At 43.1% G+C, this 57,671-nt stretch carries 55 protein-coding genes (2 of these 55 only partly in view); 27 read left to right on the top strand and 28 right to left on the bottom strand.

Annotated elements, in window-relative coordinates; translation table 11 throughout:
- The 4 genes from CTT31_RS13125 to CTT31_RS13110 all read left to right on the top strand — a co-directional run.
- On the top strand, positions 1-768 hold the 3' portion of the coding sequence (locus CTT31_RS13125) for a sodium ion-translocating decarboxylase subunit beta (RefSeq protein WP_045989904.1). It extends 363 nt beyond the left edge of the window; 768 of the gene's 1,131 nt are visible here — the last part of the coding sequence; its start codon lies off the left edge, out of view; its stop codon occupies positions 766-768.
- A 232-nt stretch (positions 769-1,000) separates the two neighbouring features.
- A complete protein-coding gene (locus tag CTT31_RS13120) occupies positions 1,001-1,165 on the top strand; it encodes a hypothetical protein (protein ID WP_165384082.1) in 165 nt (54 codons plus the stop codon).
- Between the two features lie 275 nt (positions 1,166-1,440).
- Positions 1,441-2,124 (top strand): subclass B1 metallo-beta-lactamase, encoded by a 684-nt coding sequence (gene bla, locus CTT31_RS13115; RefSeq protein ID WP_260491417.1) that lies wholly within the window; start codon positions 1,441-1,443, stop codon positions 2,122-2,124.
- Between the two features lie 9 nt (positions 2,125-2,133).
- Positions 2,134-2,451, top strand: coding sequence for a hypothetical protein (locus CTT31_RS13110; RefSeq protein ID WP_017216300.1), 318 nt, complete (start codon positions 2,134-2,136; stop codon positions 2,449-2,451).
- A 60-nt stretch (positions 2,452-2,511) separates the two neighbouring features.
- Here CTT31_RS13110 and CTT31_RS13105 read toward each other — a convergent pair whose 3' ends face one another.
- Together CTT31_RS13105 and CTT31_RS13100 are read right to left on the bottom strand one after the other, a co-directional pair.
- Positions 2,512-4,056, bottom strand: a complete 1,545-nt coding sequence (locus CTT31_RS13105) for a basic secretory protein-like protein (RefSeq protein WP_017216299.1) — start codon at positions 4,054-4,056, stop codon at positions 2,512-2,514.
- A gap of 248 nt (positions 4,057-4,304) precedes the next feature.
- Entirely contained in the window at positions 4,305-5,312 is a 1,008-nt protein-coding gene (locus tag CTT31_RS13100; RefSeq protein WP_211858237.1) for an alpha/beta fold hydrolase, read from the bottom strand.
- Positions 5,313-5,524: 212 nt separating this feature from the next.
- Between CTT31_RS13100 and CTT31_RS13095 the strand changes: the two genes are divergently transcribed.
- Entirely contained in the window at positions 5,525-5,707 is a 183-nt protein-coding gene (locus CTT31_RS13095) for an alternative ribosome-rescue factor A (protein ID WP_010606219.1), read from the top strand.
- Between the two features lie 3 nt (positions 5,708-5,710).
- On the opposite strand, the gene CTT31_RS13090 is transcribed toward CTT31_RS13095, so the two are convergent.
- Together CTT31_RS13090 and CTT31_RS13085 are read right to left on the bottom strand one after the other, a co-directional pair.
- Positions 5,711-7,192, bottom strand: coding sequence for a sensor domain-containing diguanylate cyclase (locus tag CTT31_RS13090; RefSeq protein WP_260491415.1), 1,482 nt, complete (start codon positions 7,190-7,192; stop codon positions 5,711-5,713).
- Between the two features lie 180 nt (positions 7,193-7,372).
- Positions 7,373-7,780, bottom strand: a complete 408-nt coding sequence (locus CTT31_RS13085) for an MAPEG family protein (protein WP_045989911.1) — start codon at positions 7,778-7,780, stop codon at positions 7,373-7,375.
- A gap of 94 nt (positions 7,781-7,874) precedes the next feature.
- Here CTT31_RS13085 and CTT31_RS13080 point away from each other — a divergent pair, with 94 nt between their 5' ends.
- Complete coding sequence (locus CTT31_RS13080; protein WP_260491414.1) at positions 7,875-8,828, top strand: GlxA family transcriptional regulator; 954 nt, start codon at positions 7,875-7,877, stop codon at positions 8,826-8,828.
- Positions 8,829-8,959: 131 nt separating this feature from the next.
- Here the strand turns inward: CTT31_RS13080 and CTT31_RS13075 are convergent, their stop codons facing one another.
- From CTT31_RS13075 to CTT31_RS13060, 4 genes are all read right to left on the bottom strand, one after another.
- Positions 8,960-9,247: a hypothetical protein gene (locus CTT31_RS13075; RefSeq protein WP_039493556.1), complete on the bottom strand. Its 288-nt coding sequence runs from the start codon at positions 9,245-9,247 to the stop codon at positions 8,960-8,962.
- Positions 9,248-9,557: 310 nt separating this feature from the next.
- A complete protein-coding gene (locus CTT31_RS13070; protein ID WP_211858229.1) occupies positions 9,558-10,112 on the bottom strand; it encodes a hypothetical protein in 555 nt (184 codons plus the stop codon).
- Between the two features lie 117 nt (positions 10,113-10,229).
- Positions 10,230-10,964 (bottom strand): helix-turn-helix transcriptional regulator, encoded by a 735-nt coding sequence (locus tag CTT31_RS13065; RefSeq protein WP_211858228.1) that lies wholly within the window; start codon positions 10,962-10,964, stop codon positions 10,230-10,232.
- Between the two features lie 32 nt (positions 10,965-10,996).
- On the bottom strand, positions 10,997-11,314 hold the full coding sequence (locus CTT31_RS13060) for a hypothetical protein (protein WP_010375910.1): 318 nt from the start codon (positions 11,312-11,314) through the stop codon (positions 10,997-10,999).
- Positions 11,315-11,520: 206 nt separating this feature from the next.
- Here CTT31_RS13060 and CTT31_RS23570 point away from each other — a divergent pair, with 206 nt between their 5' ends.
- The 3 genes from CTT31_RS23570 to CTT31_RS13050 all read left to right on the top strand — a co-directional run bounded on the left by CTT31_RS23570 (position 11,521) and on the right by CTT31_RS13050 (position 13,275).
- Positions 11,521-11,703: a hypothetical protein gene (locus tag CTT31_RS23570; protein WP_312026954.1), complete on the top strand. Its 183-nt coding sequence runs from the start codon at positions 11,521-11,523 to the stop codon at positions 11,701-11,703.
- Positions 11,704-11,745: 42 nt separating this feature from the next.
- On the top strand, positions 11,746-12,756 hold the full coding sequence (locus CTT31_RS13055; RefSeq protein ID WP_260491413.1) for a hypothetical protein: 1,011 nt from the start codon (positions 11,746-11,748) through the stop codon (positions 12,754-12,756).
- 132 nt (positions 12,757-12,888) lie between these two features.
- Positions 12,889-13,275: an MmcQ/YjbR family DNA-binding protein gene (locus tag CTT31_RS13050; protein ID WP_010606232.1), complete on the top strand. Its 387-nt coding sequence runs from the start codon at positions 12,889-12,891 to the stop codon at positions 13,273-13,275.
- On the opposite strand, the gene CTT31_RS13045 is transcribed toward CTT31_RS13050, so the two are convergent.
- Entirely contained in the window at positions 13,253-14,116 is an 864-nt protein-coding gene (locus CTT31_RS13045; protein ID WP_260491412.1) for a LysR family transcriptional regulator, read from the bottom strand. The two genes, CTT31_RS13050 and CTT31_RS13045, sit on opposite strands and share 23 nt — an antisense overlap.
- Before the next feature lie 184 nt (positions 14,117-14,300).
- Here CTT31_RS13045 and CTT31_RS13040 point away from each other — a divergent pair, with 184 nt between their 5' ends.
- Entirely contained in the window at positions 14,301-14,684 is a 384-nt protein-coding gene (locus CTT31_RS13040; RefSeq protein ID WP_211858225.1) for a rhodanese-like domain-containing protein, read from the top strand.
- 104 nt (positions 14,685-14,788) lie between these two features.
- A complete protein-coding gene (locus CTT31_RS13035) occupies positions 14,789-16,234 on the top strand; it encodes a serine hydrolase domain-containing protein (protein WP_260491411.1) in 1,446 nt (481 codons plus the stop codon).
- Here CTT31_RS13035 and CTT31_RS13030 read toward each other — a convergent pair.
- Together CTT31_RS13030 and CTT31_RS13025 are read right to left on the bottom strand one after the other, a co-directional pair.
- Positions 16,188-18,395, bottom strand: coding sequence for a tetratricopeptide repeat protein (locus CTT31_RS13030; protein ID WP_260491410.1), 2,208 nt, complete (start codon positions 18,393-18,395; stop codon positions 16,188-16,190). The two genes, CTT31_RS13035 and CTT31_RS13030, sit on opposite strands and share 47 nt — an antisense overlap.
- A gap of 91 nt (positions 18,396-18,486) precedes the next feature.
- Positions 18,487-19,083, bottom strand: a complete 597-nt coding sequence (locus tag CTT31_RS13025; protein WP_211858222.1) for an acyl carrier protein phosphodiesterase — start codon at positions 19,081-19,083, stop codon at positions 18,487-18,489.
- A 154-nt stretch (positions 19,084-19,237) separates the two neighbouring features.
- Here CTT31_RS13025 and CTT31_RS13020 point away from each other — a divergent pair, with 154 nt between their 5' ends.
- A complete protein-coding gene (locus tag CTT31_RS13020) occupies positions 19,238-19,819 on the top strand; it encodes a YqaA family protein (protein WP_239981546.1) in 582 nt (193 codons plus the stop codon).
- Here the strand turns inward: CTT31_RS13020 and CTT31_RS13015 are convergent.
- The 3 genes from CTT31_RS13015 to CTT31_RS13005 form a co-directional block, all read right to left on the bottom strand.
- Entirely contained in the window at positions 19,816-20,874 is a 1,059-nt protein-coding gene (locus CTT31_RS13015) for a hypothetical protein (RefSeq protein WP_260491409.1), read from the bottom strand. The two genes, CTT31_RS13020 and CTT31_RS13015, sit on opposite strands and share 4 nt — an antisense overlap.
- Before the next feature lie 64 nt (positions 20,875-20,938).
- Positions 20,939-22,423: a tetratricopeptide repeat-containing sulfotransferase family protein gene (locus tag CTT31_RS13010; protein WP_211858216.1), complete on the bottom strand. Its 1,485-nt coding sequence runs from the start codon at positions 22,421-22,423 to the stop codon at positions 20,939-20,941.
- 54 nt (positions 22,424-22,477) lie between these two features.
- On the bottom strand, positions 22,478-24,925 hold the full coding sequence (locus tag CTT31_RS13005) for a TonB-dependent receptor (RefSeq protein WP_260491408.1): 2,448 nt from the start codon (positions 24,923-24,925) through the stop codon (positions 22,478-22,480).
- 340 nt (positions 24,926-25,265) lie between these two features.
- Between CTT31_RS13005 and CTT31_RS13000 the strand changes: the two genes are divergently transcribed.
- From CTT31_RS13000 to CTT31_RS12985, 4 genes are all read left to right on the top strand, one after another.
- Positions 25,266-25,730, top strand: a complete 465-nt coding sequence (locus CTT31_RS13000; protein ID WP_211858212.1) for a CreA family protein — start codon at positions 25,266-25,268, stop codon at positions 25,728-25,730.
- Positions 25,731-25,859: 129 nt separating this feature from the next.
- Complete coding sequence (locus CTT31_RS12995) at positions 25,860-26,033, top strand: hypothetical protein (RefSeq protein WP_162484726.1); 174 nt, start codon at positions 25,860-25,862, stop codon at positions 26,031-26,033.
- A 408-nt stretch (positions 26,034-26,441) separates the two neighbouring features.
- Positions 26,442-27,128, top strand: a complete 687-nt coding sequence (locus tag CTT31_RS12990) for a transposase (protein ID WP_211858210.1) — start codon at positions 26,442-26,444, stop codon at positions 27,126-27,128.
- Between the two features lie 284 nt (positions 27,129-27,412).
- Positions 27,413-29,281, top strand: coding sequence for a DUF885 domain-containing protein (locus CTT31_RS12985; protein ID WP_130125932.1), 1,869 nt, complete (start codon positions 27,413-27,415; stop codon positions 29,279-29,281).
- Between the two features lie 264 nt (positions 29,282-29,545).
- Here CTT31_RS12985 and CTT31_RS12980 read toward each other — a convergent pair whose 3' ends face one another.
- From CTT31_RS12980 to nfsB, 4 genes are all read right to left on the bottom strand, one after another.
- The gene (locus CTT31_RS12980; RefSeq protein ID WP_260491407.1) at positions 29,546-29,725 is read right to left on the bottom strand and encodes a hypothetical protein; all 180 of its coding nucleotides are present in this window, start codon (positions 29,723-29,725) and stop codon (positions 29,546-29,548) included.
- 129 nt (positions 29,726-29,854) lie between these two features.
- A complete protein-coding gene (locus tag CTT31_RS12975) occupies positions 29,855-30,916 on the bottom strand; it encodes an endonuclease/exonuclease/phosphatase family protein (RefSeq protein ID WP_039496761.1) in 1,062 nt (353 codons plus the stop codon).
- Positions 30,917-31,040: 124 nt separating this feature from the next.
- A complete protein-coding gene (locus tag CTT31_RS12970; protein WP_017216277.1) occupies positions 31,041-32,153 on the bottom strand; it encodes a M35 family metalloendopeptidase in 1,113 nt (370 codons plus the stop codon).
- Between the two features lie 387 nt (positions 32,154-32,540).
- On the bottom strand, positions 32,541-33,200 hold the full coding sequence (nfsB, locus tag CTT31_RS12965) for an oxygen-insensitive NAD(P)H nitroreductase (protein ID WP_211858208.1): 660 nt from the start codon (positions 33,198-33,200) through the stop codon (positions 32,541-32,543).
- A gap of 94 nt (positions 33,201-33,294) precedes the next feature.
- Between nfsB and CTT31_RS12960 the strand changes: the two genes are divergently transcribed.
- Positions 33,295-34,206 carry a LysR family transcriptional regulator gene (locus CTT31_RS12960; protein ID WP_260491406.1) on the top strand — a complete coding sequence of 304 codons (912 nt, stop codon included), beginning with the start codon at positions 33,295-33,297 and terminating at the stop codon, positions 34,204-34,206.
- 4 nt (positions 34,207-34,210) lie between these two features.
- Here the strand turns inward: CTT31_RS12960 and CTT31_RS12955 are convergent, their stop codons facing one another.
- Positions 34,211-35,059: a sterol desaturase family protein gene (locus tag CTT31_RS12955; RefSeq protein ID WP_260491405.1), complete on the bottom strand. Its 849-nt coding sequence runs from the start codon at positions 35,057-35,059 to the stop codon at positions 34,211-34,213.
- A 121-nt stretch (positions 35,060-35,180) separates the two neighbouring features.
- On the opposite strand from CTT31_RS12955, the gene CTT31_RS12950 reads away from it, so the two are divergent.
- Positions 35,181-36,167, top strand: coding sequence for an AraC family transcriptional regulator (locus CTT31_RS12950; protein ID WP_260491404.1), 987 nt, complete (start codon positions 35,181-35,183; stop codon positions 36,165-36,167).
- 229 nt (positions 36,168-36,396) lie between these two features.
- Here the strand turns inward: CTT31_RS12950 and CTT31_RS12945 are convergent, their stop codons facing one another.
- The 3 genes from CTT31_RS12945 to CTT31_RS23620 all read right to left on the bottom strand — a co-directional run bounded on the left by CTT31_RS12945 (position 36,397) and on the right by CTT31_RS23620 (position 38,606).
- Entirely contained in the window at positions 36,397-36,735 is a 339-nt protein-coding gene (locus CTT31_RS12945) for a hypothetical protein (protein WP_260491403.1), read from the bottom strand.
- A 240-nt stretch (positions 36,736-36,975) separates the two neighbouring features.
- Complete coding sequence (locus tag CTT31_RS12940) at positions 36,976-37,920, bottom strand: 5'-nucleotidase (protein WP_260491402.1); 945 nt, start codon at positions 37,918-37,920, stop codon at positions 36,976-36,978.
- Between the two features lie 77 nt (positions 37,921-37,997).
- Positions 37,998-38,606 carry an SLATT domain-containing protein gene (locus tag CTT31_RS23620; protein WP_370649618.1) on the bottom strand — a complete coding sequence of 203 codons (609 nt, stop codon included), beginning with the start codon at positions 38,604-38,606 and terminating at the stop codon, positions 37,998-38,000.
- A 912-nt stretch (positions 38,607-39,518) separates the two neighbouring features.
- Between CTT31_RS23620 and CTT31_RS12935 the strand changes: the two genes are divergently transcribed.
- Positions 39,519-40,967, top strand: a complete 1,449-nt coding sequence (locus tag CTT31_RS12935) for a RimK family protein (protein WP_211858199.1) — start codon at positions 39,519-39,521, stop codon at positions 40,965-40,967.
- Positions 40,967-42,076 carry a GNAT family N-acetyltransferase/peptidase C39 family protein gene (locus CTT31_RS12930; protein WP_211858197.1) on the top strand — a complete coding sequence of 370 codons (1,110 nt, stop codon included), beginning with the start codon at positions 40,967-40,969 and terminating at the stop codon, positions 42,074-42,076. The genes CTT31_RS12935 and CTT31_RS12930 overlap by 1 nt, the downstream gene beginning before the upstream one ends.
- Positions 42,077-42,142: 66 nt before the next feature.
- Here the strand turns inward: CTT31_RS12930 and CTT31_RS12925 are convergent, their stop codons facing one another.
- The gene (locus tag CTT31_RS12925; RefSeq protein WP_211858195.1) at positions 42,143-43,981 is read right to left on the bottom strand and encodes a di-heme-cytochrome C peroxidase; all 1,839 of its coding nucleotides are present in this window, start codon (positions 43,979-43,981) and stop codon (positions 42,143-42,145) included.
- A 184-nt stretch (positions 43,982-44,165) separates the two neighbouring features.
- Between CTT31_RS12925 and CTT31_RS12920 the strand changes: the two genes are divergently transcribed.
- The 5 genes from CTT31_RS12920 (at position 44,166) to CTT31_RS12900 (ending at position 50,851) form a co-directional block, all read left to right on the top strand.
- Positions 44,166-45,668 carry an ethylbenzene dehydrogenase-related protein gene (locus CTT31_RS12920; protein WP_260491400.1) on the top strand — a complete coding sequence of 501 codons (1,503 nt, stop codon included), beginning with the start codon at positions 44,166-44,168 and terminating at the stop codon, positions 45,666-45,668.
- Entirely contained in the window at positions 45,665-46,336 is a 672-nt protein-coding gene (locus tag CTT31_RS12915) for an Lcl C-terminal domain-containing protein (RefSeq protein ID WP_211858192.1), read from the top strand. The genes CTT31_RS12920 and CTT31_RS12915 overlap by 4 nt, the downstream gene beginning before the upstream one ends.
- 11 nt (positions 46,337-46,347) lie before the next feature.
- Positions 46,348-48,312 (top strand): pre-peptidase C-terminal domain-containing protein, encoded by a 1,965-nt coding sequence (locus CTT31_RS12910; protein WP_260491399.1) that lies wholly within the window; start codon positions 46,348-46,350, stop codon positions 48,310-48,312.
- Between the two features lie 256 nt (positions 48,313-48,568).
- On the top strand, positions 48,569-50,296 hold the full coding sequence (locus CTT31_RS12905) for a hypothetical protein (protein WP_260491398.1): 1,728 nt from the start codon (positions 48,569-48,571) through the stop codon (positions 50,294-50,296).
- An 87-nt stretch (positions 50,297-50,383) separates the two neighbouring features.
- Positions 50,384-50,851, top strand: coding sequence for a DUF4920 domain-containing protein (locus tag CTT31_RS12900; RefSeq protein WP_045988372.1), 468 nt, complete (start codon positions 50,384-50,386; stop codon positions 50,849-50,851).
- Between the two features lie 3 nt (positions 50,852-50,854).
- Here the strand turns inward: CTT31_RS12900 and CTT31_RS12895 are convergent, their stop codons facing one another.
- From CTT31_RS12895 to CTT31_RS12875, 5 genes are all read right to left on the bottom strand, one after another.
- Positions 50,855-51,343, bottom strand: coding sequence for a hypothetical protein (locus tag CTT31_RS12895; RefSeq protein ID WP_017216263.1), 489 nt, complete (start codon positions 51,341-51,343; stop codon positions 50,855-50,857).
- A 115-nt stretch (positions 51,344-51,458) separates the two neighbouring features.
- The gene (locus CTT31_RS12890; RefSeq protein WP_260491397.1) at positions 51,459-52,139 is read right to left on the bottom strand and encodes a glycine-rich domain-containing protein; all 681 of its coding nucleotides are present in this window, start codon (positions 52,137-52,139) and stop codon (positions 51,459-51,461) included.
- A 344-nt stretch (positions 52,140-52,483) separates the two neighbouring features.
- Entirely contained in the window at positions 52,484-54,265 is a 1,782-nt protein-coding gene (phaC, locus tag CTT31_RS12885; RefSeq protein WP_260491395.1) for a class I poly(R)-hydroxyalkanoic acid synthase, read from the bottom strand.
- A gap of 62 nt (positions 54,266-54,327) precedes the next feature.
- Entirely contained in the window at positions 54,328-54,675 is a 348-nt protein-coding gene (locus CTT31_RS12880) for a phasin family protein (protein WP_017216260.1), read from the bottom strand.
- Positions 54,676-54,791: 116 nt separating this feature from the next.
- Positions 54,792-55,541 (bottom strand): SDR family oxidoreductase, encoded by a 750-nt coding sequence (locus CTT31_RS12875; protein WP_039496779.1) that lies wholly within the window; start codon positions 55,539-55,541, stop codon positions 54,792-54,794.
- 215 nt (positions 55,542-55,756) lie between these two features.
- On the opposite strand from CTT31_RS12875, the gene CTT31_RS12870 reads away from it, so the two are divergent.
- A complete protein-coding gene (locus CTT31_RS12870; protein ID WP_211858180.1) occupies positions 55,757-56,299 on the top strand; it encodes a hypothetical protein in 543 nt (180 codons plus the stop codon).
- A 171-nt stretch (positions 56,300-56,470) separates the two neighbouring features.
- Positions 56,471-57,671, top strand: the 5' portion of a protein-coding gene (locus CTT31_RS12865) for a DUF4910 domain-containing protein (protein ID WP_045989169.1). 104 nt of this gene lie beyond the right edge of the window; the window shows 1,201 of its 1,305 coding nt (coding positions 1-1,201); its start codon is at positions 56,471-56,473; its stop codon lies off the right edge, out of view.

Below are 57,671 nucleotides of genomic sequence, written 5' to 3'. Positions count from 1 at the left end.
GCTATATTGCTGAACTATATTCCGGGCTTTGAATTTACCCTGCAAGACGCTTCAGCAATCGCCATTATTGGCGGTGCTGATGGACCAACTGCGATATTCCTCGCGTCTAAGCTTGCACCAGAGTTACTAGGTGCAATTGCGGTGGCAGCCTATTCGTATATGGCGTTAGTGCCAATTATTCAACCACCGATCATGAAAGCACTCACGACGCAAGAAGAGCGCCAGATTGCGATGCCGCAGCTGCGCCATGTATCAAAAACCGAGAAAATCCTCTTTCCTCTGGCGGTACTAGGTTTGACGATATTGTTTTTACCTGCTGCAACACCTTTGGTTGGTATGTTTTGCTTGGGTAACTTGATGAAAGAGTGCGGTGTAGTAGACCGTTTGAGTAAAACGGCGCAAAACGAGTTGATTAATATCACCACTATTTTCCTCGGACTGGCGGTGGGCTCAAAGCTGGCCGCTGATCAGTTCTTAACGGTTGAGACGTTGGGGATTTTAGCGCTGGGTGCCGTGGCTTTTGGAATTGGTACCGCAGCAGGTGTATTAATGGCTAAAACCATGAATAAGTTTAGCGATACCCCCATTAATCCGCTAGTTGGCGCCGCTGGGGTATCTGCAGTCCCGATGGCTGCGCGCGTGGTCAATAAGGTTGGCCTTGAAAGTAATCCGCATAATTTCTTGCTGATGCATGCGATGGGCCCCAATGTAGCGGGTGTATTGGGTAGTGCGGTTGCTGCCGGTATTTTGCTTGCACTGGTAGGTTAATTTACACTTCTCCAACCATTTGCGTGGCGATTTTAGATTGCCGCGCATTTTTTAGACCTATAATACTAGCTCAGCTGGGGAAATAAGACGGTAGTAACTTTTGTTGTCACTTTGATGCTTTTTGGTATCAAATTGTTTAAAAAAGTCTTTTTTGTTTCTGTTAGGGGGTTGTTTTTCTGTTTTTTTTGGGTACTGTATTACTTGAGTATAACAATGAAAATAAGGAAGTAACATGAAATTAACTATAAAAAAAACCAACTTAAAAAGCTTATTAGGTAAAGAAATTGCAACTGCTCAAACTAAAGATGTTGCAGGCGCAAGAGGGACAGATACTTTAACAGGCCGAATGGCATGTAATCCAGCTCCTACAGGCAAGTACTACTGTAAGGTTCCTTAAGCGCAATCAGAACTTATGCAGATTGTAATACTATTACGCCTGATGTGAAACTATGTTAGGCGTATATACAACCAATAACTAAACTATAGAAAACATAACAATCCACTCTCCCACACGTGTTTAACACCAATAAGCCGATTTCTGTTATTTAGCAGTTTGACGTTTCATTTCGCTGGACTTTATATTCTGGAACTTGATAGTCTTTCGTCACTTTTAATTAACATGAACAACTTCAGATGAAGTTTTTAGCTCCTTTCTTATTTTTGTTACCCTGCGTGACAGTTGCAACGGAAACGTCGACTTTAGTGGTAACGCCGATTGCAGAGCATGTTTATAAACATGAATCTTCGCTACACGTTGAACCTTGGGGGCTAGTGGCCGGCTCTGGTCTGGTTGTGGTCGACGGTCAAGATGCTTACATTGTTGATACACCTTGGACTGAGCAAGACACAGAAGTGCTGCTATTGTGGGCTGAGGACCGCAAGCTCAATGTTAAAGGGGCGGTGGTCACGCATTACCATCAAGATGCAAGCGGTGGCCTAGCGGTATTAAATAAACATCAGATCCCAACCTATGCATCAGCCCAAACCAACCATCTATTAGCCCAAAAACACAGCGCGATTGCGTTACATAATTTGCCGCAAGCCTCATCAGTGATTAAGTCAGGTGTCGTTGAAACCTATTACCCAGGTGCAGGGCACTCGAAAGACAATATTGTCGTGTGGCTGCCACAATCTAAAATTTTATTCGCAGGATGCTTTGTGAAAAGTGTGGCGAGTAAAAATTTAGGTAACTTGGAGGACGCTTCGGTTGATGAGTGGCAAGCGTCTATACACAAGGTATTAAGCCGATATCCGGAAATAAACATGGTTATCCCAGGGCATGGTAAAGAAGGGGATTTATCTTTGTTGCACCATACCGTTAAGCTAATCAAAATCGAGCAATCAAGACGTAAATAAAGGATTGACATGAAATTTATTCCATTTCGTAATTTACGCTGTCCGGGTTTAGAAACTGCGCTGTGGTATTGTCGCTTGTTGTTTTTAACGGGCGTAGCCTTGATAGTACTTGGGGTGATCAAAGAGGGGATTGCAATCTATCATTGGCTAGTCGCCATGATAGAAAACGGCGATGCGCCAATAAAAGCAGCTTACCTCTATGACTTAGATTTACTTTCACACCCAAACTTTCATTTGATCATTGTTGGAGTGGTGAAGATCTACTTCTCCTGTGGTCTTGCGATTAAATTGAAAACAATGTCCCATGAACAGGCGCCACAAAATTAACGGATACCACGTAAAGGAATCTCTTAGACTCTTTTACGTGGCAGAGTTACGATTTAAAAATTAATACTCCAGTTGTCCGCCATTTTGGATAAAGGCGACATATTCGTTCCAAACATCTTCAACACTGCGGCCCAAGATATGTTGAAATGCAGCGTCAAATGACCAGGTATAATTGCCCATATCTTTCGCCGCTTTATTAAACTTGTAGATAAACTCTGAGTCGTGCTGTTGTTTGACGTAATGTAAGAAAAACCCAGTAGTGGTGTAGCCACTAAGCCAGCGTTTAGCGTTAATGATATCCGGTGAGCGTGATTTATGAAAACCCGCACCGATCCGCACGGCATCAGCTAGGCCTTCGGTGTATGCCCAATTTGCCTTGCCATCACCATAGCTATCATGAGTCAACGGCGAGTTATTGTAACCATGGGTGACTTCGTGGAATAAAATGCCGTCGATTTCATCACGGATCACGGCATCGTTGTTATTATTATCACGATAAATACGCTCTAAGTGCGCGGTGCTAACGACGATAGTCATCTCACCCGAACCGTCTTGTCCCATCTTATAGGCAACGAAATCCTTGCCCCAATGATCTTTGGCTCTCAGCTCAAACTGTAATTTTCTAAAACGCTGGGACTCACTGGCGTTGCGGTATAATACTTTTGCTACATCCACACAGCGCTCGGCCATGTGTGCAGCTGGGTTTGGTATGATCCGTTTAAATAATGCCGAGCCTTGTGTTTCAGGGTTTACATCAACAAAGTTCACTTCCGGACGTTGCCACGTGTCGTTTGGTGGTGTGCTATCGCTACTGACGGTTAATTCATAATTGGCACTTTGGAAACCGTATACAGAAACATAAACCGGTGCGTTTGAGCTCAAATCACAGCGCTCGTTGGAGCTGGCATCATTGATACTTTGGCAGTCATAACTTGCGGTGGTCGGTTGGCTATTTGCTTTTAGGTATAGATCCGCATCACCGCTGCCAGTCAAGGTTGCTGTGATAGGAGCTGAGCTTGTAAATGGCCCAAAATGTGACCATTGGCCAGGGGTAACGCTGCCACTTTGGTTAAATGGCAAGGTTGTACCACCGTTTGCCGGAGCACCGATAAATTCGATTTCTGCAAGCTGTAGTAAATTAGCACCTTGCGTTGCAGTAACATTTAAGCGCACAAAGCGGTACGCTTGATTGGTACTGACATTGAACTGCTTAGTTTGATGTCTCGAAGCAAAACTTTGATTGTTTTGCGAATCTATAGTGAACCACACTTGACCGTCTTGAGAGCCTTGAAGCGTCCAATTTTTGGGATCTCTTTGTGGCGCATCGTTCGCAGAAGTGAGGGTGTAAGCTGTTAAATTCACCGCTTCACTAAACGCATAACTTATCCAACCGGAAGCTGAAAAAGTAAGCCACTTGCTGTAGTGGTTATTATCAAATGCGTTGACTTTGCCCTCATAGGGTTGGTTTTCTCCTGAAACGCTGATAGCTGCGGCATTGGCAGTTGTCAGATCGCTATTTGCGTGCGCCGAGCTTAAGCCTAAGCTCATCAAAGCGGCTGCTATAAGAGAGCGTTGGAATCGCGTTTTAGCTATACTCATGTTCATGTTGACCTCTTTTGTATCGTTCCACTTTTTGTGGGTGGATATCTGTTGATGTTGTATCCATGGCTATTTTTATTTTGGCGTCCAAATAAGCTTGGAACGGTTTAATTGTTGTTGCTTTTATGTACGTTTGTCAAATGGAAATTTACTTTAATTTAACGATAAGGGCAGAATTGGTGTTCCTGAGTTAGGTTGAATTACGATGCGAAGGCTAGCACTATCAGGCTTTACAGGGCGTAATGCTAGGGATGTTATTTATTGTGAACTGTGTTTTGTTGGGGCGTGTTTGATTGATTTTTCGGGACTTTTTTATTCGCAGTCTCTTGAGTTGCAATTTGTTTGTGTTGTTTCTTTTTTAATCGCTTTCGCTCTGCTTTAGTTACGTGTTTTGCCACCCATTTAGCAATCTTTTGCATGAGCATTGGAGGGAAGTCATGACCCATCCCATTGACCAGTTTTAGTTTGGATTTTCGAATAGTAGCGGCGGTTTGCTGGCCAGCGGCCGCGGGAAAAATAGGGTCGTCGGTACCATGGATAACAAGTGTAGGCGTTTTGATCTTTGCCAGCGTGTGCTTGCGACATTGGCTTGCGACAATCGCCGCAAGCTGGCGCTTAAATCCTTGCGGGTTATGTGCGCGTTCAATACTGTGTTTGGCTTGTTGATGTAGCGTCCCTTCGTCTTGAGGGTAGGCGGGACTGCCGATCAGCTGGTTGAGTTTTATATTGTATTGAATGGCAGATTGGTGGCAGTCTGACTTTGGCCGTGCTTTTGCCAGTTGCAGCATGACTTTTACATTTGCTGCGGTAAACTTGGGATACGCTGAGGTTGACATAATTGAGGTCAAACTTACCACTTTCTTTTTATGCTTAGCTGCAACGATTTGTGCAATCATCCCGCCCATAGAAGCACCAACAAGGTGGGCGCGTTTAATCTTAAGTCCTGCCATCAAAGCGACAACATCTCCGGCCATATCTTCTAAGGTATAGGGAACAGAAGCGCGGATGGGAAGCTTTTTACTCAGCATGGTTTTTATCACACTCGGTGAACCTAAATGGTCCAAGTGGCTCGATAATCCCGTGTCGCGATTATCAAAACGGATCACCCGAAAACCTTTATTGACTAGCCCAAAGTACAATTCATCTGGCCAAATTGTCATTTGTGCCCCAAGACCCATTATCAAAATAATTACGGGGGCGTGAGGCGCTCCCTCGTCCTGATAATGTATGCTGATCCCGGTTGCAATCTTGATATCGGTCATTGTCGCGAACGTTTAGCTTGACTTGAAAGGGCTGCATTTAAGTATAGAGCGTGGGTATGAACTTAACTTTAAAATAGCAGTCAAAAAAGACGAAAATTTATTGCTAAAAGCCATTGCGCTTTAAAACATTTAGGTTAATATTCGCGCTTGTTGATGGTCGGAAATTATGCATCAACGCTATCAATTTATACGATTCTTATTTGGAGTAAGTCATGACTAAAAAAAGCAAACTTCAGCATGCTCATCAGCGTGGTGAAATTAAAGACAACGCACTAAAAGCGTTAGTAACCAGCCCGTTGTTTAAGGCGAAAGTTGAAAAGAGCAAAAAAGGCAAAGGTAGTTATCAACGTAGCGTAAAGCACAAAGGCCAAGAGCCTTACCTTAAGGCAGCCTAAGCTTTAAGATAAGGTTTTTTGCTGATACATTTGCTTGTCAGCTTGTGCGATTAAATCGCTGATATCTGTTATCGGGTGTTGGGAAAATGCTCGCCCGACACTACCTTGAATTGCTACTTTTTGTTTCCCATGACTAAATTGCAAGGTATTGAGTTGTTGTTGCAGCTGTTGTGCTTTTTCTTCTGCAGATTGTGTGTCGTCAAATAAGCAGAGCGCTGCAAACTCATCGCCACCCAGGCGTCCTACAATATCTTGTTTTCTGATACTTGATGACAAAAACGTCGCAACATGGGCAAGCGCCTTATCTCCAGCATCGTGACCAAATTGGTCATTAATCAACTTAAATTTATCTAAGTCAATGTAAAATAATGCCAAAACACCACCACGTTTATTAAATTGCTCGACTAGCACGTTGGCTTGTTTGTACCAGCCTCGACGGTTAAAAATGCCGCACAATTGATCATAATTTGCTTCATTTTCAGCTTGTTGTTTTTGCTGTCTGAGTCGTCCAATGCGTTTAGATACCGCAACGGCAAGCAGTAAAGACTCAATGGCAAACGCAAAAATAAGTGCATAGCGCTGCATAAATGGGCTATATCCCACTAACAGCACGCGAAATACCATACCGACTAATACTAGGCTCAGTGCCGCAAAAACCAAACTTGCTTCGCCAATTTTGCGCTTGGTTTGAAGAGCTGATAGCACAAAGATAGTAGCGACAATAACGAGGGTTATATAGGCCATAATTTGGCTTAATAAGTAGGACAATTGTGCTTGTTGAGTGGGAATTTTAAGTATGCTCAGGAGCATCACGATACCCGCGGCACTTTTCAGTAGCAACACGAGTTTTGGCCACTGTTTGTCAACAAGTAGGATACTCAACATAAACCAAGTTGCTGAAACCACAGTGAGACCAATACTAAGTAGATATGCGTGTTTGAGTAATGGTTTATACTGAGATGAAACAAAAAGATTTAATTGCCCTTCTTGGAATAATACAAATCCACAAAGGCAGAAGATATAAGCGCCGTAGAGTCTAAATATAGGATCATTGAGGCGACTACCCATGATCAATACATAGCAAATTAAGGTAAAGCAAAGTCCATAAAATGCGCCCATGACTAGGCTGCTTTTTTGACTTTCCCAAATAAATTTCCCCGTGCTCATCAGCCTAAATCTTGGCGTATGAATTTGCATAGAATCTAAGCTTAAGGTTGCTGTGTACTTACCTTTTGGAATGATAAATGCGGGCTGTGAGAACTTAACGGGCAAAGGGGCGTTGACTCGCCACTGATAGTGATTAAGGCCAACATCTACAAATGAAAAAACGCTGTCTTCATGTAAATTACAGGCTATCGAGACGGTATTGTTGCCGCGTTCAATTTTGCTATAAGACGTGGTATTGAAAGTAAGCAAAATTGAGTCGCCGTGAGCGGTCGTGAGCGAGCAATTGTCATCAAGCGCAAAAATTGAGGGGCTAAACAAAAATACGGCGCCGTAAATAAAAGCGAGTAGGAGCGTAAGCTTCCCACTAAAGTTGCTGTGTATTTTGACGCCATTCAACCTAGACTGAGGCACAACCAAAACCTAAGGTTATTGTTGTAGTTAATGTAACAAACTTGTACGTAACTTAGCCAGTGTAAAATCCCTTTAACCAGAGACTTTTTACATCCTATCGAACAAGAAGCTAAACCAGGCAAAAAACAAGCAAAAGCTACTTAATCCAAATGCTAGGGTTCGTAACCGTAAGTTACTGCCCAGTATGTGCTCGTAGCTGTGCCAATATCTTGCTGCGACAAACACGGTGCTGAGCACAAACCAAAATTGTCCCGTCATTTGCTCAGTATGCAAAAGTATCAGTAGTGCAATAAATAAAACTGGTTGCTGAAACTGGCTGTCATAGCTATTACCTAATAATCTTATGCGCTCGGGGAAGGCGTGTTTTTCAACATAGCGAATATCTTGAAGTGCAATATCACCATTTTTGACTGCGCGAATTCTACTCGTTGCGGTCAGAAGAAATAATAGCAGCGTTAGGCTAAGCAAAAATAAAATCGGAATATGGATCCACATAGTAAAGCTCCTGAGTTTGAAAGAGGTTTTACTTTAACTAGATTGATTGCTAACTTATCGTGTCAATAATGACTAGTTTTGGTTTGATATTGCCATGAAGGTGGTTTTGCTATGTCCTGAACATGTGTTTGCGAGCGCATTAACAGGTGTGATTGATATTTTGAACGTGGCAAACAAAGTCGCTGGTAAGGCGGTGTTTTGCTGGCAGACGGTTGCGCTTTCAGGGCAAAAGTCGGTGATGAGTAGTCAGGGTTTAGAATTTGTTTGTCATGCTGAATTTAGCGCATTGGCTGATGCTGATGTCGTTATCTGGCTCGGCAGTCACTTTTCATCAGAGCCTTTGTTGTGGCAACAATGCCAACAAATCAAAGCACAATTAAACAAGCATGGTATTGAATTTCATCCCGCGACTTATCAACTTGCCGGATGTTGCGGTACCGCATTTTTAGCCACAGCAGGATTGTTGGATAAAAAACAATTTACGTGTAGCTGGTGGCTCACGCCTTTTTTTACACGATACTTTCCAGTTTTAAAGCCCAACAGCCAAAAGGTAACAGAGCAAAGCGATATGGTGTATACCGCGGGCGCAGCTCATAGTTACTTGCACTTGATGCTGCGGTTTATTACCGACGTGCTGGGCTCTGAAGTGGCAAAAACAATCGCCGCATGGCTGGCGATACCAAACGAGCAAGCGAGTCAAAATGAGTTTGTGCAGCTCAGTGGCTTTTTACAACATAGAGATGCGCAATTGCTTAAGGCACAGCATCATATTAGCGATAATCTCGATGTTTCACATAGCTTACAGAGCCTTGCGAAACAAGCTTGTATGTCAGAGCGTACGTTAATTCGACGCTTTAAACAGCACACGAATATGACACCGTTTGAGTATGTGCGACTTGCGCGGCTCGTTCGCACCAAACAGCTATTGCATAGCACAAACTTGAGTGTGGAGCAGATAGCCAATCAGGTTGGCTACCAAGATAGTCAGGCTTTGGCTAAGCAATACAAAAAGCACTATAACCAATCGCTTAATCGAGTGAGAGGGTAGTCATAGTGGGTGTTAACCTTTCTCTTTGTGCAATAAATAACACCAGCTGTTATCGCTATAGTCAACTGCAAAATATGAGTACTACAGGAAACCAAACTACGGCAATATTAACTTGGACATGTGTTATATGTTTACTCGTAAAGTTTCTCTGTTGCTTCTTTAAGCCCTGAGTGGGGTAAAAATTGATCTGTGATTGTTAGAATTGAGTGCAGATTATTTTTTAATTTATCAAGCTCTATGTTACCTGGCTTAATAGCCGTTTGTAATAGATGAATAGCCATATCAGCTAATAGAATACGCTGTTTTTCTAGCCATTCTTCATCGCCTTTGGTAGCGGGATTGCCAAGGTAGCTACTTTCTACCAAACTATGCAAATCCCAGCTAGTTTTGATTAACTTATTCCTTTCAATATCATTCACTGCCGATCTTCCGAAATATAGATATAATGACTCCCACACCGTGCTAGCTTTCTCTTTTTCGTGGGTTCGCTTTATATAAAGCAGAGCCATAATTAATTTGTTAAATAACTAAACAGCTGAGGCTAGCATGAACAAACATAACATACTTTGTATGTGAACTAATACGCATAAAGCACTTAATTAAGTAGTCATATTCTGCTCAAAACCGCCTGTCAGCTAAAGTCCATACTAATTTGTCTACATGGTAAGGCAAGTGATGAGCAAATACAGTTGGAGGAATATTTTCCTCCATTCAATCAGTTCAACTTGCTTAGCTTGACGCGAGGCAACGGACACTCGGGGTTTCACCGGGTTCGATGATATTAATATTGACCTCTTTTAAGTCACCGATTATGGGTTTCAAAGCTTTATCAAAACGATTTGCTGCCGCTTCGATTTTTTCGGCATAGTCGTCAATGGCATCAAAATTAGCGGCGTGACTTTCAATTACTGCCTCAATCTGCTTGGCCTTTTCTTCTTGTTTTGCCAGTAGCGCTTTATTGATCACAAGTCGATCGTCGTCTTCTTGTATCGCCTCTTTACTAATGGCTTCCATTTCTTTGCTGAGCAGTGCGAGCTTGTCTTCAATATCTTTCATTGGTAACTCAGAAGCTGACATATCAAGCTCTGCCGCTTTGAGTGCTTTGTATGCAGCCACCTGTTCGGCGTCCATGGTGTGTTTGATTATTGGGTTACAGTCTTGGTAAGCGATAAGCTGGTAGCTGCCTTGCGTTTGCGGCTCGGTTGGATTTGCATTGGAGTAGCCAACGCAGGCACTCACAGCCAGTGTTACCGAAATTATGAGTATTGATTTTGTGGTTTTCATAAGCACCTCGAAGGAGTAAGTCTGATTTACAAAATTAGTCGCGGTGTAGTTTGAAAAGGTTGGTTTTAGATGCGCAAGTATTAGTAACAAAATATGAATCGGGCAGTGAGCTTAGAATTAGTTGCTACTTTTATCAGGCGCTTGGCATTGGTGCTGTGCAATTTCTTCGGCGTATTTGGCTTTAACTAGTTCAACGTAATGGTTGAGGTTTTTATCAGGACGTACGGTAAAGGTCCGCTCACTTTTATGTATCGCGGTGATACGGTCCAAGCGAAATTCACGGTAATCACTGCGGAGCTGACAAAATGCGACCAGCGTCCACTTTCCACCCCAATAAACCAATCCGAGTGGCTCGATGATACGCTGGGTTTGTTGCTTTGCAACGTCTTGATATTCAAGTTGTACACACCGCTTAGCCGCAATGGCGAGCCTAAGTGTAGCGCTAAAGGATTGTTGTTGCGGTCCGTGCTTAAAACTTGAGACCAAATAAGGGGAGTGGTCATGCTGTTGTTTGAGGTGAGCGGGTAGCACGGCCTCGATTTTGGCAATGGCCGCTTTTGCATGCGCGCTAAGTTCGGGATCCGTCCATGCTCCAACCATTTTACTACCAAGTAACAATGCGGTGAGTTCATCATAGCTAAACATCATAGGGGGCAGTGGGTAGTCACCAATAATATAGCCGACACCTGCTTCCCCCTCAATTGGCACGCCAGAACTTTGTAAGTCCTGAATATCGCGATAAATCGTACGCTCAGATACCGTAAAGTGATCGGCCAATGACTTGGCGGTAACCGCTAATCGTCGACCCTTGAGCAGATCCACTAACTGAAAGAGACGTTCTGATTTATGCACGAGTTTTCCTTGTTATTCAAATCTCAGATTAATTAACCGCTACATGGCGTTTGAGAGAGCACATTACTGTGACTAATGGTGACACTCTCGCTGTCTATGTATTGCGTTAATCTTTGGCATACTTCGGTTGTTGGGAATTGTGCCGACACCGCTTTTGCATGCTCCATCGATTGCCAATAAATAATATCTAAATACTCGCCAGTCTGACTGTCTTTAGTCAACGAACGATATAGTAACCCAGGTTGCTGTTCAACCCACTCGGTAAAAGCTGGGTTTACACCCATAATGTCACTCTCTGTAGCACCAAGAGCCAATTTAAATTTTACAATCTCTACGACATTTTGTTGCATGGTCTTTCTCCTTTTTGAGTTCAAAAAGAGTAAACCACGATGTTGTGTCAGGGAGTGTCAGTAGTGTTTAAATATACAGTGCATTTTATATCGAGGGCCTGTTTATCTTTCAAGTTTGTTTTTGCAGCAGCTTGATTGGTATTTATACAAGGCAGAGTCTGCGTAGCATAGTTGTTCTATGTAAGTCAGGCGATAACACAGTAGAAATGCAAATCAAGCACTGCCCTTTGGGTTCACCTGAGTGCGCTTTGTTCATTGTTGCTCAACTTTTGCCTAGATTACTAGGCGGCAAGTCGAGCGTCGCGACCAAAACACACTCAGGAGAACAAAAGTCAAACAGCAAAGATCAACAGGCCCTGGCAAAACAAAGGATCTGTATTAGGATTTAGGGTACTGCAATTGGCAGGATTAACCGTGTAAAGGATAAGGAAATGAAATTAAGTACAAGCATATTTGCAACCAGTTTGGTTGCATCCGCTATCTGCGCTTCCCATGTTTTTGCAAAGGACATAAATGACAGCGATGTCAAAAGGCTGCATGTCTTGGCAAAGCAAGTCGCATCACAAAGTATCAGTGGGTCGTATACTTTTGCTATCAACTGTCATACTAACCCCAGCTTACTGAAACGTGCCGTTGAGCAAGTAAGTTGGCCTGTCGATGAAATTACCTTTGCTATTCAAGGACAATGTCAGGGCCCAATTAAGATCACGAGACCTGGTATCACCATTTCGGGGTCTGATAATACTCAAGATGTTATCTCTGCGGCGTTAAGCGGCGTGCAGCCGACCGTATTAGTGGAGTCTGGTTCGGTTAAGCTCAATAACTTAGGACTTGTCAGCACCGCTCAGCAAAGTAGCGTAACGGTAACGGCGCAGGGAATGGCAAGATTGGATAATGTCGCGACTCAAGTGCAAGGCACTGAGCCTGAATACCACTATATCGTGACAGATAATAGTAATCTTTACTTAAGTAATCTAAACCAAGCCAAAGTGAAAATAGCAGGGGGCGCTTTTGCTGAATTTGTAGCCGGAAATCAGGCGATGACAGCATATGTGTTTGACACCGCCAATGCTAGAAGTACCCAAGGGAACCAGTTCGACGCAGTACAAGTTGCTGGAAATGGCTACTTTTTAGCAGATGGGCAGTCGCATATAAACCTATTAATGATCTGGAGTAAAGGCGCCGCCGAAATCGACCAGCAAAGTAGTGTTGGTGAACTGATGATGGGCGGCCAAACCTTGTTTGCTGCTTATAGAAACTCGACCTTGTCAGGGCCTTACAGCTTCTTTGGGAACGTGGTTTTTGAGTTGGAGCACTCCTCTGCGACAAATTGGGTAACGAAAGAAAGGCCGCACTCACTGTTTTCTGGTAATAATGCCGTCGTGAATGGCGAACTATTTCCAAGTTGGAGTTGGCAAGGACAGGCACCACAACCTGAGTGACCTGAGCTTCAAAACAATGAGTTAGCGTATTTCTTATTCAAACCTCAGGTTGAGTAATTTATGCTACTACGCCGCTTGGTATTATGCTTTACTACTAAGCGGCAACGATTAACCTAAAGGCAGAAGAATAAGATGGATCATCAACAAGTACACGACTACTTGCTTGCAAAACCCTATACCAGCGTAAGTCAACCTTTTGGTGAAGGCGTTGATGTATATAAAGTGAAAGACAAAATGTTCGCGACGTTGGCGCTTGGTAAAATGGGCAAAGAAGATGACGAGCACCCCCATTGGCGCGTAAATCTCAAATGCGATCCTGATGAAGCGCAAGCGCTGCGAGATATTTTTAGTGCGGTGTTACCGGGTTACCACATGAATAAAAAGCTCTGGAACACGGTGGTGCTCGATGGCTCCATTCCTACTGGAGAACTTGAGCGGATGATGGATAACTCATTTCGCCTTGTAGTCGAAAAAATGCCGAAAAAGCAGCAGGGGATTATCCTTGCGCAGCATCAATAGACGCACAAACGACTTGGTACACGGCGTTCACTTTAGGCTCTGTGAGCGCTTGATTTGCCACAACAAAATGTACGGGGAGCGAAAAGTCTAGCAAACTCGACAAGGCAACTTCTGCTCCTTGATCTGCAATGGCGTTGGTTTCAATAAAACTCACGCCGAGCCCTGCCTTAACTAAAGCCAAGCGGGAGCGCTCATCCGCAGCATTAATATTTACCGAGTTTACTTCGCTTAGCTGTTGATCAAGTTGCTTATCAAAAGGGCAGCCTTTTCCCATACGTATCCACGTCATCTGTGCTAATTCGGCTTTATGTGATGGCACAGGCCAAGATGCAGGATAAGCGGTGGTAACTGCAACTTCTGTGAGCGGTACAGCGCTAAAATGTGCAGGTACTTCGCCATAAATAACCCCACCATCAAGTAGGCCATCACTGAGTTTGTCGACGATGACACCACTTGAGAGTAATTCCAGCGAAAAAGAAAGACTTGGAAGGTGCTGGTTGAGTGTTTTTATCAGTGTGCCAAGTTCGCTCGAGGTGCCGATAGGGTGGTTCAAGCCAAGTCTGAACTCGCCTGTGAGCAGTGTTTTGGCTTGTGCTGCGGTATGCATTAAATCATTTGCACTTGCAAGCGTTAACTTAGCTTTGTCTAGCAAGATCTTACCTTGTTCTGTGAGCTGCATCCCTTTGCTAGAACGATGAAACAATACGGTATTGAGTTCTTCCTCAAGCGCTTTGATATGGGCGCTGATAGCAGGTGGTGTGGTGTACAGTCGTTTCGCTGCTGCTGTTAGATTTTGGGCTTCTGCAACCGCAACAAACGACCTTAAATGGTAAAACTCCATTGCATTAAACTCAATTACGTATTGAATACCACCAGTTTAAATGAGCTTGCTGCGATTGCCTATTCTGAAATGATGAACATCGCCTTCAAAAAATATGAATTCATTAACGCCGGTCGAGTGCGTAACGTAGTTGACCTCGGGTGAGGTTATATAGATCTCAGGTTATTTAAATAGGAGTTAAAAGATGAAAGTAGAAGTATCACAGTATTTTGCAATGAAGCTGGCTTACGAAACGGATTGTGCTGATGTTTATCAGGCGATGTTAACGGGGCAGCAGGATTTTGTGCTATTTGATGTCAGGTCGAATGAAGCCTTTGCCAAAAGTCATGCTCAAGGCGCAGTCAATATGCCAAGCGCAGACATAAGCGAACTGACGATGACTAAGTATGATAAGGTTACGCCAATCGTGGTTTATTGTTGGGGTCCTGGGTGTAATGGCGCAACAAAGGCCGCGTATAAGCTTGCAAAAATGGGCTATCAAGTAAAAGAGATGATAGGTGGAATTCATTACTGGGAGGATTTCGAGCGTTACCCCGTTAATCGCCGAGTGTCTCAGGCACAAAGTTGATGTAGGTGCATTTTTCTTCATCTCATGATTATACTGTTATTCATTCACGGCACATTTATCAGTGTGTAAAGTGAGTGAATAACGATAATAACAAGGGAAATATCATGTCGAAACTATTGTACTGCGCCATATTTTGCTCGTCTTTGCTAAGTCAGACATCCTTCGCCACTGACACGGCTCAACATCAAGTTGAACAAGTTGCTCATAACCTCTTACCTAAAGTGCAGTTAGAAGGCCAAAAATATAAACCTGTAGATTTGCAGACGCGTCTTCAAGAAACGCATTTGCCGGGCTTAAGCCTTGCCGTGATCAAAGATGGTAAAGTGGTGTGGGCTGAGGGGTTTGGCATTGCAGATAAAAAGCAAAATCGAAAAGTGACCACTGAAACACTGTTTCAGGCAGGGTCAATTAGTAAGCCCGTTGCAGCGCTTGCGGTATTAAAGTTAGCACAAGACGGTAAAGTCGATTTAGATGCTGACGTTAATCAATATCTCACCTCTTGGAAAGTACCAACGAACGAATTTACCAAAGCCAATCCTATTACTTTGAGACAGTTAATGACCCACACTTCGGGGCTTACTCAACATGGTTTTCCGGGCTACGTGCGTGGTAGTAAAATTCCAACCGATGTTGAAGTCTTAATGGGCAAAGGCAATACCGACTTAGTGACGGTTGACACTTTGCCAGGTAAAGCTTGGCGCTATTCTGGCGGTGGTTACACCGTAATGGAATTGCTCGTGGCAGATGTGACAAAAATGCCATTTGAAGAGTATGTCCAACAGGCAATTTTAACTCCGTTAGGTATGCACAACAGTACCTATGCGCAACCACTACCGAAAACGTTATGGTCAAAAGCCAGTGCTGCGTTTGACGATAAAGGCGAGCAAGTCGAGGGGGACTGGCATGTTTATCCAGAACAAGCCGCTGCTGGTCTTTGGACCACTCCGGTGGATCTCGCTAAATATATTATGGCCGTACAACAAGCGTATGCAGGCAATACCGTGGGGCCCATCACACCAGAGCTGGCGAAGCAAATGCTTGAAGTTCATCATGACGTATGGGGTTTGGGACCAGAGCTTGAACAGCGTGAGCAAGGACTTATCTTCACCCATGGTGGTAAAAATAAAGGCTTTAGCAACCGTTTTGAAGCATATGTAGAAAAAGGCGAGGGGATGGTGTTGATGTCCAATGGCGACTCAGCGAGTACCGTATTTGGTGAGCTTCGCATTGCCATCAGCGAACATTACGGCTGGGATTTTCTACGTAGTAAAAAAATAACAGCGATTACATTATCTGAGGCACGCGCAAAGCAATTGGAAGGCCTGTATACTTATGAGAAAGATCATCAGTTTAAAATGAAAATCACCCGAGATGGTACGCGATTTAACGTCTTAGATATGGCTCGCGATAACCTGATGGCATTCGTTGCCACAGAGGAAGACACCCTGATTGAGCTTGAAGGGGGCGCAGATGTCACCATTGAAACGAATGACAAAGGTGACATCACTGCGGTGATTTGGCGTGGCCTATATCGTTTTGAGCGGATTTAATCGGAAGCTTCACTTCAACGAGTAGCCCGCCAAGCGGGCTATGATTGGCGCGGATAGTACCATGATGCGCCAACACAATATGTTTGCTAATCGCAAGTCCAAGCCCCGAGCCGCCAAGATCCCGACTTCTGGAGTGTTCACAGCGATAAAGTCGTTCAAAAATTTTATCTAGCTCCGAGGTTACTACTCCTGGGCTTGAATCTTCCAGTGTGATAATGGCATATGAGTCGACTAAGCGTGTATGTATTAGACTGGTTCCCGCTGCATCGGTGTAAAAATGGCTGTTCCGTAAAAGGTTCAGGATGACCTGTTTTAGACGCTGTGGGTCGCCTTCTACCAGCAAGACTTGCTCACTTAAATTACAGCGCAGAGATTGCTGCTTTTTCGCAAAAACAGGCGTGAGTTCAGAGCAGCAATCCTTGACAATGGTATTAATATCAAGCAGCCTGAGCTCTAACGACATCACATTATTGTCAAACCGAGCGGACTGATAAATGTCCGAGATTAAGGTATCTAGTTGGTTGATTTTACTGTTCACTTTTTTATAGGCGACATCAATATCAGGTTCGATATTAAATTGCATCGCCTCAATTGTCAGTTTTAGTCCGGTTAACGGGGTACGCAACTCGTGAGAAATATCGGCGAGCAATTGGTTTTTTTGCTCTAAAGCCCGCGCGGCCATGTGCTGTTCTAAGGCTTCTAGTTTTTGTTTCTGGCGTTGTCTTAAAAAGTATATGGCAAGCCCTGCGAGCAGCAACAGCGCAGAGGCGATGGCCAAGCCTCGCTGCAACTTTAGGTTTTCTAAATTTGCTTGTTGCAGCGACTGTTCTTTTTGTAACAGGCTAAGTGCTTGTTCCTTTTTCACAAGTTCTATGTTTAATGCCATTTTGTACGCTTTGTTTTTATCACTAACCTTCTTTAATTCAGTTTGTGCTTGCTGATATTGTTTTAATTGGGCAAGTGCGGCTTCAAACTCGCCTGCTTGTTCATAAATTGCGGCCAGCTGTTTGTGAATATCACTTTGAGTTTGAGTGCCTAGCTGAGGTTGCTTTAGTAATAGTTCAAGCTGTTCTTTGGCGTCTTCACTTTTATCTTGAGCCAAATAGACATTAGCAAGTGCCAGCCTAACGGTGCGCTCTGTTCGGTTGGCACCGGATTTTATCGCAAGCGTAAGCGCTTCATTTGCACTATTTAAGGCTTCATTCACATCACCTTGAGCTAGTTGGACATTGACTAAATTACTTAATTGCCAAGCCGTGTCGCTGTCAGCCTCCATTTTTTTTGTTAGGGCAAGGCCGTTTAGAATAAACACCTGAGCTTGTTTATACTCTCCCTGTTGATATAAAACTTGGCCAATCTTACCGTAACTGTTGGCGATATGACGCGGATTACCTAATAGCTTATCAACCCTGAGCGCCTGCTCAAAATGTGATAGTGCAAGAGGAAATTCTTCTAAATCACGGTAGAGTTCGCCGATGTTGTACAGTGAGTTGGAGATCCCTTGCTGGTTATTGCGTTTGCGCTGAAGCATAAGAGATTGTTCATGGAAGCTGATAGCTTGCTCAATTTGGCCCATATAATCGTAAACAATGCCAATTTGGTTATAGAAACTTGCGAGTCGCGGAACATCATTAATGCGTTTTGCAATTTGGATGGCCTGCTCAGCATGATTTAGCGCGCTACGGTAGTTTGCCCGAAAGCGGTTAATATGAGCAAGGCGATCATGAATATCTGCAATTAACCGCTCATCGGTTTGAGAGGTGGTGTTGAGTGCCAGCTCAAGCTTTTCTTCTGCCTCTGTTGCACGATTTTGACTAAGTAGCACCGTGGCGTGACTCAATAGCAATTTACTCTTGGCATCAGGATCTGCCACTTTATCTAACACCTGATTGAGCTCATCTATCGCCTGATAAGCAGTTTCATAATGGCCAAGCAAAGAGTGAGCTTCAATCTTCATTAGGCTGAGTTTAAACCAAGCTGCTGAAAGATAAGTTGGAGTCGTGTTTTTGTTTAGGAGTGTGTCAATTTCTTCAAGCGCAACAGATGGGTTATCGGTTAACAGCAGCTTCAACGTTTCAAGCGTGGGTAATAGTGCACTGGCATGGGTGGAAAACGGAGTTAAAAGTAAAAATAGCGTAAATAGTGCTTGGACAAAAAGCAACCTAACTCTGTTTAACACTGCAAAAAAACCCATTACCAACAAATATATCTGCATTATAGTTGATAACCATGGAGCAAATATAGAGGAGTATTTACTCTAAATTTTCAGGCTCTATGAGTTGTTGTTGCATGTGGGCAATTAATTGTGGAAAAAAGACATTAAATCCTGACTCTAGTTGTTGATAGTGCTTTGTAATATCCCTTTCACTGCCAGCAAATTGGTTTTGAAAACGAATACGTTTAGCGATGTTATCGAGTGCATGGCCCACACCAGCTACTGATTCATAGGTGGCAAACCAATCATTTTGTGTCATTGCGCTAACGACTCGTTGCATGTGCGCAGGCATGATGTGTAAGTTATCGTGCAGCAAGGAAAAGCTCTGATGTTTAAAGTCGTCAAGTGAGGTGCTGTGATATTGCTGCCAGTGTTTAATCAAAAAGTGGTCATATAACACATCCAGTGCAATGCCTGCAAAGCGGCGACGCGCGGGCGAAAAAAGTTGTTTAGCAGATTTTGTAATCGAGTGGCTATCGGTAAATTTATCGACTTTTCTATGTGTTTGTAGACCAAGTTGCACAGGTTTAGGCAGTGCTTGTATATTCACGCCTTTTTGAAAGTCACCGAGCAAGTTGCCAAAGTGCGATGCGGCAGTCGGTTTGGCAAAGTACAAATGCGCCAAATAATTCACAGAAACATCCCCCAATAATTCACTCTAAAACAGGGTATCGCATTTGTCCGCACATACAAATACCCGCATATATAAAGCACTGCTTAATTCAGGAAGGAGAAACTTAGCTTAGGCTATGCTTGTCTCCGTTACTGAAAAAATCAGGGGAAGTGTGATGGCGTTAACGGCTGAATTGAAGCAGAAGACCAAGCGATTAGTAGAATCAAAAAATATGCTCAAAGGGATCACGGTTGCCTCTTTTTTAGAGTCAACCATCGTGCCTATTCCGCTTGAAGCCGTGATGGTGCCGCTTATGCAAGCAAGGCGAGAAAAGCTATGGCTAATTGCGTTAATGGCGACGGTTGGATGTGTGATTGGTGCTTTATTTGGTTATGCGTTGGGTTACTATTTATTTGATGCCGTGGGGGATTCCGTTATTGAGCTGCTGTCGAGTCAGTCTCAGTTTGATCAAGTGAAAGCGCAGATGCAAAGTCAGGGGTTTTGGTTTGTGTTGACCTTAGGTATTGCGCCAGTACCTTTTCAGATTGCCATGTTAGCAGCAGGCGCCACAAAATTTTCACTATTACAATTTCTAATTGCAACCTGTATTGCCCGTTCACTACGTTATTTTGGCTTGGCGGCGGTCGTTTACTTTGCTGGTGATCAGGCCGAAAAGCTAATTAAAAAACATAAAATAAAAGCCGTTATTCTCACAACGGCCATTGTGCTGCTCGCATGGTGGATAGCTAGTCGCTAGTATTTTCTATACAAAAACTTTGATTCATTTTGTGAGCGTGCAAAAGCGAGTAAATCATCGCTCAGTATTAGTGGCTCTGACACTAATGTTTGATACTGTTGATAAAAATTATGAGGGGCTCCGGCGTGCTCAAATAAAGTGAGCGCTGCTTCTCCCTTGCGTACATACTCTCTGTAATCTTTGGGTTTATTCAGTAATTGAATATAGGCAAGATAAAAAGGCTCAAATTCAGCATGTCTTTCAGAACCTGCCTGCTTTAGCATGAGATCAGTATTGTACAACAGCTCGCTTTGATGCTGCATCGTCTCAATCAACTTGTTTTGATCTTGGCGGATCATTGAGGCTACTACTCGTTCGTCAAAGTTATTAAGTTGTTCGGCCACTGTTTGATAAATCTTTGCAAATTGAGCTTGATGTAAGACACTGAACTGTTGTTGCAAGTGGCGTAAAAAAATAGCTTCCTGTTCAGCTAGTAAATCTCGTTGCCGCTTTGCTTCTACTAATACCGCTTGGTAACTCTGAGATTGTCTTTGAGTATTTTGCAGTGTTTCAATCTGCTCAGTAATTGTTTTTATCTTAGTATTTATGGCAAGCAGCTTTTGATTGATCTCGATAGTATTCCACTTGCTAGGAGAGTGGTTAAAAAAAGAGGTGAACGATATTTCATTTTTACTTGCTGTCGTGTGCAATTGGACTAATTCATCAATCAATTCAGTCAGTGGGTAATCGATAGATAACGCACGCAGCAATGTATCCGCTTGCAATGAGTTATTAATATCTTTGGATTGTCCAGCTCCTATCTGGGCTGTAACAATGTTGCCGTTGTCATAGGCGCGTTGCGCATCGGATAGCAAAGTGGAGGCATTCAATGTTTCTAGGTATAACGCTTGCCACTTATTATTATCATATTCATTGAGCGACTTGAGCGCGTTAAGTTGGGCATCTAAATTTCGTTGCTGTTGAGCAAGGGTTAATTCTTGCTCTATCTTGGTAATTTCTGATGGCGTGCAGGCCGCTAATGCAGTTAGAAATATAATAGAGAGTAGTTGCTTCATATCGTTATTGTTTTGTATTCCTTTTGTCTAACGTTAGCATCATCACTGCAATGGGGCAATATTCCTATATTGGGTATATATTTCGATATTTGCCCACACTTGTATTGTTCAATGGCTGTCTGATCTGCATTTTGCTGGCTGTCGCTGAGTAATAACCTTGCTTATAAAAGTGAAGTGCATTGTCTTGCCAATCCAACTCGAGAAATTGACAGACTTCCTTCATCACTGCCTGAGGCATTTCTACCAGCGATTCATAATTCACAAACTTAATTTGAGTCGGGTGTTTTTGTGCAGCATCTCGCATAAATGCATAAGTATCATCATACATAGCTTGAATATCTTGCATCCGGTATGAGTAGCCATGGAAGGGGCTATTCGTTTGATATAGCTGACGGAAGTTTGCGATACAAGTATCTGTTCTGTCTCGCTTCATCACGACAAATTTTGCGCGTGGAAACGCCTTTGCGAGTAAATCGATAAAGAAAAAATGAAATGGTTGTTTGTCTATAAAACGTTGAGCACCAGCAACGGACTGCGCGGTGAAGAGACGGTATTGCTCAATGGCGTTAGCTTCTTCATAGGCGTGGCTGATATGTTGAATATTGCTGTTGTAGTCATGAGAAAATCTAAGTGCTTGGGGCATTATATTGGTCTCTCCCAGCGGTTGTAGTGACAATTGCGCTAAGATCTGCTCCATTAAACTGGTGCCTGAGCGTGGTAGCCCAATGATAAATACTGGTGCAAGCGTTTGCTCTGGAGCAAAATCAATAGGCTTGTCTAGAAGCTTGCCAAGTGCTTGAAAATAGCCTGTCATTTGTTTAGATGAATAGGAAATTTCGGCACTTATCGCTTGTTTACTGGCAATAAGGCTTTGCCATGCCTTGGGATAATTTTCCTGCTTTTCGTATTCGAGTGCCTGCGCATGGTAAAGCCGTTGTAATGTAAGTGGTGCAGTTTGCGCTGTTATTTCAGTTGCTAACTGAGCGATGCGAGTTGATGCTAATTCTACAGGAGTAAGCTCTGAGTAGGCTAACTGGCACTTTGCATTACTAGGGTTTGCTTGCACTAAAGAGGCAAGCAGCGTCAGCGCTTGTGCTAATTCACCAGACATCTTTAAATGCATTGCATAGTTGAGCGCAATTTCAGGACAGTATGGTGAGCGTGTATAGGCATGGCTAAAATGCCAACCAGCGTCAGTATATTGGTTTAATCTCAGTAATATATTTGCGAGGGTATCGTGCTCAGATCCCGACAACTGTGTGTTACCTAGCAAATGCAGAATATAACGCTTTGCCACTAATGGTGCTTGGGTAAAAAGCGCAAGTTTGGCAGCGCTCAATGAGTAAAGTGCGCAGGGAAATAAACTTAGGCACTTGTCGTAAATTTTTTGCGCTTTACTGAGGTTACCGAGTGCGATATTCAATTCGGCCAATAAGGCGTACGCGTAGTGATCGTTGGCATTGATATTAATGCGAGCGACTAATGCGTGATGCGCCGTTTGAAATTGACGCTGTTGAATATAGCTTTGGATCTGATTGTATGATGTCATCGCAACGTAAAGAGAGTGAAGGTAACTTCACTCTCTATTTTAGTTTTTTGCTGATTATAACTCAAACTGGTAGTTAAGCTTGACCCCAACGGTACGAGGTGTTGTGACATAGTGTCCGTACACTCGCTGCTGCTCAGGCAAGGCTTTGTTTAACGCCGCGAATTTAGCTTCACCAGCCCAAGACTTGTCGCGTCTTACCGAGGTGAAAGCAAATTTGTCAAACAGGTTGTCGACATAAAAAGTGACGGCCCATTGCTCGCTTGAAAGCTTCGCACTGAGGTTAGACAAGGCAAAGCCTGGTAATACCTCTCCGTCAGCTTTGAGTCCGACTTTCGTGTATACGTCACTCTGTGCGGTTACTCCATAATTAACGTTAAGCATTTTGTCGTCGAACACTTCCTGCTCGTAGCTTAAACCGAATGAGAACTGCTGTTTTGGCGCGCCAGGTAGGCGGTCACCATCTGTACCGTCATAGTACGGCTGGTAAAGCGCGATTTCTTCAGCGCTATAGTCACCTTCTTTGAATACCGCAAACAGGGCTGGTGCATCATCAGTTAGCTGTGCTTTTGCATAAGAATAGTTTGCATACACCGTCCACTGATCGTTCAACATAGCCCGGGTTGATAGCTCAATCCCACTAGAGTTCGCAGATCCAGCATTGGAGGTAATGATCTCTTGGCCGTTTACCGTCACGGATGAGATCTGTGCATCTTCCCAATCAACACTGAATAATGCGGCATTAAAATGCAGCTTGTTATTCAGCCATGTAGATTTTAATCCCAGCTCATAGTTAGTGGTGGTATCTGGTTTATAGCTAAGCTCATGCGGCAGTGCACAGATGATCTGTTGCTCTGGTAGTGTTTCTGGGCACGACTCCAAACCGTTACCACCGCCTAATCTAAATCCTTCACTGACCGTGAAGTACGTCAGCAGTCCATCTTGCCAAGTGTAATTGGCATTAAACTTAAACAAACTACCATTGTCTTTGGCACTGACTTGTTCAAATGAAATTTGCTCAAGGCTTGGCAGGCCACCAGAATAGAGCGGGGTTTCAGCCGCTGACTCAGTTTTAACATCATAGCGATAGAAACGAGCGCCCACTGTGATATTAAAATCGTCTGAAAATGCATAGCCAATTTCGCCAAACAATGCTGACTCTTTGCTGGTGGCATTGGTCAGTGCAATATACTCAAGATCTTGCTCAATATTGTCGATTTCATCGCCCCAAAACTCCGTGAGTCCTGGCGTGTACTCTCTATCGTCCGAACTAATTTCTTGTTTGCTGTAATATACCCCTGCAATCCAATTTAGCGCGTTATCCCCTTTAGAGACTAAACGGATCTCTTGGGTAAAAGTGTCTTGATCTGTGGTGTCTTTAGTCAACGCGGTAAAACTAGGAAAATCCGCATAACCCGGCCAAATATCATAAAGTAGATCGGTTTGATCTCGTTGGCCTTGTTGTTCTTTGCTTGACCAACCGGATGCCGAAACTAAATCAGCAAACTCTAAATCGGCGTTGATTTCAAGGCTAAGCAGGTCGTCTTCTTGTTCGTTAGGTTCAAGCACACGGTAGGCTGACTCGTATGGTTTAATAGAATCGGCAAGCGGGTGCTGTGCTGCAAGACTTTGATATTGTGAAATTGAGTTAGCGCCATTTTCTTGCTTCTGATGAAAATAGTTTAGTGTTGTATCGATATTCTCACTCACCAACCAACGTAGAGAAACCCGTGTGGTTGTTATGGTCTCATCATTTGCATCCGCAACTGCGTTGATGTTTGCTTTTACATCCTCAGCATTGGACCAATCAGGATCTGGGTTTGAAACGCCAGCTTGCTTAACCACATAACTGTAATCCATAAAGCCGGGGTTGTGATAGCGGTTAATGCTCGCACGAACGGCTAATTCATCCATCACTACAGGCATATTGAAGACAGCACCCACTTCATGACCATGACTGTCACTTTCATTGATACTGAATAAGTCACCACTTAGTTTACCTTCAATAACGTCAAGCACTGGCGCTTTAAGCATGGTTCTAATCGCACCACCTAGCGTGCCTGCACCGTAAAGAGTACCTTGTGGGCCGATCAAGACTTCAACACGTTCGATATCGGTTAGTCGCAAATCCACATTGATTGGGATTTCGCCTAGGTAAGTTGCCACTGTCCCTGAGTCAGAAGCACGTTCCGACGAATTAGTATTCAAGCCACGAACAATAATAGGTGAGCCCTCACGGCCACCTTGTTCTGTGATTGTCAAACCAGGAACCCATCTTGCTACATCTTCAAGGTCGCCAATATTTTGGTCGCTCATAACATCGCTGTCGACGGCAGTAATGTTTAATGGCGCTTCTTGAACTGTGCCTGCGCGTCGAGTGGCTGTTACTTGAATTCGCTCAATTGACTTTTCTTGAATCTTACTTTCTTCAGCTTGTGATTGATTAACAACAAAAAAACTCGAACTAACAGCTAGTGCGACTAAGCTTGGATGGAGCTTACTCATGGATGGTGGAACCTCAAATTAAGAATTAAACGTGACGAAATTTCAATCTTTAGAAATGGGTAACTATGCAGGTGGTGCATTTCTGTCCCGAGTTTAGAGAGAATTTCATACAACCGGTGGTGAATTAACTAGCCATGTTTTGTTCATGGTTTAGGTAAATTTAACCACCCTGAAACTGCGGCGCATGCTAACATGCCTATTCGTATTTTGTGAATAATTATTTTGATTTTTTGAATGGTTATCTCTTTTTTAAATAAGGTGATTTGCGAAAATTTTCAAATAGCTTAGAGTATTAACTCCGTATGTTTCTTTTGTACGTCGATTATCTTAAGGAAAAACAATGAAAAAGCTGATGTTTGCATTGTTGGCATCTTGTACGTTACTTGGTTGCTCTGACAGTGAAGTTGGTGATGTGTCACTCGGTCTATTTACGCTCAAAGATATAAAATTAGACTCTATGGTTGATCCCGTTGTAACGGGTGTGACCTGTCATGTGGCGAGTGTTGAAGATGATTTGAGCTTTTCGGACCCAAGCGATAGCTCTATTTCTTGCCGTCAAACGAGTGAAATAACACCGGCAATGCTGGCGAATATAGATAAAAGTGATTCAGGCGAAGTGGTATTTAAAAAATCAAAAAGTGTGTTTTTTAAAGCAATGAAGGTGAGAAGGATCTTTGATGCAAAAAATCAAACCTTGATGTACTTAGCCTATACCACTAAGGAAACCTCTGGTAGCTTTAAGCATAGTTTATCAACAGTGCCATTATGGGGAACTAAGGCTTATCAAGGTGTTAAAACCAATTAATTCGAATGTTGGCTAGCACATAAACCAACACGTTTTGATAATTGCACTTAGTAAATTATTTTTGTTTGAATTAAACCTTTTTGCTCACGATTTCGACTAAGCTTAGTAGTGATAAGTTTAGGAGAAATCGTGATGTTAAAAACACGCTTTTTAGGGAAAACGGTCAATATTGCATTTGCAGTGATGACTGTATTGTTTGTTATCTTAACGTTAACAACTGATGCTCATAGCATCTCATCTCAAGCAACTCAGGTTGAGGTGTTTAGCCAAGACGAGGTGATTACCGAGTCCAAATCGAAGTAAGTTTGGCTGTGATTTATCTTGTTTTACTGATTAGTGCCATTTGAAACGATGAAAATATAATATAAATATTGCGCTCGGCTCAGTCTCTGTTGCGCGTGGGATTAAGTGCATAAATTTGCATGAAGTTTTTATGACATATACTCATGCTTCACTTACGCTCTGTATAGCGTATAAACTCTAAACTACCATCTCTGACTCATCTCATTAATAGTCTTAACTAGGCTGTCACCAAATTTGTAATTAATTTGTTGCGTTCTCCCCAGTCTGCATTAGCTTTAATTAGGGACTAAGAAAAAAGCAGCGCAGTTTGCAATCGGATATATGCAAGTTTCTGTTTTAAAAAATACGAATTTTAGCTGACGTACCCTTTATTCGTCTGACTAAAACGCTCACACACAAGGAAGAAATATGGCACGCCAATTCGATAACTTTTATAGTCATGGGGCAATTAATTTTAGTGATTTTATTAATTGTGTTTCTAGCTTATATACTGGTCCAGACTGCTTGGATGACAGTACATTAAGACTGCTTGCTGAGATGTTGTATCGGTTATCGCAAAACAAGCAATTTCTCGCGGCTCAAGTTGCGGGCAGCAGTAATTACCAACATCATGGCCGAGGGATGTTGGACAATGATGATCTATATGTACTTTATGAAAATAAACGACCATTTTTTAAAGTATATGCGCAGATTTGGCATCCAATGCCAAAGCGGGGGACTCAGCGCTGTTTTATTCCGCAAGTGCGGGACTACAATTTTACGGCATTGACAACCAATTATTTTGGCCCCGGTTGTGGCAGCAAGCTGTATCAATATGAATATAGGAAGGACTTACAGCAAGGCGAGCATTGTGATTTACAGTTTGGGCAGTTTTATCAATTTACCCCTGAATCTGTACTCTTTACAGAAGCGTCGAGAGATGTGATAGCGCAGGCTTTACCTAAAAGTTTGAGTATCACCATCAGCTTACAGTTGGAGCAAAGGCCACATGCTTGCTTTGTGTTTGACAAGTCATCTGGTCGCGTGCAGCAGATTATTGCTGACTCTGCATTTGGCCACAACGCAATACCTGAACCTCTGCTGCTTGAAGACTAAGCACTCTGATCTAAGGTTATGCACTTTAGTTCAGGTGTAGAGAAAGTAACTTATTTTGCAGGATTCTATCTTTTATAGCTGTAACAAAAGCGCAAATATGTTACTTGTAGTTGCATCTATGAGAATAGCGTGAGCACTTTATTGCATTCTGATTTCTCAATGAATGAAGTGCTTATATCAAATTGAACAAGTGTTCAGTAAAATTGGTATGACTATTCTATCACCAGTCTGATCTGCACTGGTATTTTTAGCTTTGACAACAACCCTAATGGAGCGGCGTAATAATGAATAAAATAAGCTTGGTAGCACTCTCTGTCGTGCTAGGTTTGAGCGGATGTGCTCAAGACAAGCCGGTAACGGAAACTACATCTGTTGCTAAAACCACTGAATCAACTCTCTCTCGTGCAGAAATCGACAAAGTCGTAGAACAGTACACCAAGCAGTTTATTAACCACGAACCCGCACTTGCCACTTCGCTCAAATTATCAAGTAATGAATATGGTCACTATGCTAATAGACTGCCGGATTACTCGGTTGTCGGAATGCAGGCGCTCCAGGTGGATATGAACGCAGCCGCAGATAAATTAAAACAATTACAATCGGGCGTGGCGAACTCTGACGACTTGTTGCACCTTAAAGTAAATGAAGTCATTGCACGTTATTATGCTGGCGATAAAGGCTTCTCAGCGGGTTATATTGATACTTGGGGCGGGCATCTGCCATATATTGTCAATCAATTGTCTGGCCCATTGCTGGATATTCCGAATGTGCTTAAAGACCAACATGGAATAGAGAGCGAGCAAGATGCAAAAGACTATGTTGCGCGCCTAAATGCCTTTGTTGAAGTCACGAAGCAAGTTGCAAGTAAGGTAAAAGCGGATGCCAATAAAGGCGTAATTTTACCAAAAGTATTATTTCCAAACACGCTAGGTTATTTAGATAACTTCACGGCGCCAAGTGGTGCAGAACATCCTTTGGTTGCGTCGTTTAAAGATAAACTTGCGAATATTGATGGTATTACGGATAAAGCCGCCGCTGAATATGTTGCACAGGCAACACAAATTGTTGAGCAAAAGCTTTATCCTGAATTTAAAAATGTGTCTGCGATTATGCACGCTCTAGAGAGCAAAGCGCCTGAAAATGTTGGCATTTGGGCCCAACCAAATGGCGAAGCTTTCTACCAGCATGAGATCACCTATTTGGCAGATTCTGATATGAGCGCGGAAGAGATCCACCAAATTGGCCTTGCTGAGGTGGAGCGTATTTCAAAGCGTATGGACGAAATCCTCAAGCAAAATGGCTATTCACAAGGTACTGTTGGTGACCGGATGAAGCAGCTTAATGAAGAGTCGAGATTCTTATATGCAGATTCTGACGAAGGTCGTGAAGCGTTATTATCGTTCTTGCGTGGTGAAATAGGGACAATTTTACAAAAAGCGCCAGATTATTTTTCTACTATTCCACCGCAACCTGTTGAAGTTAAACGTATACCAAAAGCCGTGGAAGCGGGTGCACCGGGTGGTTACTACAACGGTCCATCGCTTGATGGAAGTCGCCCAGGGGTATTTTCAATCAACCTAAAAGACATGAAAGCAGTACCAAGCTTTGGTATGAAAACCTTAACGTATCACGAGGCGGTTCCTGGTCACCACTTCCAAATTGCGCTTAATATGTTGCAAACAGAAATCGGTTTGATGCGTCAAAATGCCTCATTTAATGGCTATGTTGAGGGCTGGGCGCTGTATTCAGAGCTATTGGCTTACGAAATGGGGATGTATAAGGACGACCCATTTGGAGACTTAGGGCGTCTGCAAGCTGAGGCATATCGTGCTGCTCGACTGGTGGTTGATACGGGCCTGCATTATAAAAAGTGGACACGTGACCAAGCGATCACCTATTTTGCTGATGCAACCGGTACGGCGATGAGTGATGTGGTATCGGCTATCGACCGTTATATCGCTTGGCCAGGTCAAGCGCTTGGTTATAAGTTAGGTATGCTTAAGTTGGTTGAGCTCAGAGAGCACGCTAAGCAACAGCTAGGTGATAAGTTTGATATTAAAGCATTCCACGACGTGGTGTTGCTAAAAGGCGCAAGGCCAATGGCGCTTGTTGAAGAAGATATCAAGACTTGGATTAATTCTCTGAAGTCGTAAATATACTTTTCGGCTTGAAGTCAGTGAAAGATGCTGGCTTCAAGCTGATGTTATTTAAAAACCTCTATTTCTAGGGCCTGTTGACCTTTGCTGTTTGATTTTTGTTCTTCTGAGTGTGTTTTGGTCGCGACGCTCGACTTGCCGCCTAGTAATCTAGGCAAAAGTTGAGCAACAATGAACAAAGCGCACTCAGATGAACCCAAAGGGCAGCGCTTGATTAGCATTTCTGCTGTGTTATCGCCAGACTTACATAGAATGACTATGCTACGCTGGCTCTGCCTTGTATAAATACCAATCAAACTGCTGCAAAAACAAACTTGAAAGATCAACAGGCCCTAGCACTCGTTCACACTTACCGTACTTAAAGTCACTATCATAACCTGAGCTTCGGATAATTAATGCCTTTCTAGCAGCCAGTTTTAGCGCTAACTGCGTTGAATTCACTTCCAATAGCCAGCTATTGGTGCGTAAATTCGCCTAGTTATCCCCAAAACTCTCTGGCTAGATAAGAAGATAGTTTAAGGTGATTAAAAAACAATGAGCTAGCTCATTCCTTATCCAAACCTCAGGTTATCATAATTTGCAATTCGGCTTTGCCACGGCATTTTCAATAATTTCTTTGCTGCGATGTATATCTTTCTTTTTCAGCTCAAGTCCTGCCTCATCTTCATTTTTGACCGGTTGATAAGCGAGTTTTGCATAAAGCGCAAAGTGATCAGACCCTATGTTGTTGAGCCTTTTAATATCGATCACTGTAAAATGGTGACTCGCAAACAAATGATCTAGCGGCCACCGTGCAAACGGGTACTGTGCATGAAAAGTGTTAAACATGCCTCGGCCAACTCGCGGATCAAGAAGCCCACTTATTTTCCTAAATAACCTCGTGGTTGGTGACCAAGCAACATCATTGAGATCGCCAGTGACTATGGTGGGCAAAGGCTCATTTATGACGCGTTTGGCAACAACCACCAGTTCTGCATCTCGCTCAATGGCCGTTTCGTTTTCGGTGGGGCTCGGCGGTGCCGGGTGCAAGAAATGGGTTTGGATCATGATATGGGGAGCGAGCTTGAGTTTTGCATGTATCGAAGGCACACCTTCCTCAACGATATATTCACATTTTGCCTCGTCTAGCGGGTAGCGAGAATAAACGTGCATGCCATACAAATTGGATTGTGGACATTTAACGCTGTAGGGCAGTATATCTAACAACGAGTCTAATTGTTGCTCCCATAGCTCATCACTTTCTAACGTGACTAAAAGATCAGGTTGATGTGTCCGGACTTGCTCCAATAGTAGATTAAATTGTCGATTGGTTTGCAGGACATTGGCGGTGATCAAACTGATTGTGTCAGCATCGGTTGTCGCTTTTTTTACCTCGACTGGCCAAAGCGGGGTGTAGGGTAAAATCCACCACAGTTGAAAACTTAAACAACCTAATAGAGCAATGACAGCAAGCGCGGCTACGCTTTGAAGATCAAGGTAGAAAATGGATAGCAGTAGTGTAAATGCAGTAATAACAGTGAGTTGAAGCCGTGGGAACTCCATTGCTCTAACACTCCAATGCGGATGCTTAGCAAGTGGCAATAACGTAGCAAGTAGGATAAAACCACACAGCGCGACGATAACCCAAGTCATGAAATTCCTCAGCAAATAGATGAATTTAAGAAGTATATTTCATGTTAGCTGAAATCGCTGTGAATAGTATCGGGTTTAGACGGTTGCCTAAACCCGATACTCGTTCAGGGATAACTAGTCGAGATTAGTTTTGGTACGGAGTGTTTTCCGCAAAATATTCATGGCTGTCAGCATTTTGAATCGCTTGACTTGGGTTTGAGTTTGCTAAGTTTTTCGCACCAGATTGGCCATAAACGATGTCATCTGTACCAGCAACGGCATTAAAGTGACTTAGCTCATGAACAATCGTGCCCGCACGTGAATCTGTACCTAGCTCATTTGCGCTCCAAAATGCGCGACATAGATAGACTTTGTATGGTTGATTTGGGTATACATAAGCAAAGTATGATTTGTTACAACTACAGTCAAAAGTGAGATCTTGGTTGTCGATTGCATCATTGATTGCATTGAAGTTAGATTTCACGGTTGCATAACGGCTGCTTGTCGCTGCGCCAAACCAAGTTTGATAACGCGTAGATGGGTTGCTTGCTGAGTGGCTATTTAGGTAAGCAACGGAGTCGTTAGTGATCTGGTCTGCAGCATTTAGTGCTGACAAAATACTGGTTTTTTCACTGTTACTACAACGACCTGTAAAACAAGTGCCATCAGTACAATCAGCCGCGCCTGCAGCTGGTTTTGCATTGACTTGAACATTGCCCTTCGTCATCGCAACGCCTTCAAGCCATAGATTGACCGAATTTGAGCTGAGTTCTGCTACATCGGCACGCATCATTGATTGCTGACCCATCGTTCTTGTAGTCATGCTTGGGATTTCTTTTTTACCGAAAAGATCAAATGATTCAACATCATAACTAATTTCGTAGTTACCTGGCTGGCTAAGATCATAAAGGCCTGAAAGCTCAAATGATTTAGTGAGCGTTTCGCCAGACTTTAACTTGATAAAGTCAGCTTCAGTGGGAGCTGGGCGTTTGTAGTGAGGACCAAAGAAATTAACTTCTTTACCATCACGCGTAATTTTGAAAATATGCTCTTCTTCAAGGTCTGTATACCAACTTAAGATTTTCTGATTGCCTTTACCCTGATTGGTGATGTTTAGCGTCGCAATAACATCGCCATTGCTTTTTGTGTCGACATCAACGCTTACCGCTAGGTCTTTATTCATTGCTTGAGCATTCAGTGATGCGGTTACGGCTGCCGCGAGTAACCCTGTAGATAGTGTGCGTGATAGTAGCTTCATTATTTCTTCCTGTTGAGGTTGCTACAGTCTCTCGGCTGGCAGGTACAAAACCAGTGGCGAGGACTGAGTTTACTTGTTGTCATTTCGTTATTTTTAAAGGTGAATTCACTCTTCACTTTTAATTAACAATAATATATTCAATGTTTCAAGCAGAATTTTTACAACAGAGCTAAAAAATTCACATTAAAAAATTACCAATAATTTCAAATAACTGTAATGTTATTGAAAAGTATGGATAAATTTAATACAAAACTGGGGAGAGTGTAGTTGTGAATTTATTGTTTCATTCACATTGGTTTACATTGTAGTGTTTGAAATGGTATTCCAACCGGAGCAGAAGTGGCACTGATGTTATCTAGCTAGCCATTATCAGTGCCAAACTGGGTATTAGATTTCGGTAATGATATCGTCGATAGCAAGGCGAGATTTAGGTAATTTAGCATTAAAATCACCTTCGTCTCGATAGCCCAATGCGACAATAGCAAGAGCGTCAAAGCCTTGCTCAGTTAACCCAAGCTCATTGCTGAGAATTTCAGCGTCAAAACCCTCAATGGGCACAGAATCTATACCGAGTAGTGCTGTGCTTAGCAAAAATTGCCCAAGATTTAAGTAAACTTGTTTGCCAGTCCATGCTTTGATTGCTTCATCGCTGGTTTGATTTAAGCCGACAAAATAGCGACGGCCATTATTCATTTGTGCTTCTACCTCAGAGCCTTTTTCAAATCGGCCATCAGCACTTTCTTTGGCAAGCACTTTATTTAAATGTGCATCATCTATATTTTGTTTTGCAGCAAATACAACAACATGAGATGCATTTAGTACTTTTGCTTCATTAAATTTGTAATTCTCTTGTGTGCTTTTAGCCACTTGAGTTTTGCCAGCCTCAGTACTTGCGATGACAAAATGCCATGGCTGAACGTTGGTACTAGAGGGGCTTAGTCTTAGCGCCTGCTTGAGTAGGTCAATATCTGAATCACTAATTTTTTTACTAGGATCAAAGGCTTTTGTAGAATAACGATTGTGGATTGCATCGCGTAACGTGTACATATCAAACTCCTAATTGCTTTAAAGACATAATATGGATTTACATAATCAATAAAAAGATGATAATGAGTTAAATAGTTTCAAAAATTTTTTGAAAATGAATACACAAGATTTAATCGTCGTGATGAAAACGGCTAAACTTGGCAATATTAGTGCGGCGGCTGCGCAGTTAGATATGCAGGTTGCCACGGCGAGCGCCGCGATAAAGCGGGTGGAAAAACAACTTGGCTTTCAACTCTTTGTGCGCTCTACGCGCAGCTTAAGGCTATCAAAGCAAGGTGAAACTTACTTGCCAATTTGCGAGCAGGCACTGGCACTTTTGGATAATGGCAAAAAACAGGTGCTTGATAACGACAACGAAATTGACGGTGAGCTAAAGTTAACCGCACCGTCAGATTTTGGCCGTAATATCCTCCTTCCTTGGCTAGACGAATTACTGGATGAATACCCCAAACTTGCCCTGAAGCTTATTCTTAATGATCACAATCTCGACTTTTATCGGGACGGTGTTGATATCGCGCTGCGCTATGGCGCGCCTGAAGACAGTAGCTTCTACGGCTTTAAAATTTGTGATGTGCCACTGCTGCTTTGTGCCTCTACGGAGTACTTAGAAAAACAGGGCACGCCAAAGGATCATGAGGAATTAAGCGAGCATCAAGGGCTATTCTTTTTGATCAGAGGCAGTAAGTTTGATACGTGGAAACTGACGAAAAATGAACAAACTTACAAAGTGGTGCTTAAAGGGCGTAGAACCAGTAATGATGCGGATGTGGTAAAGCGCTGGTGTGCGCAAGGAGCGGGTATTTCATTGCGCTCCGCGATAGATGTTGCAGACCAACTAGAGCAAGGCGTGGTGCAAAGTATATTAAATGACTATCGCGTTGAATGTAAGCCGCTGTGGTTGATCTGTCCGTCAAAGCAAATGATCAACCCAAGCGTGAGAGTGCTGCGCGATAAACTAAGAAAGTACTGCCAAGCGCTTGTAGAAAAGGCCGAGCGATATAAGTAACGCGCTAGGGCTTGACTGAAGCTGTATTCTTAGGTTTGTCGGGTAAGTGGGTTGGGTAACCAAATAACGCCAACCATTTGCTCTTTAAGGTGTTTGCTTGTGAAAAGCAGTAGAACATATGACGCCACTGAGCAAAGTTAACCTCTAAAGGGGTCTGCTTTGGGGACGCACCTCTTATCCCATAACAAATTGTGATGTCCTCACGCTCCTCAACAAAGGTGCCAAAAAGCTTATCCCAAATGATCAGCACCCCGGCAAAGTTTTTATCTATATAGTCAGGATTACTGGCGTGATGGACTCTGTGGTGGGAAGGCGTATTAAAAATTCGCTCTACCACTCCTAACCTATTAACCGTTTGTGTATGGACAAAAAATTGAAAAGCCAAGTTGATTGCGACGATGGCAAATACCAAGGTTGGGGTAAATCCAAGCAGTATCATAGGCAACCAGAACAGCCACATACCGACAATAGGGTATAGCAAGCTTTGGCGAAATGCGGTGGTAAAGTTCATGTTGTTCGAACTGTGATGTACTACGTGTGCACTCCAAAGCCAGTGAATACAATGTGATGCGCGGTGAAACCAGTAATACAAAAAATCTTGCAAGATAAACCCAAAGAGCAAAGTGAAGAGATTTAATTCGATTGTGAATAAGGCAAATTGATGAAGCCAGTAAAAGAGCGGCATCAGCACAAGCAAAGCCAGCGCGTCGCTGCCTTGGTGGAGCAAGGCGAGTAAGGCATTGAGTATGGAGTCTCGCCAATCATAGTGTTCGTGGTGCTTAATATACTCCCAAGCAACACAAAGTAAAAAGACGGGACTGAGTGCCAGTAAAATTAGCGATACATCAACCATATACAGCTCCTTCTTTAGCCAAAGCTTTGGTACTTTATATGCACAAGCGTAGCGAGTTAGCCATTGACAATCCTGCCAAACTGCGCCAACAATTTGTCCAAATACGACAAAAGGAACTGCAATGCACTCCACTTCGTTTGTATATTTTTATAGTGCGTGGGTATATCTCCATGACCGTTTTACCGATGACAAGAGACTGCAAGGCGAGTTTGTTGAGCTGGTAGCGTCACGGCCTGAACGTGTAACACTCGTTGAGTACGAGCGGTTGCTTGAGGTAGGGCGGAAGCTGAGCGGCGATCCCTTAATTGGTTTTGAACTGGGTAAAGCCATTCAGTTGCATGATTATGGAGCGCTTGGTTACTTGGTCGAAACCAGTAAAGACTTGCAGCAGGCTATAACCTCATTATTGCATTACGACGCCATTGTTGCCGATATTGGCCTCGCTGTATTCACAAGTGATAGCGACAATGCCAAGTTAACTTGGCAACCAAAAAACTCGCTGGGTAAGCAAGCCATTTTGCGCAATATGACCGCTTGGGTGAGCGCTGCACGGCAGCTTTTGCGATCAACTTTATCGCCTAACCAACTCCAGCTTAGCTTTAGCGTCTGTGACCTAGAATTACAGCGTTTGCAAACGTGGTTTGGCTGCCCCGTATCACAAAATTGCCCTGAAAATGCACTGTCGTTTCCCTTAGATTTTCTTACCATGCCCGTCGCTACCGTCGACAGCCTAATGCACGAACATATTGAGCAAGCGGTTGCAAAAAGCGTATCAGCGCTTTGTGATAATCATGACTTAAAAACGCGTGTTGCTAATTTACTAGCGGCAAAGCACTCACTGGCTGGAGTCAACCAAGCAAGTATGGCTAAGGCATTAAACATGAGTGTGCGTTCGATGCAGCGTAAGCTAAAAATACAACACACCAGCTTTAGAACCTTACTCGACCAAGAGCGAAAGCATCGATTTGAACAACTTATCGACAACACCAGATTGCTCGATATTGTAGACGCACTTGGTTTTACAGAGCAAAGTGCGCTGAATAAGGTTTGTATAAAATGGTACGGGAAATCACCGTCAAAACTGAAGGGAAGAGCTAAAGGTGAGTAAGTTTTTATTTTGCCTCTAGCTCGGTTAGTTAGATTTAATCGAATTTGAGAGTCAGTACCTGAGGTGGATGGAGAATGTCCCAAGCTTTGTAAATTGCTGACACCCACCTCAAATTGGCGTGTTTTAAAAATATCACTTAAGTTTTAATACTGAAACGTAGTGATGGGTGTCGTTGACTCCAGAGCTGAACTGAGATCCTAGCCTCGAACGAGCGAACAAATTACGCCCGTTATAAATCATTCTCAAAAGATTTCGAAAATAAATTAATTGAGACTCCCAGCAATACACCAGGACCAGCAAAAACAACCATAATTAGAAATAGATCTATATTTTCTTTTAATGCTGAGTCTTGCGCACTAGATGGTGTTATTTGTAGTAGCTCTACTCGCATTGCACTTAGGTAACCGAATACTAGCGTAGCGCTAAAGACATAGAACAGGCCAAACAAATTATTTTTAAACCATGTCCAAGGCCAGTGGCTGTACAGGTATTGCAGGCCGAATATCGGAAGCAATCCAAATATTAGTATGATAGCAGCGTAAAAGAATCCTTCTAGTAATAGATACATCTTATCTCCTTGAATTAATTCGGTTAATTAGCGTGATTTCTTGAGTATCTTACTTATGCACAAGTGAGAAATAACAATTATTAAGTAGGCTTTATTTAACCAAATAGCTTGTGCTGACACCTACCTAAAGTTTGTGTATTCATGTAAATCGTTAACACCCACCTCAAATTGGAGTGTTCTAAAAATGTCGCGTAAGTTTTAATATTGAAAAGTAGTGATGGGTGTCATCAATTCATTTTGTTACTCTTCTTTAGTTTCTAAGTTTTTGACGCCGAAAGGTATATGAACAGAAGGAGCTACTGTACTTGTTGAAGTCAAATGGCCTGTCTGATCATCGAAGAATACATGAGGTTTAAGTACTCCTAATACCAAACCTTTATCTACACCACCTAAAAAGAACGCATCGTTCGTCATTACACCCCATTCTTTTAATGTATTTAACGCTCTTTCGTGTGACGGCGCATTCCTTGCTGTGACTATGGAAACTCTTAATCTATTGCGGTAATCCGGCTCCAATTTTTTCTTACTTTCTTCGATTTTCTGGATAGCTGAAACTTTCACTAAAAATTCTTTTAACGGTCCTGGGTTGTGAGGCTGTAAAACATTTTTTGTTTCGTGATCATGGAAATGATTGAGATCATTATTGTGCATAACAGACTCAGATTCGTCATCAGCGAGAACACCATCAAAGTCAAATGCTATCCTTAAATCGTCATCATCTTCATCAATCATTGCTGATTTCATTACATGACCGGCTGGATAACCTAGCTGGATTGCTTCTTTAACGTCGGGAGAGTGAGCAGATAGAAATAAAGAGATACTTAATGCTTCAATATACTCATATGGTGACTTGCCCTGCATAAAAATCGCTCGAGTAATAGGTAGGCTGTGGTGCTTGATTGATTTCATAACTCGAAGGCCAGTATCAGGGTCGTTTCTAGATAGTAAAACAACCTCTACTAATGGATCGGATTCAGGCTCTTCACTTAAATCATTTAGTGATAGCAAACGTTTTATAAACGAAAACGACACGCCTTTATCTAAAGGAACATCGATATTTTCAGATTGGTATTTTCGATATTCTTCTTCACCCTTAGTTCTAAAGACCTTATCAGATTCTGTCAAATCGAACATTGCACTTGAAGCAACCCCGACAACTAACCTCTTACCTAATTCATACGGCATATTAATTATCCTAAAAATAAATAAAAACTATTGAGAACCCTAACGTCCCTATTAAACAGCTTGTATGTTTCTTTTAGTTAACTGAAACTTACCAAATGCCACGACCAAAGAAGCAATAAAGTGATTGAAAAAATATAATGGGAAAAACCTAACGCTCGATACCAATATATTTTCAACTTATAGTTGAGAAGCACAGCAGACTTTGATGGTTTTTTTCCATGTTCAGTGAGGTAGTCCAATCTTGCAATCAAATAATCATGTGAAACATGGTTTTCGTGCCTGTTAAGGCAAATATAGTACCTATTCACGAAGTTTAAATATTCATGTTCGGTAGATTGATATCGCTGCGTCACACGATAATGGAGTTTCCGCGAAAGTTCTGCCAACTCCAAGCCACATTGGTGGATATTCGAAGATCTAGCAGAAAAGTCCCCCATACCAAGTAATAATGAATAAGCAAGAACAACTACTGCAAAAAATAGACTAGCCATGTTTATTTGGTTCTTCGTTACTGTGTCATCAACAAGACCAAACGTAGTAAACAATGCGAGAACTATCTGTCCGACGGCTAAAAATGCGAGTGTCCATTGAGAGCACCAACTGTGGAGCCTTAAACGCCTACTAGCTTCATACCTAGCTTTGGATGTAACCAATGTTCTTTTATGTAAATATTCGTATGACTTCATTTGTATTGATTGTGTACCTTACTCTAAAGAAGAGAGTTAATAGCTAATTAGCTTGAATTCTTGAATATCCTACCTACCCACAAGTAAAAGTAACAATTATCAAGCTAACTTTATTTAATAATTCTTTATGACTTCTGGTAAAAAGTTGTCATTTCAATATGCAAATCATCTGCAAAAAGCTAGTAGTGAATTATCAAGTCTTCTTTTGGCTCACTAAGAACTAGTTGCAACTAGCTAAAGTATTAAAAATACTCAACTTTAAATTTCACAGGTGAGGTATTCGAGACTTTTAACTTCTCATTGTGCTGTATGTTTGTAACATAATTTTATCAATTATTTAATGTAAATGAAATTACACTACATTACACATTCGCATTGCTTTCTCTTGACCACGTCACAAGTAACCCAATTGCTGACATTCTTAACGATTCGAGAGACCTTTAAATATCTATCTTGAAATTATCAATGTGGTGTAGCTCTGCTCACTCTCGCTGTTTACTCTCGACTTCCTATCAGATGAACTTAAGACTTATCAGCTTGCAAATATTAGCAACTACAACCAAAGCACTCACTGCTCGTGGCATTCCTAAGCATGCCTACCGCTTGCTATTTCATCCTTGATATCTGTTTGTAAACACGAGAAATCTTAATCGTTTCAATCGAATCTGATTGTATAAGCTTTTATGGTTTTTAACTGTTTGAAACTTAAGTCTTTTATTCCAGCTGTCGACAGCAAGAAAGATTTATCTTGAGAATCAAAATTACTCAATTGCTAAGTGCTATATTTAAGATTACAACTACTCCACTTTAATGTGGGCCTTGAATTTGCCCACTAACCCTGTGTTAAATCGTGGGGTGCCTAAACCATCATGTACTGATGTGCTAACGCATCGCCACCTAAGGATTATTTAGATGCTATCTACTCTATTCGTTGTTGATCAAAATGCAGATGTACTGCCTTTGGCAAATAACGTAGTGACGTTTGAAACGTATTTGCAAGAGTACCCAAAGCTCGGTGAATCAAAACTTCGAGTGATTAATTTATGTGACTGTGACCGTTATTTAAGCCAAGGTTATTACTGCTCTTTACTTGCTGAAGCGCGTAATCACCAAGTGCTTCCGAGTCTAAAAGTTATTAACGGTTTACGTGATGGCGATAATGCGTTGTTTTTATCGCAAGCTTGGTTTGATAAGCGTGGGATCGCGATTACCGATGACGCTGAGCTGATCATTTGTATGGGCGAAACCCAACAGCCTGAGTTTGGTAAGTTGGCGGCGTATTTATTTCAGCAATTTCCTGCGCCTTTACTAAAAGTGACACTACAGCAGCAAGATAAAGGCGTGCGTGTGCAGGTGCAGCGACGCGACTTTTCGACTCTGCAGGTGGCGCAGCTTGAGTTTTGTACTCAAGTATTAGGTCATGTGCATGCCACTCAGTGGAACAAGCGTAAGAGTCACAAAAAGTATCGTTGGGATATCGCGATGTTGGTGGACCATGATGAAAAATTGCCGCCAAGTAATAAAGGTGCGATCAGCCGCTTTGTTAAAGCGGGTGAAAAGCTGGGCATTAAAGTTCATCCATTAGAAGCGGCTGAGTTATACAACTTAGGCCAATACGATGGGCTATTTATTCGTGAAACCACAGCGATTGATCACCATACTTATCGCCTTGCGCAAGAAGCAGAGCAAAAAGATTTAGTGGTAATTGACGATCCAAGCTCGATCCTACGCTGTTGTAATAAGGTGTTTTTACATGATGCCTTTAATTACAAGAAGGTGCCAAGTTTAGAAACGCGATTTGTGAGTCAGTGTAATGAACAAGTAATCGATAAACTCATTGCTGAGTTATCGCTACCTATGGTGCTTAAAATGCCTGAGAGTTCGTTCTCAAAAGGCGTATTTAAAGTAAAAACCAAAGAAGAGCTTGGCGAGCGTTTACAAGAGCTGATGAGCGTCTCTGCGATTGTGTTGGCACAAGCTTACTTATACACAGATTACGACTGGCGTATTGGGGTGTTAAATGGCCGTGCGATCTATGCATGCCGTTACCATATGGCACGTAACCATTGGCAAATCTATAACCATGAGTCAAAACGTAATTTCTCGGGTGGGTTTGACACGCTACCAACGTTTGAAGTGCCAAAAGCGGTGTTACGTGCAGCGTTAAAAGCGGCGGCAGTTGTGGGTAATGGTTTGTATGGTATTGATATTAAAGAGCACAACGGTAAAGCCTACGTGCTTGAAGTAAACGACAACCCGAATATTGACCAAGGGGTTGAAGACAAATATCTCGGTGACGAGTTGTACATGCAAGTGATGTCTGAATTTTCAAGACGCCTTGAAGCGAGAGGTAAAAAGTAATGTTGCAAGCCGCGTTGGTGCTTGAAAAGGCGACACTGCAGGATTTGAACTCACTGAATGCGCTGGAGCAAAGCTGCTTTAGTGCAGATAGACTGAGTCGTCGCCAACTCAAGCATTACATCAGTTTTGAACATAGCCTGCTGCTCACTGCAAAGTTGGCCGGGGAACTTGTGGGCTATGGGTTGCTTTGGTTGCACCAAGGAACGCGGCTAGCAAGGCTTTATTCATTGGCGGTATCGCCTCATCATCAAGGTAAAGGGATCGCACGCCAACTGATGTCTGAGCTTGAAGTCAGAGCGGGTGAAATGGGCTGGTTATATATGCGTTTAGAAGTGGCTAAACGCAATGACGCGGCCATCGGCTTATATAAACGCATGGGTTATCGTGTATTTGGCGAGTATCAAAACTATTACGCGGATCATGATGACGCGCTAAGAATGCAAAAATGCGTGCGTAAGCTGTCGCAAAAGGCGGTGTTGCATCAGGCTCCTTGGTATCAGCAAACGACAGACTTTACCTGCGGACCGGCGTCACTGATGATGGCAATGGCAAGCATAGATCCAGGCTGTATGGGCGATCAGGCCTTAGAGCTTGAGATATGGCGTGAAGCGACCACCATCTTTATGACCGCAGGTCACGGCGGCTGTCACCCATTTGGATTGGCATTGGCTGCGGAGCGCCGTGGTTTTGCGGCAGAGGTGATGGTGAATACGGCGGGCCCGCTATTTTTAGATGGCGTGAGAAGCGCGCAGAAAAAACAGGTGATGACCTTAGTTCATGAGCAATTCCGTCAAGAGTGTGAATATCGTGATATTGCTATTCATCAAGCCGATGTAAAGCTTGAACAGGTTGAACAATGGTTGTTACAGAGCAGTGCGGTATTGGCTTTGATCAGCACTTATCGGCTAAACGGTAAAAAAGCGCCGCATTGGGTGCTTATTACGGGCTTAGATGAGTTGTGTTTATATCTTAATGATCCTGATGTCGAGGACGACCAAAACCCTATCGACTGCCAGCAAGTACCCATCGCAAGGTCGGATTTTGAAAAAATGATGACGTTTGGCGCAAGCAAATTAAGTGCACTAGTGGTGTTGCACGAGTCATTTTAAATAACGTTTTCGGTTATAAGTCAAAGGGCCTGTATTCGGCCCTTTGTTTTTAGCGCTACATGGCGTTTATAGCGTTTTCAAAAACTCAACGATTTGCCACTTTTCATTGTCACTCAAGGTAGTGCCGTAAACGTGACCGCTGTTATCATTGCCCGGCATTACCTCACCGCTGGCTTTGTTCACTTTGAACTCGTTCATGCCTTGATGAGTAATATAACCAACATTGATAGGGTCGAATTCGCGACTGCCAACCCAGAAGGTATCTGGGCGCGACTCTGGTGATTGTAGTAGTGACCATAGATTTGGCACAGAGCCATTATGTAAATAAGGCGCGGTTGCCCAAATTCCATTCAACGGCCTTGCTTTGTAGACACCCGCGTCGTAAAAACCGTCCACACAATCTTCGTTAGTATTGGGGGTTAACTGTTGTCTATTTGCCAAATAGACTTTGAGGCGCTCTTCAATGGATTTTTTCACGGTGGTTTTCTTACCATCTGGCCCGGTGCGTTCTGCTATTAAGCCCGCTTCGATTGCTTTGATGGGATCTTTTAGCACTAGACCCACCACGCCATTTACTGGGATATCGATAGCGCTATCCACGGCTTGGAATTTGTCTCCCGCGATAATGTCGGTTTTTGTGCCTTCCAAGAACAATGTTTTTGCCATGTGGCAGCTTGCGTTATTAGACATAGTCGGGTCGGTGCCTATCTCTTTTACCGGTACTTTTACTGCTTCGTAATCCTTGAGTAAGTTTTTGCTATCAATGAGTTGGTGGCAGTTGGCGCAATTTGCTTGGAATAGCATTTTTCCTTGTGCCGCCTTATTGGTGTCAATCCCTGGAAGGTATTGCTCAGGCCAAGCTGGTGGCAGAAGTGTTTTTACCCACGCTTCTAGTTGCCCTAACGCATGTAAGTCTACCGTTGAGCTATATCGGGCATGTTTCCCCCAAACGCGCTGCCAAACCGGTGCTTCTTCAATGGATAACGAACCAAACACACCGACAACTTCCCCAATGTTGCGTACTAATGGGCCGACCACAGGAATATTGGGGGCGGAAGCATTCCACTGCACAACATTTGACTGGTGCGTCCCCCATAAAAATGGATAGGAGACGGGCGCGGTGGGCGCATTTTTATTGTTAAGGTCGTCAAGCGCAAATGCCGTGCCGGCGTTTTGTATATTGCCAAACGCATCAAGTCGAGCATAGCTAGTAAAGTCGTCTGGATAGTCTTCGGGCAAGTCATTAACGGTTTGTCGCTCGGCGGTTGCAAGCGCCACATGCTTGAGATCGTCTCGTAGATCATCAATCAATTCTTGCGATGCCCCTTCTTTTAATACGCGCATCGCGAAACGGCTAAACTTTTGATTATCGTTAAGGGTCGCTTCTAACGCGGCATTTAGGCGGCTAAAGAAGAGTACAAAGTTGGCGAGGGTGGGCGCACCTTCTACCAATATTTTTGTGCCGTTATAGTCAATTTGGTTAGTGTGGCAAGCGGCACAGGTCATCCCGACCCAAGCTTGTCCCGTAGTTTGATTGTTATGCACGGCAAAACCGATGGGCAAGCCTGAAGGGTTATTGGCGGCGGTTTTACTGGGCAGGTAGCGCAGCATTTCCATATGTTCGCTATCGCGAAAGAGCTTTTTACTGTTGGGCTGCTCTAACCAAGTAAACCAAGTATAGGGAATGATTTGTGACCCTTGGCCTGTAAACCAAAAGTCTTGCCGAAGTTTATCTGACCATCCTTGATTGAGCCAAACTCGCTCAGGCACTTGACCAGATTCTGCAACCGGGTCGAGCGTTTCTTTGGGCACTGAAGGTTTTTTACTTGGTGAGCTACAACTTGCGAGAAACAGTGTGCAAGCCACTGCCGCACTTACATATTTTATTACTAGTCTATTGTTCATGTTGAACTGTCCGTGACGGTGGAAGTATCAACTACCTTAGTACAAACTAATTAACAATCAAGTTACACGGCATTACACGTGTCGCTAATTCACAAGATGAGAAAGTCTCATCTTTCCAAATATGAAATATTTATGTAAATTTATTTGTTTACACTAAATTTACTTTATTTATTTGGGAGCGGTTGTGCGTCGAAGTAGTTTTGCCATTTTTCATGTTATGGCGGTAATAGTTATCTTGGTTGGGTTACTGACTGGCCCTCGCTTGGGCATTATCAATCATGATTTTCTGGCGTTTCTTTCGCCTTTGCTTCCACAAGGCGCGTTGCTGTCAATGCATGTGTTATTTGGTTGCTTACTCACCTTGATTGCGATTGTTTTTACTGTGGCAACCATTCGCGCACCGTTTCGTGGCGCACCAAGTAAGTTTGATAAAGCCGTTAACTACTTTGGGTATCTGGTTATCGTGCTGAGTATAGTCACAGGATGGTTACTTTGGCTCAATCCAGAGAGTCTAAGTTTAGTGATTCATGGGTTATCAGCGACAGCCATTTTTTTGTATTTGGTGTTACATGGCATAAAGCACACGGTGTTTAAGGGCAAGCAAGTACTGAGCGTGTTATTGCCCCGAAATGCGCTTATTTTACTCAGTTGCAGTATTGCTCTGGTGTATTTTTGCGGCCTTGGCATACAGCTTATTGTTGCAGATCAGCATTTACGGTTAGAAGTTGCGCCGCTATCAAGGCAAAGCCACGTTGAAATAGACGGTAAAGGAGACGAGCCACAATGGTTGCGTGCTAAGCCTATTAAATTAACTACATTTGGTGGTGCAAACTTCTTGGATGGGAGTAGTGAGGTCGAAATAAAAGCGTTGAGCAACCATGATGAAACCTTCTTTCTGATCCGCTGGCAAGATCCGACCGAAAGCCTAGAGCATCTGCCGCTGGAAAAAACCTCAGACGGTTGGCAAGTACAAGAAAATGGCTTTTATCGCTTTGACGAGCGCACTTATTACGAAGATAAGTTTGCCATCATGCTATCGACAACCTGTGAACTAGGAGGTGATGGCACCGTTCAATATGGCGATGCGCCGCTTGCAGGCAAGCCCCGTAACTGGCATGGCAAGGGCTATCATGCAAGTACGGACGGCCGCACGCGAGATTTATGGCACTGGAAAGCGCTGAGAACCAATGACATGTACTTGGCCGATGATAATTTTTTTGGGCCGCCTCAAAGCGTTGCACTTGGGCAAAGACGCTACACCGCAGGGTATCAACCTGATGGCAAAGAAAGCGGTGCTTATGTGATGAACTGGCGCTGGTACTCACCGACTGAGGTTACGCCAAAGCGAATGCCAATTCCATCGCCGGATATCACTGAGCGCAAAGTCCTTGATTGGTTTGCCAGCGAAACCTACAACCCACAACAAGATATGGCGAAAATTGGCGAACAGCTCCCGTCCGTGTTGTACCGTTCAAATCGTTTTGAGGGAGATAGAGCCGATGTTAGGGCTAGGGGAGAGTGGCACGATGGTTATTGGACGCTAGAGCTGGTACGTAAACACCAAACGCATTCTCCCCTTGATGTTGAACTGCGCTCTGGTGTTTGCATGTGGGTCTCCGCATTTGATCACGCACAAATCGCGCATACTCGTCACCACAGAGCGATTCAATTGAGGTATATGCTATGACCGTTGCCTCACGTTTAATACTTAGTTTAGCGATTGCCACTGTGGCGATTAGCTACTTGTTATTCAGCGCTCCTGAGCGAGAAATTCCAACTCATGCACGCTTTATTAAAGTCACCAATGACATGCAATTTTTGTCTGTATGGCAGGGCCCTTGGCATTGTGTCTATGACAAAAAGCTTAATCTGCTTTGGGAAGTAAAACGAGATGATGAGTCTATTCACGATGGCTATTGGAGTTACTCTTGGTATGACGGTCAATTTGGTCATGCTGATCAAGGTGATTGTTATTTCGAAGCATCCCACTGCGATAGCCAAGATCTGATCCGTAAAACTAACCAAGCTTCTTTATGTGGTAGTGCCGAGTGGCGCTTACCTACACCTGATGAGCTGCGCTCTTTAATTCAAACACCAAATAGTCCTGGACAACCCCATATCGCAAGTGATTTTTTCCCACACATTAAAAATGGTGACTATTGGAGTAGTGAGGCCAGCGTGCCGTTACCCAAGTCGTTTAAGCGTGAAAAGTTAGGGGCAACGGCCGTGAATTTTCAATCGACAGAGACGCTTTCGCTCCCTTATGCAAACGCCGCATTTGTGATGTTGGTGGCTACGCCGTCAACATCACTCTCATTGGCTCAAAGTCGTGTTGAGCCTGTTACTCTAAACTAGGAACCAAGGAAATGAAATATACTCAAATGGCAACTTTTGTGGTTGCAGCTGGTCTGTCTTGTAGCAGTTTTGCTGCGAGTGACTACCATCGTCTTGTGTGGGACACCAGTCCAAGCACTTCAGCAACAATAGGATTTACACCCACGTCAGGCACTAATCATATTGTTAAATATGGCAGCACAACGGATGAGCAGAGCTGGCAAAGTGCTGCGGTCAGCGCAACGCATACCTTTGACGGGGGCCTCTCAAGTTCATTTGTGAAATTAACCGGCTTAGCCCCAGATAGTGCGGTTTATTATCGTGTTTGTGATTCACAAGGTTGCGGTCAGCGTCTGTGGTTCAGAACTGCGCCGCAAACGGCATCAGGGATCACTGCTGTAGCTGGTGGTGATACGCGCACAGGTTGGACAACACGCCGTAAAGGCAATGAGTTGATCGCTAAAATTCGACCGCTATTTATTATGCATGGTGGCGATTACACCAATGCAAACTCCGTTTCTGAAATGCGTGAATACTTAAAAGATTGGCAATTAACCTTTTCGGATGATTTGATTGATGGCCTTGCATACAAGCGAATTTATCCATTTGTAGCAACACATGGCAATCACGAAGACGATAACTACAAAACGCTATGCGAAGTATTTGGCGTAGATTATGACCAAGATGGTGCGTGTACAGCAAAAGATACCTATGGTGCTTTTAACGTGGCGGGGCTGTTAAGGGTTTATACCTTAAATAGCCAATTTAAAAATAGTGGCTGGTCGAGCTATGCCACAGCGATGAACAATTGGCTGAAAAGCGACTTACAGTCTCAGGGCAACAGCGCAACGTGGCGTATCGCTCAGTATCACAAGCCGATGTATCCTCACTATTCAGGTAAGTCAGACAACACCATATTACACACTTGGTGGGCACAAGACTTCTATAATAATGCGATGAACTTAGTGGTAGAGTCCGATACTCATATCAATAAACTGACTTACGCACTAACGCCTACCAGCAATGGCTTTACTGCAACGACCCAAGGCGGTACCGTTTATGTGGGTGAGGGAAGCTGGGGAGCACCGGCAAGAAGCGCCAATGATCCAAAAAGCTGGACTATCGACCTTGCGAGTATTCAACAGTTTAAAGTGTTGAGTGTGACAAACGATAAGCTTACTGTTCGAACTGCTGAGTTTTCAAGTAATGCAACTGCCTTATCTAAGGCGCAGCGAGATGCCGATCCGCTCGCATTACCTATGAATATGACATGGTGGTATGCCGCCGAAATTGGTGATGAACTAAATCTGATCAAAGCAAGCAATAATCTATCTGTTATAGAAACCCCCATTGTTGAGCCGCCAGCTGCAATTGAACTTATCAGTGGTCAAACACAAGCGAATGTCACTGGCGCTAAGTCTTCTCAGACACTTTATTACATTGATGTGCCAGCAGGAGCAACGCAGCTAAAAGTTGAAACGGCGGGCGGCAGTGGGGATGTAGATATGTATGTGCGCTTTAATGCGGAGCCAACGACACAAAACTACGATTGTCGACCCTATAAATCAGGTAATAATGAAGTCTGTACGATTACTCCAGTACAAACAGGTCGTTACTATGTCATGCTTGATGGCTATGAGAGTTATTCAGGCGTTGCGCTAACGGCTACGGTTTATACTAACACTCCTCCAGATCAAGGTAATAGCCAGCAATGGTTGGATCAATCTGCCAGTAAAGGTCAGTGGCAGTATTATAGTTTTGACGTGGCACAGGGAATACAGAGCTTGCAAGTAAAGGCATCGGGTGGTACTGGAGATGCTGATTTATATCTGCGTTTTGGTCAACAACCAAATAGTAATACCTACGAATGTCGGCCTTATGAAAATGGCAATAATGAAACGTGCACAATCACCAATCCAAATGCGGGAACTTGGCATATTGGGCTCTATGGTTACGCTGCATTTTCAGGATTGACTCTACAAGCAGAAAGTCAATAATCCTGTAAATGAGAGCTTGGTGGTTATTGGTGTAACCATCAAGCTCATTTTAAAACTGACCGAATATTGAGAGTAGCTTGACCATTCACAATTAATGGAATTGAGACAATAATCGAGGTACAATACCGCTGCATTTTTGGACATGCAATTGTCTTTATGCAACGACCTCTGACGCGCGCAATCGTTGCGGTTCGTAGGGAAGAATAAATTTACCACGTGTTTGGCTATGTACCGTGGTGATAACAAGGAATCAATTATGAATACAAAACTTCTCGTTGGCTTAGGTGCTGTGGCTATTGCCGTTGGTGCTTATGTAACCACTCAATCATCTTCTTCAAGCATCGCGATGGAACAACTGGAATATGTTCCGGCTGATACCGCTGTATTTTGGGGGCAATTAACGCCTTTTGAGCAGCAAAAATATTTATCTTTTATGCCTGAAGCGCTTAGAAAAGTACAAGATCTTGAAGAAGTAACTGGGCTGCTTAGAAAAGAAAATGATAAACATCTGAATTTTCTGGCGACGCTATTAGAACAGTACAATCTAGCGATGACATCCCCTGAGCAAATGAAAGCTATCTTAGGTATGGGTGAGACAGTTAGAAGTGTATTCTACACCGTTGGTTTGTTACCGACACTGCGTTATGAGCTTGCAGATCCTGAAGCTTTTCAGCGCACAATAAAAATGGCTGCAAAAGATGCCGAAATCACATACCAAGAAGATACGCTTGATGGTGTCGCATTAACGCGTTATCAGCTTGAGTTCGCGCCAGAAGCTAAAATTGAGCTTATCACATCCGTGCAGGGTCAATGGGTAACGACGACATTTAACACGCCTATTAACACCGAAGCGGATTTAAAAGTTGCTTTGGGTATTGCCAAACCAGCCCAGTCACTGGCGCAATCTGGCAAACTAGAGCAATACAATACGCAGTTTGGTTTTGATGGTTCGTCAATTGCGTTTCTGAACCATGTGGCTATCGTCGATGGTATTACTGCAAACAAGCAGTCTGATTTGACTCGTATGTTAAATAATCTATTGCAGCTAGGTGGTGGGACTGAGAAATTAGCAGCGGTACGTGCGCCTGAGTGTCAGGCGGACTACAGTGAAATCGCCAACCTGTGGCCTGCAACGGTATTGGGTACCAAGAATATCCAATTTACTAATTCTGCAATCGACTTTGAAGTTGATACTGTGGTGGTGGGTAAAGATGCTGAACTGATGAAAGCACTTGGGTCGATCCGTGGCTTTATTCCTGCGCATGTCACCAACGGCGAAGAGAAAGTACTCGGGTTTGGCTATGGTGTTGACGTTGCAAAAGTTGCGCCGCTTGTAAACACCCTGTGGGGCCGTTTTACTAAAGCTGAATTCAAGTGTTCTGAACTCGTTGCACTACAGCAGCAAGCGAAACAAAATAGTCCAATGGCTATTGCGATGATGACAGGCATGGCGAACTCGGTTAAAGGCGTGAGTGCATCCGTTTTTGATCTTGTTATGGAGCCAAACGACCAAGGCATGCCGGAACCTAAAACGTTTGATGCTCTAGTCACATTGTCTGCCGAAGATCCTTTAGTACTTGTTAATACGGTGAAAGGGCTTGCACCTATGCTGGGTCAAATTCAAATCCCAGAAGACGGGACACCGGTTTCAATTAACCAGTATATTCCATCTCCACAGCCATTAGGTATGGATATCAAGCTAGCGGTTAAAGGCGATCACTTAGTGTTGTTTACGGGTGAAAAGGCGACGGTTATTGCTGAGAAAATGGCAAACCAAGCGCTAGAAACTAATGGCATGACGCATTTCAGCATGGATATGCAAGCGTTTTTAGCACCAATGTTAGAAGCGGCAAAAGCGACAGGTCAACCAATGCCGGAAGGTATTGATGCGTTTTTACAGCAAAATATGGTGTTTGAGTTTAGTATGGATGTTGCAGATCATGGCCTTGTATTTGGCACTGATATGAAGCTGAAAAAACTATAACGAACAAAGAGCAAATGATGTTAAAAATGCCGACTTTAAGTCGGCATTTTTGTTTATACTGGCTGTAATTTTTGAGAAGGAGGTTTTATGAAATTACAAAATAGGTTGCTGCTGATGTTGGCATTGCTTAGCACTATATCTTATGCAAGTGATACCCAGTTTGGTGGTGGTGCAGACATGAGTAAGCTCGTTGCGGGCAAAGACGTATTGAAAAATACTGAGCAGTTTGTGGGGAGTCAGATCACGCTGTCGGGTGAAGTGGTCAAGGTGTGTAAAAAACGCGGTTGTTGGATGACACTGAAAGTAGATAACGGCGAGGAAATAAACGTAAAGGTACGGGATGGCGATATGGTTTTTCCAATGTCCGCCATTGGAAAGCAAGCCTATGCGACTGGAGTACTCGAGCAGTTCGAGTTAGACATTGAGAAAACGAAGCGTTATTTGGCTCATAGAGCACATGAAAACGGTGAAGTGTTTGATGCAAGCAAAGTCACTGAGGGAATGAATCTAGTTAGGCTCAAACCGGATGCAGTAACGATTTTAGAAGCACAATAAAAGCTATTTCACAAGTACAGCGTACTCGAAGTTTGTGCGCTGTGAATTTGGACTGATCACTACTTGGTAAGTGTCAGCGCCAAGCATCACATAATTTACTTTGCCGACTTTAAGTGGCTTTGGTGTACTATCTAAGTCCATGATCCAGACACCAGTTTCCGTATCCGGAGCCAAGTTTATTAAGGTTCTTCCGGCGTTATTTGGAATATATAAAGCGGCATTGCTACTTTTACCCCAAATCGCTTTGAGTTTGTGGTTTTCCGACACTAATGTGTAATCCGCAGGACCGGAAGGGCGCATATCGGTCTGACGTTTGATTTCACACTGTTCACATTGAATTGAGGGAGCTGATAGGTGCGTTTGCAGCTGCCCATCAAAAATGATGCCTTCTGAGGCGATTCTCCACAAAGATTGACCTTCGCCCAGCTGGTGGCATCCCGACATCAGTAAGGCTGAAAATAGCAGGCTGTAATGTTTGTTGAAAATAGGCACCGGATCACCAAAAGAAACTAGTTAAACCGGTACAAATAGTAGCTAATCTTTAGCGCCAATATAAGGCCTTAACGTTAACGAATGTAAAAGGCCGCATCCTAGAAATACTTTGTGTTTAACTACTACAGCCGCTACCGCAACTTGAGCCACTACTACAACTTGAGTTTGAAGAGCTTGAGGAAGAGGTGCTGCTGTCGCCACTGTCCATTGACGTACACCCGATGTGTCCAGCATAGGTTGTAGTGCTGGAATCGCCTTTGGTAATGGGCTCTCGAAAATCGGTTGCCGAGTAGTAATAGCCATTTGGGATATTAAGTAAGGCATCCAGTGCGAATAATATAGGTAAAGCAGCTGGTCTTCGCGGGGATATGCGCTCGATGCTACAGCAGGCTCGCCATGTTTTACGTAGACTAAGTTGAGCTTTGTTTTTCCCTTTCATTGCCTCAGATGGACAATGATGTAAGAAACGGTCAAAGGCCTCGTAGCAAAAGGAGTGATACTCTTGGGTGTGTAAAATAAATTCATGCCACAGCGCATCGACAACCCGAGAGGGCATAGCTAAGGATTGATCTTCGAGCAATAAGTTCGCTTGAAAAAACTGCTTAAGACCTAACTCAACTTGTGTCAGTTGCTCATTAGTAAGCTCTGGATAATGGCGGCTGAGTTTGGGTCTTAAATGTGTGAGGTCGTAATCTTGAATAAAACTACGTCTACGTGCCGTCGTTTTTACTTTTTGATATTGTAATACGCCAACAAAGGCTACGAACGCCGCAACAAGTATAAGAAATCCAATCATGTTATTTCCCTATATTTTTGTGTCCTAGACTGACCGAATGTATAGAATGTGTCAATAACGGGAAATATTAGAAGCAAGATTGCTTGCCTCTAATTGATTTGATTGTAAGTTTCTTAAATAACCTGAGGTTTGGATAAGGAATGTTCCAACTTATTGCTTCTAAAGAATAACTTGGTTTTTTCCTTGTCTAGCCAGAGAGTTTTAGGGAAAACACCGCTTCCGCGTCCTGCTCTCGCTAAGGTACCTACATCCTGTAGGCAAGGCGAATTTACGCACCAATAGCTGGCTATTGGAAGTGAATTCAACGCAGTTAGCGCTAAAACTGGCTGCTAGAAAGGCATTAATTATCCGCAGCTCAGGTTAAATACTCTGTTTGACGTATTCTCCGGGGCATCATAAATCCCCGGTTGTTCATCACTTTGTGCGGCACGAGCTGGGACTTGCTCTGGGTTTATTTGATGTAGCCACTGCGCCCAATGCGACCACCATGACCCGCTTTCATGCTTTGCCGAAGCAAGCCACTCAGCGGGGTTTTCTTGGTCTTGTCCATCAAACCAATAACCATATTTGTTTGCACTTGGCGGGTTGACCACTCCGGCAATATGGCCAGACTCACCAAGCACAAAGGTGAGCGGGCTGCTGAGCTTTTTAGCCCCCTCAAAAGTGCCTTGCCACAGCGCAATATGATCGTCACGGGTAGAGAGAAAGTAGACAGGTTGCTTTACTTTACTGAGGTCAATTTTAGTGCCACGAATACTGACAGACTTGTCTTCAATAAGCTGATTATTGAGATATAAGTCTCGCAAAATAAAGTTGTGGCAGGCCGCTGTTAGATTTGTACTATCACTATTCCAGTAGAGTAAATCTAAGTCGGCAGGCGCTTTGCCTTTGAGGTAGTTATTAACGAAGTAATTCCAATACAAGCTGTTTTCTCTCAGCATACTAAAAGAAGTACCGAGCAGATGCCCTGACATCACGCCATTTTGATTATTATACTGTTCTAGCGCATTAATGGTGGGCTCATTGATAAATGCGCCAAGTTCACCTGGCTGCGAGAAATCTAAAATTGTGGTCAGCAAGGTTGCACTTTTTACTCTTTGTTTGATGCGTTTAGCAGCAATATAGGCCATACATGTGGTGAGTAGAGTACCGCCGATACAATAACCCACAGTATGGATTTGCGTTTCGCCTGTTTGTTTTTCTGTTTGCTCTAAAGCACATAACACACCGTCGACGACATAGTCGTCAAACGCAATATTTGCCATGCTTGGATCTGGGTTTTTCCATGACATCATTAGCACGGTATATCCTTGTTCAAGTGCCCATTTAACCATCGAGTTATCTGCTCTCAAGTCCAAAATATAGTATTTATTAACAAATGGCGGCACGATAAGCAGGGGAGTCTTGTGCACTTGCTCCGTAGTCGGATGATATTGGATCAATTCAAACAAGTGGTTTTGGAATACCACTCTACCCGGTGTACAAGCCAGGTCTTCTCCAAGTGTATACGCATTTTCATTGGTCATGCTGACTCGGAGCATTTCAGTGCTTTTGGCTAAATCTTTTTTTAAGCACGCCAGTCCATCGAATAGATTCTGCCCGTTACTTTCTAGCGTCAGCTTGAGTAATTCTGGGTTGGTTGAAACAAAGTTGCTCGGTGATACTGAATTAACGGACTGTCTTGCAAAAAACGCTAATCGCTCTTTAAGTTTTGGGTCGAGACCTGGAGTATTTTCAATGGTGTTTTGTAGTGATTGTCCAAACCAAAGATAGCTTTGTTTTAGGTAGTTAAACCAAGGGTTCTCTTGCCAATCTGGGTCTACAAAGCGTTTGTCTCCACGCTCAGGGCTAATAATGTCTTCTTTCTCATCGGTAGTTTGCGGCATAAAACTGTTTTGAAAAATAGCAAACTGAGTTTGCCACCACGCATTTTGCTGTTTAATAAAGGTTTCCGGTTGCTGATTGAGTGCACTGAGCCAGCTTTGTAAGTCGGCTTGGTTTTGCTCATTTAATGCATTTTGTAATGGATTCTCTTTACCAAAATTTGTCGCTGCGAGCTGCCACAATTCTTGGTTATATTGCCACCACGCAGTTAACCCTTGCTCAATATTTGCTTGAGTGCCCATACAGGTAGATCCTTTGTGTTGTTTGAACGGGTAAGGCGACCTAAGTCGCCCAAAATTGCAGGTTATTGCGCTTTCGCTGTTTTTAGCGTTTCTTTACCAAGAGATTCTAAGCTGTCTTTAAATTCTTGACCTAATTGAGAAAGCTTTTGACCATCTTGGATCATCTGTTGGCTTAGGGCGTTTAACGCGTTCAACTGACTTGCGTTAAAATCCATCATAGATTTTGCATCTTTGATTTCAGTCGCTTGCTTTAGCTGCTCAATGGATGTTTTAGTGATCTGTTCAGCCGAGTGCAGCTGAATTTTAGATAGTGCTTCGATGTTTTTTGCCACGATTTGGTTAAACTGTACCGCTGGTGCAAAGAATTGCTCAGTTTGTTCGTTGAATGTTTTGAATAAATCGCTGTACATGGTCTTTTCCTTGTTATCGATTAAATTAACACAATGGATGATAGTGATCAGTTAGCACCACCGAACATCAGGTACAGCTCGCTCCCTCGGTGGTATTTAACCTGAGGTTATTTAGGTTATTGCATATATAGGCCGCCATTGAGCGACAGGGTTTCGCCAGTAATGTAACCGGCTGCTTTTGATGCTAAGTAAGCAACCGCAGCTGCAACTTCGTCAGGCGTGGCTAAACGCTGCATCGGTACTTGTGCTTTTATGCTATTTAATACGTCTTCACGCATGGCGCTTACCATAGGCGTTTCTGTGTAGCCTGGTGCTACTGCATTGACGGTGACACCGCTTCTTGCACCTTCATAGGCCAGCGCTTTGGTAAAACCAATCATGCCTGCTTTTGCGGCGGAATAATTAGCCTGCCCAAATTGACCTTTTAGGCCATTAACGCTGGAGATATTAACGATACGACCTTGCTTATTTGCGCACATTGCCGCAAAGACTGGGTTGGTCATATTAAAGAGAGAATTTAGATTGGTGTTGATCACCTCGCTCCATTGCGCGTGGGTCATTTTTTTAAACGCTGAGTCGCGTGTGATCCCGGCGTTGTTTACGAGTAGATCGATATTCCCAAATTCTTGTAGGACCTGAGTCATCGCTGTGTGGCATTGCTCAGCATTAGTCACATCCAAGAATAGAGGTTTTACTGCCGCTGGATTGATTTGTAGCGTGTTAAGCCAGAGATCAAAGTCGGCCTCATTACGCCTTTCGCTTGCTATCGCGACAACAAAAAAATCTTTTTCAATGAGTGTTTTCGTAATAGCAGAACCAATCCCACCAAAGGCACCAGTTACCACCGCAATTTGCTTGTTTTCCATAACGCTCCCGCGAAAAAAGAGGCTATACCAACATACTTCCTAGCCGAGTTAGCTTATCGAGTATTTTTGCTGGTATTTATGACAAATTGGTCGCGAGTTGATGTCAGTTTGAAGACAGCGGAAACGAAATTAGGAACGCACAACATAAATTTAATTAAGTTTTATCTAGTTTTTCCGATATGTATAGCAAACAGTGTCTATCCCAAGGAGTGAAAATGGATATTCAAATACATCAAGATAGCTTATCACCGCTAAAGCAACAGACTGAATTGAAATCACAAGGCTCGGCTCAAGTTGTTTCCGACCAGATAAAGACGAAATCACCAAGCGATGCGGAAGAAAAGCAAGAGGTACCCGCGATGCTTTCCAAAGAACTTGATGATGAAGCCGCTGGTTATAAGGAAGATAACCCTGTATTTAAAGAGGATTATGAAAACTTAGAAAAGGCAATGGACCTTATTCAAGCGCAAATTCGTAAACTTCAAGAAAGAATTAATAAGCTGATGCAATCCCAAGAGCAGCGCTTTTTAAAAGTCGAACAGCACCCAGACGCGATTAATGATGGGCAGCAAGCTTTAATCGAACACGTAGGCAGTAAAAAGTACCGTGACCAAACAAAAGTAGATGAAGTGGAAGTGCTTGAAGAGCAGCTCTCTGAATTTAAACAGCAAGAAGCGGAGCTTCGCATTCAGATGTTAAAGATGATTTTGGCGGAGCGAGAACGGTTGGAAGAGCTTAAACGCAAAGGAAAACGGTAACTTTTTACCACTAAAAGGTAACAGTATGTTGTATAAGTAATTTTTGAGAGTTATATTTTATTGGATAATCTTTTGGAAATAATGTGTGGCGTGCCAACGATATCCATTTAGAACAATAAACGCACTAGAAAAATAAAGTGTATCATATTCGGGAAATAAGGAGTTTAGAACGTGCAATATCAAGAGTCAGAGTTGTTTTATAGTGACCTTTTTGATGAGCTTTTCCCCATACTACGTTCAATCACGGGGCCAGGCTTGCGTCAGAGTTATGATATTTTCTCTCGTTATATGCCCTTGACAGTTCAGTCTATCCCGACAGGTACCTCGGTGTTTGATTGGACAGTTCCACAAGAGTGGCACTGTAATGATGCATACCTTCTAGATCCGGATGGGCAAAAAGTCGCCGATATGAAACGTTTAAATCTAGAAGTGGTAAATTACTCTGAGCCTGTAAATAGTGAGATTGAGCTCGAAGAATTGCAAAACCACCTTTACAGTCTTCCTGAGTTACCGAATGCCATTCCATATGTGACCAGTTATTACAAAAAAAGGTGGGGGTTTTGTGTATCTCAGAATACTCGGGATAAGTTAAAACCCGGCACATATAAAGCGGTCATTGACAGTGAATTTGTTAATGGTCATTTGGATATTGCACAGACTGTCCTTGAGGGAGAGTCAAAAAAGGAAATCCTGCTAAGTTCTTATTTATGTCATCCATCAATGGCAAATAATGAAATCAGTGGGCCTTTGGTGCTGCTCGGTTTATATCACCGAATTAAGCGCTGGCCAAAGCGACGTTATTCGTATCGCTTTGCTTTGCATCCGGAAACAATTGGTAGTTTAGGGTTGCTTCATTTAGAGGGCGACTACTTAAAGGAAAATTTAGTTTCAGGTCTTGTAATTAACTGTATGGGTGGTGAGCCTGAAGAATTAGTATTCAAGCATAGTCGTAACGATAATGGATTGTTAGATAAACTTCTATATCACCTTAATGAACATGGCTTTCACCACCAAAACATTCCATTCAGCCCATTAAGTGGTTCAGATGAGCGTCAATACAATTCACCAGGTTTTCAATTTCCAGTATGTTGCGTGAGTCGATGTTTTCATGCAGGTTATAGTGAGTATCATACTTCGTTAGACGATAAAGAAAATATGGGGATTAAACCGATATTGGATAGTATCGACAAACTTGAGAAGATTCTCATTGCGTTGGAGCAGACAGCAACGTTCGAGAACAAGTTTCCTTATGGTGAACCAAATTTAGGCAAGCGAGGGCTGTACCCGACATTGAGCTTTTTCAGCAAAGAAAGAGTTGGCCAATTAGAAGAGTTGAATCATATCAGGATGTTACTCAATTATAGTGATGGAA

The organism is Pseudoalteromonas maricaloris (assembly GCF_024746855.1).
Taxonomy (GTDB): domain Bacteria; phylum Pseudomonadota; class Gammaproteobacteria; order Enterobacterales; family Alteromonadaceae; genus Pseudoalteromonas; species Pseudoalteromonas maricaloris.
The sequence above is the reverse complement of the archived record's forward strand: the minus strand, read 5'-3'. Positions and strand labels throughout refer to the sequence as shown.

Coding starts and splice junctions, on each gene's coding strand:
- CTT31_RS13120 (WP_165384082.1), top strand. CDS start 1,001: ATGAAATTAACTATAAAAAAAACCAACTTAAAAAGCTTATTAGGTAAA.
- CTT31_RS13110 (WP_017216300.1), top strand. CDS start 2,134: ATGAAATTTATTCCATTTCGTAATTTACGCTGTCCGGGTTTAGAAACT.
- CTT31_RS13105 (WP_017216299.1), bottom strand. CDS start 4,056: ATGAACATGAGTATAGCTAAAACGCGATTCCAACGCTCTCTTATAGCA.
- CTT31_RS13100 (WP_211858237.1), bottom strand. CDS start 5,312: ATGACCGATATCAAGATTGCAACCGGGATCAGCATACATTATCAGGAC.
- CTT31_RS13095 (WP_010606219.1), top strand. CDS start 5,525: ATGACTAAAAAAAGCAAACTTCAGCATGCTCATCAGCGTGGTGAAATT.
- CTT31_RS13085 (WP_045989911.1), bottom strand. CDS start 7,780: ATGTGGATCCATATTCCGATTTTATTTTTGCTTAGCCTAACGCTGCTA.
- CTT31_RS13080 (WP_260491414.1), top strand. CDS start 7,875: ATGAAGGTGGTTTTGCTATGTCCTGAACATGTGTTTGCGAGCGCATTA.
- CTT31_RS13070 (WP_211858229.1), bottom strand. CDS start 10,112: ATGAAAACCACAAAATCAATACTCATAATTTCGGTAACACTGGCTGTG.
- CTT31_RS13060 (WP_010375910.1), bottom strand. CDS start 11,314: ATGCAACAAAATGTCGTAGAGATTGTAAAATTTAAATTGGCTCTTGGT.
- CTT31_RS23570 (WP_312026954.1), top strand. CDS start 11,521: ATGCAAATCAAGCACTGCCCTTTGGGTTCACCTGAGTGCGCTTTGTTC.
- CTT31_RS13055 (WP_260491413.1), top strand. CDS start 11,746: ATGAAATTAAGTACAAGCATATTTGCAACCAGTTTGGTTGCATCCGCT.
- CTT31_RS13050 (WP_010606232.1), top strand. CDS start 12,889: ATGGATCATCAACAAGTACACGACTACTTGCTTGCAAAACCCTATACC.
- CTT31_RS13045 (WP_260491412.1), bottom strand. CDS start 14,116: ATGGAGTTTTACCATTTAAGGTCGTTTGTTGCGGTTGCAGAAGCCCAA.
- CTT31_RS13040 (WP_211858225.1), top strand. CDS start 14,301: ATGAAAGTAGAAGTATCACAGTATTTTGCAATGAAGCTGGCTTACGAA.
- CTT31_RS13035 (WP_260491411.1), top strand. CDS start 14,789: ATGTCGAAACTATTGTACTGCGCCATATTTTGCTCGTCTTTGCTAAGT.
- CTT31_RS13020 (WP_239981546.1), top strand. CDS start 19,238: ATGGCGTTAACGGCTGAATTGAAGCAGAAGACCAAGCGATTAGTAGAA.
- CTT31_RS13015 (WP_260491409.1), bottom strand. CDS start 20,874: ATGAAGCAACTACTCTCTATTATATTTCTAACTGCATTAGCGGCCTGC.
- CTT31_RS13010 (WP_211858216.1), bottom strand. CDS start 22,423: ATGACATCATACAATCAGATCCAAAGCTATATTCAACAGCGTCAATTT.
- CTT31_RS13005 (WP_260491408.1), bottom strand. CDS start 24,925: ATGAGTAAGCTCCATCCAAGCTTAGTCGCACTAGCTGTTAGTTCGAGT.
- CTT31_RS13000 (WP_211858212.1), top strand. CDS start 25,266: ATGAAAAAGCTGATGTTTGCATTGTTGGCATCTTGTACGTTACTTGGT.
- CTT31_RS12990 (WP_211858210.1), top strand. CDS start 26,442: ATGGCACGCCAATTCGATAACTTTTATAGTCATGGGGCAATTAATTTT.
- CTT31_RS12985 (WP_130125932.1), top strand. CDS start 27,413: ATGAATAAAATAAGCTTGGTAGCACTCTCTGTCGTGCTAGGTTTGAGC.
- CTT31_RS12975 (WP_039496761.1), bottom strand. CDS start 30,916: ATGACTTGGGTTATCGTCGCGCTGTGTGGTTTTATCCTACTTGCTACG.
- CTT31_RS12970 (WP_017216277.1), bottom strand. CDS start 32,153: ATGAAGCTACTATCACGCACACTATCTACAGGGTTACTCGCGGCAGCC.
- nfsB (WP_211858208.1), bottom strand. CDS start 33,200: ATGTACACGTTACGCGATGCAATCCACAATCGTTATTCTACAAAAGCC.
- CTT31_RS12960 (WP_260491406.1), top strand. CDS start 33,295: ATGAATACACAAGATTTAATCGTCGTGATGAAAACGGCTAAACTTGGC.
- CTT31_RS12955 (WP_260491405.1), bottom strand. CDS start 35,059: ATGGTTGATGTATCGCTAATTTTACTGGCACTCAGTCCCGTCTTTTTA.
- CTT31_RS12950 (WP_260491404.1), top strand. CDS start 35,181: ATGCACTCCACTTCGTTTGTATATTTTTATAGTGCGTGGGTATATCTC.
- CTT31_RS12945 (WP_260491403.1), bottom strand. CDS start 36,735: ATGTATCTATTACTAGAAGGATTCTTTTACGCTGCTATCATACTAATA.
- CTT31_RS12940 (WP_260491402.1), bottom strand. CDS start 37,920: ATGCCGTATGAATTAGGTAAGAGGTTAGTTGTCGGGGTTGCTTCAAGT.
- CTT31_RS23620 (WP_370649618.1), bottom strand. CDS start 38,606: ATGAAGTCATACGAATATTTACATAAAAGAACATTGGTTACATCCAAA.
- CTT31_RS12935 (WP_211858199.1), top strand. CDS start 39,519: ATGCTATCTACTCTATTCGTTGTTGATCAAAATGCAGATGTACTGCCT.
- CTT31_RS12930 (WP_211858197.1), top strand. CDS start 40,967: ATGTTGCAAGCCGCGTTGGTGCTTGAAAAGGCGACACTGCAGGATTTG.
- CTT31_RS12925 (WP_211858195.1), bottom strand. CDS start 43,981: ATGAACAATAGACTAGTAATAAAATATGTAAGTGCGGCAGTGGCTTGC.
- CTT31_RS12915 (WP_211858192.1), top strand. CDS start 45,665: ATGACCGTTGCCTCACGTTTAATACTTAGTTTAGCGATTGCCACTGTG.
- CTT31_RS12910 (WP_260491399.1), top strand. CDS start 46,348: ATGAAATATACTCAAATGGCAACTTTTGTGGTTGCAGCTGGTCTGTCT.
- CTT31_RS12905 (WP_260491398.1), top strand. CDS start 48,569: ATGAATACAAAACTTCTCGTTGGCTTAGGTGCTGTGGCTATTGCCGTT.
- CTT31_RS12900 (WP_045988372.1), top strand. CDS start 50,384: ATGAAATTACAAAATAGGTTGCTGCTGATGTTGGCATTGCTTAGCACT.
- CTT31_RS12890 (WP_260491397.1), bottom strand. CDS start 52,139: ATGATTGGATTTCTTATACTTGTTGCGGCGTTCGTAGCCTTTGTTGGC.
- phaC (WP_260491395.1), bottom strand. CDS start 54,265: ATGGGCACTCAAGCAAATATTGAGCAAGGGTTAACTGCGTGGTGGCAA.
- CTT31_RS12880 (WP_017216260.1), bottom strand. CDS start 54,675: ATGTACAGCGATTTATTCAAAACATTCAACGAACAAACTGAGCAATTC.
- CTT31_RS12875 (WP_039496779.1), bottom strand. CDS start 55,541: ATGGAAAACAAGCAAATTGCGGTGGTAACTGGTGCCTTTGGTGGGATT.
- CTT31_RS12870 (WP_211858180.1), top strand. CDS start 55,757: ATGGATATTCAAATACATCAAGATAGCTTATCACCGCTAAAGCAACAG.